This is a genomic window from Brevundimonas sp. AJA228-03 (assembly GCF_017795885.1).
In the GTDB taxonomy this organism is placed as follows: domain Bacteria; phylum Pseudomonadota; class Alphaproteobacteria; order Caulobacterales; family Caulobacteraceae; genus Brevundimonas.
The window spans coordinates 1-54,528 of sequence record NZ_CP059297.1 but is presented as its reverse complement, the minus strand read 5'-3'; the positions used below and the strand labels follow the sequence as shown (position 1 = coordinate 54,528).

General features: G+C 67.9%; 56 protein-coding genes (1 of these 56 only partly in view). 33 read left to right on the top strand and 23 right to left on the bottom strand.

Features of this window, described 5'->3' with window-relative positions; translation table 11 throughout:
• On the top strand, positions 1–361 hold the 3' end of the coding sequence (locus HZ989_RS00280) for a ribokinase (RefSeq protein WP_209321666.1). The gene continues 485 nt to the left of window position 1, outside the view; the window shows 361 of its 846 coding nt (coding positions 486–846); its start codon lies off the left edge, out of view; its stop codon occupies positions 359–361.
• A 324-nt stretch (positions 362–685) separates the two neighbouring features.
• Here the strand turns inward: HZ989_RS00280 and HZ989_RS00275 are convergent, their stop codons facing one another.
• Entirely contained in the window at positions 686–1,195 is a 510-nt protein-coding gene (locus tag HZ989_RS00275) for a DUF1993 family protein (RefSeq protein ID WP_209321665.1), read from the bottom strand.
• A gap of 143 nt (positions 1,196–1,338) precedes the next feature.
• On the opposite strand from HZ989_RS00275, the gene HZ989_RS00270 reads away from it, so the two are divergent.
• On the top strand, positions 1,339–1,959 hold the full coding sequence (locus tag HZ989_RS00270) for a hypothetical protein (protein ID WP_209321664.1): 621 nt from the start codon (positions 1,339–1,341) through the stop codon (positions 1,957–1,959).
• Here HZ989_RS00270 and HZ989_RS00265 read toward each other — a convergent pair.
• Entirely contained in the window at positions 1,846–2,985 is a 1,140-nt protein-coding gene (locus HZ989_RS00265) for a zinc-dependent alcohol dehydrogenase family protein (protein WP_209321663.1), read from the bottom strand. The two genes, HZ989_RS00270 and HZ989_RS00265, sit on opposite strands and share 114 nt — an antisense overlap.
• Before the next feature lie 125 nt (positions 2,986–3,110).
• Here HZ989_RS00265 and HZ989_RS00260 point away from each other — a divergent pair, with 125 nt between their 5' ends.
• Together HZ989_RS00260 and HZ989_RS00255 are read left to right on the top strand one after the other, a co-directional pair.
• Positions 3,111–3,542: a thioesterase family protein gene (locus HZ989_RS00260; protein WP_209321662.1), complete on the top strand. Its 432-nt coding sequence runs from the start codon at positions 3,111–3,113 to the stop codon at positions 3,540–3,542.
• A 122-nt stretch (positions 3,543–3,664) separates the two neighbouring features.
• Complete coding sequence (locus HZ989_RS00255) at positions 3,665–3,997, top strand: hypothetical protein (protein WP_209321661.1); 333 nt, start codon at positions 3,665–3,667, stop codon at positions 3,995–3,997.
• Between the two features lie 20 nt (positions 3,998–4,017).
• Here HZ989_RS00255 and HZ989_RS00250 read toward each other — a convergent pair whose 3' ends face one another.
• Positions 4,018–4,203 carry a hypothetical protein gene (locus tag HZ989_RS00250; protein WP_209321660.1) on the bottom strand — a complete coding sequence of 62 codons (186 nt, stop codon included), beginning with the start codon at positions 4,201–4,203 and terminating at the stop codon, positions 4,018–4,020.
• A gap of 178 nt (positions 4,204–4,381) precedes the next feature.
• On the opposite strand from HZ989_RS00250, the gene HZ989_RS00245 reads away from it, so the two are divergent.
• The 3 genes from HZ989_RS00245 to HZ989_RS00235 all read left to right on the top strand — a co-directional run bounded on the left by HZ989_RS00245 (position 4,382) and on the right by HZ989_RS00235 (position 7,995).
• Positions 4,382–5,155 carry a YebC/PmpR family DNA-binding transcriptional regulator gene (locus HZ989_RS00245; protein WP_209321659.1) on the top strand — a complete coding sequence of 258 codons (774 nt, stop codon included), beginning with the start codon at positions 4,382–4,384 and terminating at the stop codon, positions 5,153–5,155.
• A 142-nt stretch (positions 5,156–5,297) separates the two neighbouring features.
• Positions 5,298–6,647 (top strand): hypothetical protein, encoded by a 1,350-nt coding sequence (locus HZ989_RS00240; RefSeq protein WP_209321658.1) that lies wholly within the window; start codon positions 5,298–5,300, stop codon positions 6,645–6,647.
• A gap of 397 nt (positions 6,648–7,044) precedes the next feature.
• On the top strand, positions 7,045–7,995 hold the full coding sequence (locus HZ989_RS00235; protein ID WP_209321657.1) for a DNA cytosine methyltransferase: 951 nt from the start codon (positions 7,045–7,047) through the stop codon (positions 7,993–7,995).
• Here the strand turns inward: HZ989_RS00235 and HZ989_RS00230 are convergent.
• Together HZ989_RS00230 and HZ989_RS00225 are read right to left on the bottom strand one after the other, a co-directional pair.
• The gene (locus HZ989_RS00230) at positions 7,970–8,785 is read right to left on the bottom strand and encodes an HNH endonuclease (protein ID WP_209321656.1); all 816 of its coding nucleotides are present in this window, start codon (positions 8,783–8,785) and stop codon (positions 7,970–7,972) included. The two genes, HZ989_RS00235 and HZ989_RS00230, sit on opposite strands and share 26 nt — an antisense overlap.
• A 164-nt stretch (positions 8,786–8,949) precedes the next feature.
• Positions 8,950–10,623: a M20/M25/M40 family metallo-hydrolase gene (locus tag HZ989_RS00225; RefSeq protein ID WP_209321655.1), complete on the bottom strand. Its 1,674-nt coding sequence runs from the start codon at positions 10,621–10,623 to the stop codon at positions 8,950–8,952.
• 79 nt (positions 10,624–10,702) lie between these two features.
• Between HZ989_RS00225 and ruvC the strand changes: the two genes are divergently transcribed.
• From ruvC to HZ989_RS00200, 5 genes are all read left to right on the top strand, one after another.
• Positions 10,703–11,209 (top strand): crossover junction endodeoxyribonuclease RuvC, encoded by a 507-nt coding sequence (ruvC, locus tag HZ989_RS00220; protein WP_209321654.1) that lies wholly within the window; start codon positions 10,703–10,705, stop codon positions 11,207–11,209.
• Entirely contained in the window at positions 11,206–11,823 is a 618-nt protein-coding gene (ruvA, locus tag HZ989_RS00215; protein WP_209321653.1) for a Holliday junction branch migration protein RuvA, read from the top strand. The genes ruvC and ruvA overlap by 4 nt, the downstream gene beginning before the upstream one ends.
• A gap of 160 nt (positions 11,824–11,983) precedes the next feature.
• Entirely contained in the window at positions 11,984–13,018 is a 1,035-nt protein-coding gene (gene ruvB, locus HZ989_RS00210) for a Holliday junction branch migration DNA helicase RuvB (RefSeq protein ID WP_209321652.1), read from the top strand.
• Entirely contained in the window at positions 13,015–13,293 is a 279-nt protein-coding gene (locus HZ989_RS00205; protein WP_209321651.1) for a BrnT family toxin, read from the top strand. The genes ruvB and HZ989_RS00205 overlap by 4 nt, the downstream gene beginning before the upstream one ends.
• Positions 13,268–13,540, top strand: a complete 273-nt coding sequence (locus HZ989_RS00200) for a BrnA antitoxin family protein (protein WP_209321650.1) — start codon at positions 13,268–13,270, stop codon at positions 13,538–13,540. The genes HZ989_RS00205 and HZ989_RS00200 overlap by 26 nt, the downstream gene beginning before the upstream one ends.
• 100 nt (positions 13,541–13,640) lie before the next feature.
• Here HZ989_RS00200 and HZ989_RS00195 read toward each other — a convergent pair whose 3' ends face one another.
• Positions 13,641–14,003, bottom strand: a complete 363-nt coding sequence (locus HZ989_RS00195; protein WP_209322991.1) for an acyl-CoA thioesterase — start codon at positions 14,001–14,003, stop codon at positions 13,641–13,643.
• 40 nt (positions 14,004–14,043) lie between these two features.
• On the bottom strand, positions 14,044–16,146 hold the full coding sequence (locus HZ989_RS00190) for a S9 family peptidase (protein ID WP_209321649.1): 2,103 nt from the start codon (positions 16,144–16,146) through the stop codon (positions 14,044–14,046).
• Between the two features lie 111 nt (positions 16,147–16,257).
• Between HZ989_RS00190 and HZ989_RS00185 the strand changes: the two genes are divergently transcribed.
• The 12 genes from HZ989_RS00185 to rplS all read left to right on the top strand — a co-directional run bounded on the left by HZ989_RS00185 (position 16,258) and on the right by rplS (position 29,067).
• Positions 16,258–16,503, top strand: coding sequence for a type II toxin-antitoxin system Phd/YefM family antitoxin (locus HZ989_RS00185; RefSeq protein WP_209321648.1), 246 nt, complete (start codon positions 16,258–16,260; stop codon positions 16,501–16,503).
• Positions 16,503–16,886, top strand: a complete 384-nt coding sequence (locus tag HZ989_RS00180) for a type II toxin-antitoxin system VapC family toxin (RefSeq protein ID WP_245162406.1) — start codon at positions 16,503–16,505, stop codon at positions 16,884–16,886. The genes HZ989_RS00185 and HZ989_RS00180 overlap by 1 nt, the downstream gene beginning before the upstream one ends.
• Before the next feature lie 48 nt (positions 16,887–16,934).
• A complete protein-coding gene (locus HZ989_RS00175) occupies positions 16,935–17,819 on the top strand; it encodes a GNAT family N-acetyltransferase (RefSeq protein ID WP_245162405.1) in 885 nt (294 codons plus the stop codon).
• Positions 17,816–18,298: a tRNA (adenosine(37)-N6)-threonylcarbamoyltransferase complex ATPase subunit type 1 TsaE gene (gene tsaE, locus HZ989_RS00170; RefSeq protein ID WP_209321647.1), complete on the top strand. Its 483-nt coding sequence runs from the start codon at positions 17,816–17,818 to the stop codon at positions 18,296–18,298. The genes HZ989_RS00175 and tsaE overlap by 4 nt, the downstream gene beginning before the upstream one ends.
• A complete protein-coding gene (amgK, locus tag HZ989_RS00165) occupies positions 18,291–19,391 on the top strand; it encodes an N-acetylmuramate/N-acetylglucosamine kinase AmgK (RefSeq protein WP_209321646.1) in 1,101 nt (366 codons plus the stop codon). The genes tsaE and amgK overlap by 8 nt, the downstream gene beginning before the upstream one ends.
• Positions 19,388–20,110, top strand: coding sequence for an N-acetylmuramate alpha-1-phosphate uridylyltransferase MurU (murU, locus tag HZ989_RS00160; RefSeq protein ID WP_245162404.1), 723 nt, complete (start codon positions 19,388–19,390; stop codon positions 20,108–20,110). Before amgK ends, murU begins: the two co-directional genes overlap by 4 nt.
• Positions 20,107–23,184: a double-strand break repair protein AddB gene (gene addB, locus HZ989_RS00155; RefSeq protein ID WP_209321645.1), complete on the top strand. Its 3,078-nt coding sequence runs from the start codon at positions 20,107–20,109 to the stop codon at positions 23,182–23,184. The genes murU and addB overlap by 4 nt, the downstream gene beginning before the upstream one ends.
• On the top strand, positions 23,181–26,711 hold the full coding sequence (addA, locus tag HZ989_RS00150) for a double-strand break repair helicase AddA (protein ID WP_209321644.1): 3,531 nt from the start codon (positions 23,181–23,183) through the stop codon (positions 26,709–26,711). The genes addB and addA overlap by 4 nt, the downstream gene beginning before the upstream one ends.
• 77 nt (positions 26,712–26,788) lie before the next feature.
• Entirely contained in the window at positions 26,789–27,220 is a 432-nt protein-coding gene (locus tag HZ989_RS00145) for a hypothetical protein (protein ID WP_209321643.1), read from the top strand.
• A gap of 155 nt (positions 27,221–27,375) precedes the next feature.
• Positions 27,376–27,711, top strand: coding sequence for a thioredoxin (gene trxA / locus HZ989_RS00140; RefSeq protein ID WP_209321642.1), 336 nt, complete (start codon positions 27,376–27,378; stop codon positions 27,709–27,711).
• A 169-nt stretch (positions 27,712–27,880) separates the two neighbouring features.
• Positions 27,881–28,633: a tRNA (guanosine(37)-N1)-methyltransferase TrmD gene (trmD, locus tag HZ989_RS00135; protein ID WP_209321641.1), complete on the top strand. Its 753-nt coding sequence runs from the start codon at positions 27,881–27,883 to the stop codon at positions 28,631–28,633.
• A 5-nt stretch (positions 28,634–28,638) separates the two neighbouring features.
• On the top strand, positions 28,639–29,067 hold the full coding sequence (gene rplS, locus HZ989_RS00130; RefSeq protein ID WP_209321640.1) for a 50S ribosomal protein L19: 429 nt from the start codon (positions 28,639–28,641) through the stop codon (positions 29,065–29,067).
• Between the two features lie 76 nt (positions 29,068–29,143).
• Here the strand turns inward: rplS and HZ989_RS00125 are convergent, their stop codons facing one another.
• From HZ989_RS00125 to kduD, 4 genes are all read right to left on the bottom strand, one after another.
• A complete protein-coding gene (locus HZ989_RS00125; RefSeq protein WP_245162403.1) occupies positions 29,144–29,857 on the bottom strand; it encodes a LamG domain-containing protein in 714 nt (237 codons plus the stop codon).
• Positions 29,854–31,491: a pectate lyase gene (locus tag HZ989_RS00120; RefSeq protein ID WP_209321639.1), complete on the bottom strand. Its 1,638-nt coding sequence runs from the start codon at positions 31,489–31,491 to the stop codon at positions 29,854–29,856. The genes HZ989_RS00125 and HZ989_RS00120 overlap by 4 nt, the downstream gene beginning before the upstream one ends.
• A gap of 112 nt (positions 31,492–31,603) precedes the next feature.
• The gene (locus tag HZ989_RS00115) at positions 31,604–32,635 is read right to left on the bottom strand and encodes a sugar kinase (protein WP_209321638.1); all 1,032 of its coding nucleotides are present in this window, start codon (positions 32,633–32,635) and stop codon (positions 31,604–31,606) included.
• Between the two features lie 20 nt (positions 32,636–32,655).
• A complete protein-coding gene (gene kduD / locus HZ989_RS00110; protein WP_209321637.1) occupies positions 32,656–33,414 on the bottom strand; it encodes a 2-dehydro-3-deoxy-D-gluconate 5-dehydrogenase KduD in 759 nt (252 codons plus the stop codon).
• A 163-nt stretch (positions 33,415–33,577) separates the two neighbouring features.
• Between kduD and HZ989_RS00105 the strand changes: the two genes are divergently transcribed.
• On the top strand, positions 33,578–34,237 hold the full coding sequence (locus tag HZ989_RS00105) for an RpiB/LacA/LacB family sugar-phosphate isomerase (RefSeq protein WP_209321636.1): 660 nt from the start codon (positions 33,578–33,580) through the stop codon (positions 34,235–34,237).
• A 34-nt stretch (positions 34,238–34,271) separates the two neighbouring features.
• Here the strand turns inward: HZ989_RS00105 and HZ989_RS00100 are convergent, their stop codons facing one another.
• Entirely contained in the window at positions 34,272–35,342 is a 1,071-nt protein-coding gene (locus HZ989_RS00100; protein ID WP_209321635.1) for a LacI family DNA-binding transcriptional regulator, read from the bottom strand.
• A gap of 182 nt (positions 35,343–35,524) precedes the next feature.
• On the opposite strand from HZ989_RS00100, the gene HZ989_RS00095 reads away from it, so the two are divergent.
• The 4 genes from HZ989_RS00095 to scpA all read left to right on the top strand — a co-directional run bounded on the left by HZ989_RS00095 (position 35,525) and on the right by scpA (position 41,332).
• Positions 35,525–36,337 (top strand): 2-keto-4-pentenoate hydratase, encoded by an 813-nt coding sequence (locus HZ989_RS00095; protein WP_209321634.1) that lies wholly within the window; start codon positions 35,525–35,527, stop codon positions 36,335–36,337.
• A gap of 79 nt (positions 36,338–36,416) precedes the next feature.
• Positions 36,417–37,727, top strand: coding sequence for an MFS transporter (locus HZ989_RS00090; protein WP_209321633.1), 1,311 nt, complete (start codon positions 36,417–36,419; stop codon positions 37,725–37,727).
• A 66-nt stretch (positions 37,728–37,793) separates the two neighbouring features.
• A complete protein-coding gene (locus HZ989_RS00085) occupies positions 37,794–39,191 on the top strand; it encodes a methylmalonyl-CoA mutase family protein (RefSeq protein WP_209321632.1) in 1,398 nt (465 codons plus the stop codon).
• Positions 39,188–41,332, top strand: coding sequence for a methylmalonyl-CoA mutase (scpA, locus tag HZ989_RS00080; RefSeq protein ID WP_209321631.1), 2,145 nt, complete (start codon positions 39,188–39,190; stop codon positions 41,330–41,332). Before HZ989_RS00085 ends, scpA begins: the two co-directional genes overlap by 4 nt.
• Positions 41,333–41,338: 6 nt before the next feature.
• On the opposite strand, the gene HZ989_RS00075 is transcribed toward scpA, so the two are convergent.
• The 8 genes from HZ989_RS00075 to HZ989_RS00040 form a co-directional block, all read right to left on the bottom strand.
• On the bottom strand, positions 41,339–41,746 hold the full coding sequence (locus tag HZ989_RS00075) for a DUF6491 family protein (RefSeq protein WP_209321630.1): 408 nt from the start codon (positions 41,744–41,746) through the stop codon (positions 41,339–41,341).
• A gap of 21 nt (positions 41,747–41,767) precedes the next feature.
• The gene (gene mnmD, locus HZ989_RS00070; RefSeq protein WP_209321629.1) at positions 41,768–43,546 is read right to left on the bottom strand and encodes a tRNA (5-methylaminomethyl-2-thiouridine)(34)-methyltransferase MnmD; all 1,779 of its coding nucleotides are present in this window, start codon (positions 43,544–43,546) and stop codon (positions 41,768–41,770) included.
• A gap of 109 nt (positions 43,547–43,655) precedes the next feature.
• A complete protein-coding gene (locus HZ989_RS00065; RefSeq protein WP_209321628.1) occupies positions 43,656–43,946 on the bottom strand; it encodes a hypothetical protein in 291 nt (96 codons plus the stop codon).
• A 186-nt stretch (positions 43,947–44,132) separates the two neighbouring features.
• Positions 44,133–44,291 carry a hypothetical protein gene (locus tag HZ989_RS00060; RefSeq protein WP_209321627.1) on the bottom strand — a complete coding sequence of 53 codons (159 nt, stop codon included), beginning with the start codon at positions 44,289–44,291 and terminating at the stop codon, positions 44,133–44,135.
• Between the two features lie 123 nt (positions 44,292–44,414).
• Complete coding sequence (motA, locus tag HZ989_RS00055) at positions 44,415–45,284, bottom strand: flagellar motor stator protein MotA (protein ID WP_209321626.1); 870 nt, start codon at positions 45,282–45,284, stop codon at positions 44,415–44,417.
• Positions 45,285–45,347: 63 nt separating this feature from the next.
• Positions 45,348–47,144, bottom strand: coding sequence for a long-chain-acyl-CoA synthetase (locus HZ989_RS00050; protein ID WP_209321625.1), 1,797 nt, complete (start codon positions 47,142–47,144; stop codon positions 45,348–45,350).
• A gap of 434 nt (positions 47,145–47,578) precedes the next feature.
• Positions 47,579–48,907, bottom strand: coding sequence for a sorbosone dehydrogenase family protein (locus tag HZ989_RS00045; protein ID WP_209321624.1), 1,329 nt, complete (start codon positions 48,905–48,907; stop codon positions 47,579–47,581).
• Positions 48,908–48,924: 17 nt separating this feature from the next.
• On the bottom strand, positions 48,925–49,473 hold the full coding sequence (locus tag HZ989_RS00040) for a lipocalin family protein (protein ID WP_209321623.1): 549 nt from the start codon (positions 49,471–49,473) through the stop codon (positions 48,925–48,927).
• A gap of 241 nt (positions 49,474–49,714) precedes the next feature.
• Between HZ989_RS00040 and HZ989_RS00035 the strand changes: the two genes are divergently transcribed.
• The 4 genes from HZ989_RS00035 (at position 49,715) to HZ989_RS00020 (ending at position 52,353) form a co-directional block, all read left to right on the top strand.
• A complete protein-coding gene (locus tag HZ989_RS00035; protein WP_209321622.1) occupies positions 49,715–50,698 on the top strand; it encodes an ABC transporter ATP-binding protein in 984 nt (327 codons plus the stop codon).
• Positions 50,695–51,462, top strand: a complete 768-nt coding sequence (locus tag HZ989_RS00030; RefSeq protein ID WP_209321621.1) for an ABC transporter permease — start codon at positions 50,695–50,697, stop codon at positions 51,460–51,462. Before HZ989_RS00035 ends, HZ989_RS00030 begins: the two co-directional genes overlap by 4 nt.
• Before the next feature lie 12 nt (positions 51,463–51,474).
• Complete coding sequence (locus HZ989_RS00025; RefSeq protein WP_209321620.1) at positions 51,475–51,756, top strand: DUF427 domain-containing protein; 282 nt, start codon at positions 51,475–51,477, stop codon at positions 51,754–51,756.
• A gap of 261 nt (positions 51,757–52,017) precedes the next feature.
• The gene (locus HZ989_RS00020) at positions 52,018–52,353 is read left to right on the top strand and encodes a hypothetical protein (RefSeq protein WP_209321619.1); all 336 of its coding nucleotides are present in this window, start codon (positions 52,018–52,020) and stop codon (positions 52,351–52,353) included.
• A gap of 4 nt (positions 52,354–52,357) precedes the next feature.
• On the opposite strand, the gene HZ989_RS00015 is transcribed toward HZ989_RS00020, so the two are convergent.
• The 3 genes from HZ989_RS00015 to queG are packed head-to-tail and all read right to left on the bottom strand — an operon-like array spanning position 52,358 to position 54,528.
• Positions 52,358–52,759 (bottom strand): hypothetical protein, encoded by a 402-nt coding sequence (locus HZ989_RS00015; RefSeq protein ID WP_209321618.1) that lies wholly within the window; start codon positions 52,757–52,759, stop codon positions 52,358–52,360.
• Between the two features lie 52 nt (positions 52,760–52,811).
• On the bottom strand, positions 52,812–53,354 hold the full coding sequence (locus HZ989_RS00010) for a hypothetical protein (RefSeq protein WP_209321617.1): 543 nt from the start codon (positions 53,352–53,354) through the stop codon (positions 52,812–52,814).
• Between the two features lie 55 nt (positions 53,355–53,409).
• Positions 53,410–54,528 (bottom strand): tRNA epoxyqueuosine(34) reductase QueG, encoded by a 1,119-nt coding sequence (gene queG, locus HZ989_RS00005; RefSeq protein ID WP_209321616.1) that lies wholly within the window; start codon positions 54,526–54,528, stop codon positions 53,410–53,412.

Genomic DNA, 54,528 nt, shown 5'->3' with positions numbered 1-54,528 from the left:
GGAACAGCTGCTGCGGCGGTGCGACCTGATCGTGGTCAATGAGATCGAGGCCGCCTTCTATGGCGACCTGCTGCACCGGGGCGGGGGCCGGGTGGTCGTGACCTGTGGCGCGGGCGGGGCGACGATGTTCCAGCGCGGCGAGGAAGTGGCGCGGGCCGTGCCTCCGACGGTCACGGCTGTGGACGCGACCGGAGCCGGCGATGCCTTCGTGGGCGCGATCGTGGTGGCAATGCTGGAGGGAATGGAGCCGGAGGCGGCGCTGAGGTTCGCCTGTACCGCCGGGGCGCTGGCAGCGACGCGGGCGGGGGCCCAGCCGTCGCTGCCGTCACGCGACGCGGTGGACGCCCTGCAAAGCGCCTGAGCCGAGCGCCCGCATCCACCGGGGCGACGGGGTGGATGCGTGGAAAGCCTCAGGGGTCCGGGCGCAGGTGCGGGATTTGGGAAGGGCCGCGAGGCGCGGGTCAGAGGCGGTCAGACGTCAACGTCGACCGCCGCTGCGGGTGAACCAGGCCATGAACAGGCGAAACAGCCAGCTGCCCTGTTTTCCGTTCTCACGTGTGACGGCAGAGCGTCCCCGCCGCTTGAATTGCCTGATGACCAAGTGAATCCAACCTCCCACGAACCGCCGGGTAACGGCGCTATTCGCGGAAAGGTTCCCGAAAACTGTACGTTTCCGTAGATATCCTCAGCCTGGCGCGCCCATATAGTCGCGCTTGCCCAGCGGCACGCCCGCCTGACGCAGCAGGGCATAGGCTGTGGTCAGGTGGAAATAGAAGTTCGGCACGGCGAAGCCGGTGACATAGGGCTGGCCGAGAAACTTCATCTCTCCGCCCGGGAAGGTCAGGGTCACTTCCTTGCCCTCCTGGCCGTCGATGGCCTCGCGTGGCACGGACTGCAGATAGGCCAGGGTGTCGGCGATGCGGACCTGGAGATCGGCGATGGTCTTTTCGGAGTCGTCATGGACCGGGGCAACGACGTCGGACAGGCGGGCGACGCAGAGCTTGGGGCTGTCGCAGGCGGTCTGAACCTGTTTGATCAGCGGATTCATGTCTTCGATCAGGCGCAGGGACAGCCAGTCATTGGCATCGACGCCCGTGCTGGCCGCATGAGCCACGGCCTTGTCGAGGATGGCCGACAGGGCGCGCAGGCCGCGCGTGAATCCCGGCACGGTCAGATCGTAGAGTTCGGTGGCCATCGTGCGTTTCCTTTGTAGACTTTGTTGAGGCTGTAGCGCGGACGCATCTTCCTGTCACCTGATGGCGACAGCTTGGCGACGGGGCAGGATTGGTTCTAGGGTCGCCCGGCCGTCGGGGGGACGGTGCGTTCGCCGGTGAGTGTATGATCCGATCCCTGATCGTCGCGGGATGCCTGCTGGGCCTGGGGGCCTGCCAGCCGGTCGCTGACCCCGGGGGCGCGCAAGGCGATCCGGCCGCCAGCGTCGGCGGAGATCCCGTGCCACCGGGATATGACTGGCATTTCGTGACCCATGGCGGCTCGGCCGATCTGGATTTCGGCGACGGGGACTGGTCCGAGGGGATCAGCCTGTTCCATATGAGCTGCCTGCCCGACAGCCGGAAGGTCAGCACGAGCTGGGACGGGGCTGGAGAGGCCGTGCTGACCAGCGGCACGGCCACGGGTACCTTTCGCCGCGACCGCGACACGGCCGCCGACCATCCGGTGTTCAACGCGCTGCGCGATGGAAACGCGCTGGCCGTGGGGCTGGACGACGCCGATCTGACACTGGTGGCGAGGCCCGCCGGACGCGGGCAGGTCGAAGCCTTTTTCAACTATTGCACCCACCCCCTGCCGCCACCGGAACCGATCCCTCCGACGGAACAGATGCCGTTACCGTCCGAAGGTGACGACCAGACGGACGACCTCCCCGGCGTCAAGCCGGTCGAACCCGGCATTGATGTCGTCCAGCCCGATGGTGCCGCTCATCAGCCGGTCGACCGGTAACCGTCCCTGGCGATAGAGGGCGACGTAGCGGGGGATGTCGCGGCCGGGCACGCAGGTGCCGATATAGGAGCCCTTCAGGGTGCGCTCCTCGCCCACCAGGGAGACGACGTTGAGCGCCAGCGTCGCGTCGGCCGGCGGCAGTCCGGCGGTGACGGTGGTGCCGCCGCGCCGGGTCATCTTCCAGGCGGCTTCCAGCGCGCGGACCGAGCCGGCCATCTCGACGGCGACATCGGCCCCGCCCCGGGTCAGGGCGCGGACCTGTTCGACCGCGTCCGGATCGGCGGCATTGACGGTCTGGACGGCCCCCAGGGTGCGGGCCAGGGCCAGCTTGTCCTCCGACAGATCGACGGCGATGACGGGCGAGGCTCCGCAGGCGAGCGCGCCCAGGACGCTGGCGAGGCCCACGCCGCCCAGGCCGACGACGACGACGCTCTGGCCCGCCGTGACGCCGGCCGTGTTCACCACCGCCCCGACCCCCGTCAGGACCGCACAGCCGAACAAGGCTGCCTCCTCGAACGACAGGGCGGGGTCGATCCTGACCAGCGAGCGGCGGGATACGACCGCGCGGTCCGCGAAGGCCGAGCAGCCCAGGTGGTGGTTCAGACTCTCGTGTTCGTGGTGGATACGTCTGCCGCCGGCCAGAAGCTCGCCGCGGCCATTGGCGGCGGCACCGGGCTCGCACAGGGCAGGGCGGCCACCGGCGCAGGGGTCGCAGTGGCCGCAGGACGGCATGAAGACCATGGCGACGTGATCGCCGATGTGGAGGTCGGCGACGCCTTCGCCCAGAGCCTCCACCACGCCCGCCGCCTCGTGCCCCAGGGCCATGGGCAGGGGCCGCGGGCGGTCGCCGTTGATGACGCTGAGGTCCGAATGGCACAGGCCTGCCGCCTTGACGGCGACCAGGACCTCTCCGGGGCCGGGCGGATCAAGGGTCACGGTCTCGATCGACAGGGGGCGGCTGTCGGCATAGGGGCGGGTGGCCCCCAGGCTGCGAAGGACGGCGGCGCGGGTGGTGATCTGGGTCATGGCCTGTCGGGTGAAAACGCACGGTTACGGCTCGATAGGCGCTTGACGGGACGAAGGCCAAGCCCGAGCGTTCTGCGGGGAAAAGGGTCGGATCAAACGCCGACCGGACGAAGGACGAAACACCGATGCCGAAACGCGACGAAGGGGCCCTGGCCCACCGCTCGACCTACAGGGCCTTTCACACCGTCTCGACGCGCTGGGCGGACAACGATCAATACGGCCATATCAACAATGCGAAATTCTACGAGTTCGTCGACTCGGCCGTGAACGCTCATCTGATCATCGCCGGCGTCCTCAATGAATCGATCGGTCTGGTCGTCGACAGCGGCTGTCGCTACACCTCGTCCCTGGCCTTTCCCGACGTCATCGAAGTGGGAATCAAGGTCGACCATATCGGTACGTCCAGCGTGACCTATGGCTTCGCCGTCTTCCGCAGGGCGTCGAACCAGCCCGCCGCGATCGGCCATTTCGTGCACGTCTATGTCGACGCCGGGACCCGACGTCCCAAACCGCTGCCCGAAGGTCTGCGACGCGTGGTGGAAAACCTGAAGGCCTGACCTCGCGCCCGGGTCTGATGCAAAACCGTCACGCTTTCGCGAGTGCGCGAAAAGACATATTGCAATCCTGTAATAATGCTCAAGGGTAGTGGGACCCCGTTCTCTTGCCCGAGTGCCCGTTCATGTCGCCCGCCATCAAGATCGCTGTCCTGAGTGCCGTCACGCTGCTGGGTCTGGATGTCGTGGTGCCGACACCCGTCGCGGCATCGCCCATGATCGTCCAGTCGCGCGCGCAGGATCTGATGGACCGCTCGCGGCGTCGCCAGGCCCGACTGGCCGAAGACCGGCGCTTTGCCGAGGAAGAGGCCCGCATGGCCGCAGAGGCACAGGCCGAAGCCGCCCGTCGCGCCCGGGCCGAGGCGCAGGCCACGACCGCGTCCCCTGCCGCCGAGCCGGATCAGGCTGGGTCGGACGAGACCGGGGATGAGGCTCAGACCCCGGCGCCGCAAGTCTGATACAGGCGGGATCGAGGGCGTCAGTCGTCCATATAGCCGAGCAGGGCCAGGGCACCGACCGCGGTCAGGACGCCCAGGGCGAAGGCACCGACGATGGAGCCCGTCGCCACGGCGGTCGATACGGTGACCGGGCGTCTGGCATACCATTCGACGATGTCGGCCTCGTCCGGAGTCTCGTCGTCGTAATAGACGTCTTCGGCTTGCATGGCTCGGCTCCGGGCTGGGTTCGATGCCTGAAACCCCCGCCAACGGCTGCGGTTCCGCACGCCGTGACAGCCGCCCGACCATGGGTTAGAGGCGTCACCCCAACAGACCTGACCGCATTCAGGCCGCTCGCCCCGGATCGGATCCGGGGCGAGCGTCAGCGCCCTTCAAGAGACTTTCATGGCCGGCCATTCCAAGTTCAAGAACATCATGCACCGCAAGGGCCGCGCCGACGCCCAGCGCTCCAAACTGTTCTCCAAGCTGTCGCGCGACATCACGGTCGCAGCCAAGTCGGGGATGCCGGACCCGGCCCTGAACCCGCGCCTGCGCCTGGCCGTCAATAACGCCAAGGCCGAGAGCCTGCCCAAGGACGTGATCCAGCGCGCCATCAACAAGGCGGCCGGGGGTGACGTCGATACGATGGAGGAGGTCCGCTACGAGGGGCGCGGCCCCGGCGGCGTGGGCATCATCGTCGAGGCCCTGACCGACAACCGGAACCGCGCCGCGTCCAACATCGGCACGGCGTTCAAGAAGAACGGCGGGGCGCTGGGCGAGATGAACTCGGTCGCTTTCATGTGGGACCGGGTCGGCAAGATCGTCTATCCCGCCGAGGCGGGCAGCGAGGACGCCATCATGGAGGCCGCCATCGAGGCGGGTGCCCAGGACGTCGAGAGCGACCTGGTCAAGCCCGACATCTATGAGGACGCGCCGGGCCACACCATCTGGACCGCGTTCGAGGACCTGAACGAGGTGGCCGAGGCCATGTCCAGGGTGCTGGGCGATCCCAGGTCCACCGCCATCGTCTGGAGGCCCCAGTCCGAAGTTCCCGTGACCGGCGAGGCCGTCGGCACGCTGATGAAGCTGCTGGACGCCCTGGACGCGGAGGACGACGTCTCGATGGTCTATTCCAACGAGGACATCTCCGACGAGGACATGGCCCGGTACGCGGGCTGACGGGTTCGCGTTCGTACAGGAACGACTGTATCGACAGCCCGGTCAAGCGCGGTTAATCTTCCGCCCAAGGGGAGAATGACAGGCTCGATTCGAGGCCGCCCATGTCAGGCGTCATCTCCACCCAAATGGCAGGAGCAAGATCATGATGTTGTCCAGGATCGACCGGGTTCTGTCGCGAAACGGCAAGGGCGAGCGCGCCGCGCCGTCGGCCGCGGCGGCAACGATCGGCGCGAACTTCGACAGCTCGGGCGTGATCGGCGAGCGGTTCGAGACCATTCAGGGCAGCCTGGACCAGATGGGCGAGCTGGCGCGCCACTTCGGCACCTTCGAGGCCCTGCTGGGCCAGCTGCGCGATCCGCTCGATGCGGAGTTTCAGTCGCGGCGCGACAGTCATGTCGAACTGATCAACCTGCGCGCCGCCAACATCGAGATCGAAGGGCGTCTGGAGGCCCTGAGCGCCGAAGCCCGCGCCCTGGCCGATGCCCTGGCCGAGGCCGAAGGCCGGGTCGAGGAGCTGATGGCGCGGAACGGCGAGCATATGGCCGCGCTTCAGGACGCGCGTCTGGAGACCGACCGCCTGCGCAGCGAACTGTCCCAGACGCTGGCCCGGGCCGAGACGCTGGAGACCGGCCAGCGCGCGGCCGACCAGCGCATCCGTGAGATGGAGCAGGATCAGGACGCCCTGCGCAACCAGCTGAAGCAGGCGGAGGGTCTGCGAAACGAATCCGAAGGGGCCCGGACCCAGCTGCAGCGCGACCATGCCCTTGTCGCCGAAGAGAACACCATTCTGCGTCGCCGCATGGACGAGGTCGGTGCCGAGATCGCCGCCCTGGCGCGCACGTCGGCGGCCAACGAGGGGCTGCTGGCCACCGAACGGGCCCGCGCCGCCTCCGAACAGAGCGAGACGGCCCGGGCGATGCGGGCGCTGGAAACCCAGGTCGAGACGGCCCGCGCCGAGATCGCGGCCCAGGCCTCCCGGCTGGACACGGCGACCGCCCGCGCCAACGGGCTGGAGGTGCTGAACACCGAACAGGCCGCCCGTCTGAGCGAGCTTCAGGCCGGGCAGCATGCGGCCGAACGCAAGGCCGAAGGCCTGCAGGTCGCTCTCGATCGTGCCATGGAGCGTGTGAAAGGTCTGGAAGCCGAGGCCGAGGATGCCCGTCAGCGTCAGGCCGGGATGGAGGTCGCCCGTCTGGCGGCCGTCGATCGCGCCGAGACCCTGACCAAGGCCGCCGCGACCCATGACAAGGCCATTGCCCGCGCCGAAGACCGCATGCTGAAGCTGCAGGCCAAGCTGGCGGCCGCCCAGGACGATCACCACGCCAAGGCCCAGACCCTGATGCAGCAGGCCGCCGCGCTGAGGGCCGAGCTGGAACGGGCGCGCGCCGAAGGGGCCATGACGGCCGCGGCGCTGGAGTCCGCGCGACGCGAGCGGAGCGGGCGGTACGGCCCTGTCGAGGGCCAGGGCGCGGTGACGTCCCTGGTGGGCTGACGCGGTCCGTGGAACCGGGGAACGGTTCGTCTGTCCCGATCTGCTGAAGCCGGGCGAAGGGGCCAGTGAGGCCCGCGACGGCACGGTCGAAGGCGAGACCGGGGACGCCATCGGGGATCACAACGCGCTGCGCGATGCGGCCAGGGCGGTGAACGATCACCCGGTCGGGACCGGCACCTGACGGGCGTCCGCCGCCCTGCGCCGGTCGCAAGGCGGGCACGCGCTGGCGGTGTCATTCGCGGTCTTCGAGGCCGGGCACATCACGGGTGTAAAGCCGGTGACCAGGGCGCCGGAGGCCTGTTTTGCGGCGCACGGGTGAGGCTCGCGTCTGTTTCAGAATCGCCCCAGCGTCCGCATGTTGCTTGATCTGCGACACGAATTGGAACAGAAGCGGAACATGCTGTCGTCGGTAGAAATCTGTGCAGGAGCCGGAGGGCAAGCCCTCGGTCTCGAGGAGGCTGGCTTCGCTCATTCCGCTCTGGTCGAAATTGATGCCGACTGCTGCAAGACTCTGAGACTGAACCGGCCCCATTGGAACGTCATTGAAGCTGACGTTCGCAAGTTCGACGGGCGACCATATCGTGGGGCTGACTTGTTCGCCGGAGGGGTACCCTGTCCGCCATTCTCGATGGCCGGTAAGCAGTTGGGGCAGGCGGATGAACGCGATCTGTTTCCAGAGGCGGTTCGGCTTATCGACGAGATCCGCCCACGCGCCGTTTTGTTGGAAAACGTTCGTGGTCTTATGGGGGCGGTGTTTCAGGACTATCGCAACCACATTGCACGCGATGTCGGCAAGATGGGTTATTGGACGGGTTGGCGTCTGTTGAATGCGTCAGACTATGGGGTTCCGCAGCTTCGTCCACGTGTTGCCTTTGTAGCTTTGGCTAAGGGGCTTGAGGATGCCTTCGATTGGCCTGTGCCGCTGAACTCCGACCCCGTGACGGTCAGTGCTGCGTTGGGCGACTTGATGGGTAAGAATGGCTGGCGAGGGCTGGATGCATGGAAGGCCCGGGCAAATGAAATTGCGCCGACTTTAGTCGGGGGGTCGAAGAAGCACGGGGGGCCTGACCTCGGCCCAACGCGAGCCAGGGCCGCGTGGGCGGCTTTGGGCGTTAATGGAAAGAGCCTCGCCGAAAATGCGCCCGAACCGGATTTCGTGGGGATGCCGAGACTGACGCCCCGCATGGCGGCACGTATACAGAGTTTCCCTGACAGTTGGGCGTTTCACGGCAGGAAGACGACAGCTTATCGACAGATCGGCAATGCCTTTCCTCCGCTTGTTGCTGCAGCCATTGCAAAAGAACTTAAGAAGGCAATTGGCGTCAGACGATTCCAAGCAGTCGCTTAAGCGCAGCCCGCTTTGCAGGTTTTTCCCAGTCCCTGATTAGTTTTTGGTGGTCAGGGGGGAGATCACGCCAATTGTGGAGTGTGTATGTGCTACGCGTGAACCCTTGCTCTGTCTTGTAGCGGCCTGATGTAATCTGCAGACCGATCACAGGATAACGCAGGTCGCGAAGCCTTTTGTGCCAATCTTCCTGTCGCTCCGTGGCATTAGCCACAAACTCAATGATATTCGAATCTACCGGCTCGCCCATATGCATCTTAAGGAGATGAGCAATGCGCTGATGGACTGTATCAAATTTAAGAATCGATGCCATTTTCTCAGCGTCAAATGACTTGAAATGATTGCGCTTGCCGTTGTTGCACTGCTCGCAAATCGCCCAAAGATTCTCAATCAGCGTAAGGCCGCCCCAGTCTTGAGGAATTTTATGGTCAATCTGAAGTTTGACACCGTCTTCTGACACTGTCTTTCCGCACATTTGGCATCGACCCTTCGCCAAATTGAGTGCTTCAGCTCGCAGCTTTCCCGATATCGCACCCGAGTCTGTAACTGCGGTCTTGCGGGCTCCTAGCGTGTAGACGTAGCGGCTTCCCTCCTGCTTGCCTGGGAGATGGTAGTATTTTCGGAGACTTCGGAGACGGCGATCTAAGTGCATCTGATCGGCCCCATTAGGCAGCAGTGATTTTATTTCATCAATGTCGAGACCAGTCGAATGCGCCTTCAATAGTTGCAGTATTAAAAGAGCGATATGATTTAGCGAGAGGTCAATATCTTCGCTCGTCGAGTCATTTTCCATGGGATTTAGAGTGGCAGCGACCTGACCGCCAATCAATACGGAGAGCCATCAATCTCTCCTTTCTACAGTGACTCCGATGAAGATTCACAAGAAATGAGAACGCGTAGATCTATTATTTATTGTGAACTGATAAAATACAATCTTAGATAGTAACGCATGGGGCGTCAGCCGCCCTGCATCGCATACAGCTTGACCACCTCGAACAGGAAGTCGCGGCCTTCGTAGAGGCTGCGGACGCGGATGCGTTCGTTCAGGCCGTGGGCACCGCCGCCGTCGGGGTCGCCGAACATGCCGGTCAGGCCATAGGTCGGAATGCCCGCCGCATTGGTGAAGCGCCCGTCTGTGGCCCCCGTGGACATGGTCGGCAGGATCGGCACGTCCGGCCACATCGCGCCCGCGACCTGTCGGATCGGGCCCATGATGGCGTCGGACAGGGGCGGGGGTGGCGTCGAAGGGTCGGGCGCGCCGACCGTGGCGATGGTGATGGCGGGGTTGTCGATCAGGATGGCGAGCTGTGCCTGCGTGTCCGCGATCGTGTTGCCGGGGAAGATGCGGCAGTTGATGTTGGCGCTGACGTGCTGGGGCTGGGCGTTCGGGGCGTGACCGCCCTCGATCAGGGTGGGAATACAGGTCGTGCGCAGGGTCGCATTCCAGATCGGATTGACCGCCGAGATGCGGGCGGCGGCGGCGGCGTCCGGGCCGCTTTCGGCCACCAGGGCGCGCAGGTCCGCAGCATATTGCAGCTGCGTCCCGGCGAGGGATCCGAAATAGGCGCGGGTGACGGGGTTGAGCTGTAGCGGGAAGTCATAGGCCCCGATGCGCGCCAGGCCGTTGGCCATGGCGACGATGGCATTGTCCTTCCTCGGCCGGGCCGAGTGACCGCCCGGATTGGTGAGATCCAGGCGGAAGTCCTGATACAGTTTCTCTCCCGCCTGGACGGCCAGGGCCACGCGGTTGCCCTCGGCATCCAGCAGACCGCCCGCCCCCTCGTTGAGGGCGAACCCGGCCTGGAGCGTCCCGGGGTGGTTCGCCAGCAGCCACTCGACGCCGTTAAAGGTGTCGGCGGTCTCCTCGCCGCAGGTCAGGGCCAGCTTGATGTCTCGAACGGGAGCAAAGCCGTCCTGTTTCAGGCGGATCAGGGTGTCGACCCAGACGGCGGCCTGCGCCTTGTCGTCGCTCGCGCCCCGCGCATAGAAATAGCCGCCTTCCTCCACCAGGGTGAAGGGATCGCGCGTCCAGTCGGCGGCATTGGCCTCGACCACATCGATGTGGGCCAGCAGCAGCAGGGCGGGGGCGGACGGGTCCGAGCCGTGCAGGGTGGCCGACAGATTGCCGTCCCTGGGACGATCCTCGGGGATCAGGATGCGGACGTCGGCCGCGGGATAACCGGCGGCGGTCAGGCGGGCGGCCATGCGCTCGGCCGCCAGGGTGCAGCTGCCGACCGACAGGGTGGTGTTGGTCTCCACCAGTTCCTCGTACAGGGCGCGGAAGGCCTGCTGGTCCGGGCGGGGCGCGGGCGTCTGGGCCTTGCTGGTGCCCGCGAAGACGACCGCGACGCCCACAAGCACGGCGATGACGGCGACGGCGACCATCATCCTGCGACGCGATTCCCGAACCGCCGCGTACACCGGTTCGTCCAGCCAGTAGAGGCCGGGCGCGGTCTGGCGGATGGCGTTCTGGCGCAACAGGCCGCGCAGGGCCAGTCGGCCCATATTGCGGTCGGGAGCCAGGGAAATGGCGTGGTCGGGGTCGAACGCGCGGGCAGCGCGCAGGGCCTCGATCATCTGGCGCTCGGCGCGCTGGCGCATGGCGGCGACGACGGCACCGGTGGTGGACATGTGTTTGCTCTCCGTGGAGCCGCGATCTGGCGACGGCCTTCATTGCTCGTCAACCCCGTTTGCGGCATGACAGGAACGAATGACGAACGCGCCGAGTCGAATTCTGGGACTGGACCCCGGCCTGCGCCGCACCGGCTGGGGTGTGGTCGTGGCCGAGGGGGCGCGCCTGCGCTGGGTCGCGCACGGGGTGGTCGCACCGCCCGAGACCCTGCCCCTGTCCGAGCGGCTGCTGTGGCTGCTGGACAAGGTGGGCGAGGTCTGCGCCGCCCATGCCTGTGACGAGGCGGCGATCGAGGAGGTGTTCGTCAACGTCAATCCGGCCTCGACGCTGAAGCTGGGCCATGCGCGGGCGGCCGTCATGCTGGCCCCGGCGCGCGCCGGCCTGTCCGTGGCCGAGTACTCACCGAACCTGATCAAGAAGGCGGTGGTGGGGGCCGGTCATGCCGACAAGACGCAGATCGCCTTCATGGTGAAGCGGCTGCTGCCCTCGGCCGGGGATGTAAAGGCGGACGCGGCCGATGCCCTGGCCGTGGCGATCACCCATGCGCAGATGCGGAAGCGGGCGCTGATGGCGGTGGCATCATGATCGGTCGGCTGCGGGGCGTTCTGGCCGAGGTCGAGGAGGCGCATTGCCTGATCGACTGCGCGGGCGTGGGCTATGTGGTGGCGTGCGGGGCGCGGACGCTGCAGCGGCTGCCGGCGCCGGGGGATGAGGCGACGCTGCATATCGAAAGCAGTTGGTCGGCGGAGAACGGGCCGCGGCTCTATGGCTTTCTGACGCGGGACGAGCGGCGGGCGTTCACGACGCTGACCGGGATTCAGGGGGTCGGTCCCAAGGCCGCCCTGTCGGTGCTGGACGTCCTGCCGCCGGGTGAGCTGGCGGGAGCCGTGGCGCGCGACGACAAGGCGGCGATCGGCCGGGCCAATGGGGTGGGGCCGAAACTGGCCCTGCGGATCGTGACCGAGCTGAAGGGCAAGCCGCTGGGCGACGTCTCGTTCACGCCGTCGGCCGCGGGCGTCCATGCCGGGGTCGCGCCGCCGGTACCGAGCGTGACGGGCGAGGCGGTCTCGGCCCTGCTGGGGCTGGGCGTGGCCGAGGTCAATGCGCGCCGGGCGGTCGATCAGGCGCTGATCCGGCTGGGAGACGCCGCCGAGCTGTCGGCGGTCATCCGGGCGGCGCTGCAGGAGCTGGGACGGTGAGCGAAAGGCAGTGGCGCGTGGCGCGTGGCGAGTGGCGCGTGAAGAGCACCCGGGAGCAACGGGTGAACCCGACGTTGGGGGCCGTCGTTCAAGACCGCTCACGTCTTCGTTCACTCGCCACTCGCCACGCGCCACTCGCCACTCGCGACCCGGTTACGACATGACCGACGACCGCATCATCTCCCCGGAACCCGCCCCCGGCGAGGCCTATGACCGGGCGCTGCGTCCCCAGACCCTGTCGGAGTTCGTCGGGCAGGAGGCGGCCAAGGGCAATCTGAAGGTCTTCATCGATGCCGCGCGCGGACGGGGCGAGGCGCTGGACCATGTGCTGCTGTTCGGGCCGCCGGGGCTGGGCAAGACGACCCTGGCGCAGATCGTGGCGCGCGAGCTGGGCGTGGGCTTCCGGGCGACCTCGGGGCCGATCCTGGCCAAGGCCGGGGACCTTGCGGCGATCCTGACCAATCTGGAGCCGCGCGACGTCCTGTTCATCGACGAGATCCACCGGCTGGCCCCGACGGTGGAGGAGATCCTGTATCCCGCCATGGAGGACCATGTGCTGGACCTGATCATCGGCGAGGGGCCGTCGGCGCGGTCGGTGCGGATCGATCTGGCGCCGTTCACCCTGGTCGGGGCGACGACACGGGCCGGGCTTCTGGCCACGCCGCTGCGGGACCGGTTCGGGATCCCGCTGAGGCTGGAGTTCTATACGCCGGCCGAACTGGTGCGGGTCATCACGGGCGCGGCGCGCAAGATGGGGGCGCCGATCAACGACGAGGGGGCGGGCGAGATCGCCTCGCGCTCGCGCGGGACGCCGCGCGTGGCCGGGCGGCTGCTGCGGCGGGTGCGGGATTTCGCCGAGGCCGAGGGCGCGGCCATGATCGACCGGATCGTCGCGGCGCGCGCCCTGTCGCGGCTGGAGATCGACGAGGCGGGGCTGGACGCCAACGACCGCCGGTTCCTGAAGGCCCTGATCGAGAACTATGGCGGCGGACCGGTCGGCATGGACACCCTGGCCGCCGCGATCGCGGAGGCGCGCGATGCGGTCGAGGACGTAATCGAGCCCTATCTGCTGCAACAGGGCTTCATCCAGCGGACGCCGCGCGGGCGGATGGCGTGCGCCAGGGCCTATGCGCATCTGGGGTTGAGCGAACCACCGAAGCCGGCGGGAGCGGGACAGGCAGGCCTGTTCGAGTGAGCGTCGAATTCGACCCGGCCAAGAACGCGGCCAATCTTGCCAAGCATGGAGTATCGCTGGCGCGGGCTGGGGACCTCGACTTTCAGACTGCCTTCATCCGGCCGGACCAGCGGCGCGACTATGGGGAGCCGCGATGGCGCGCCTATGGTATGATCGACGATCGAATGTATATGCTGGCCTTTACGATGAGGGCCGGGGTGCTGAGGCCCATCAGCCTGCGAAAGGCCAATGCGAAGGAGGCGCGACGCTATGGCGGACCCGAAGTCGAAGGTTGATCCAGCGGATTATGACGACGTCGACATCGATGATGTGGACAACCCCGAGTGGACGGAACGGGACTTCGCAGCGGCCCGACCCTTTCTGGAGGTCTTTCCAGAGTTCGTGGCCGAGCCGGGCTCCGAACAAGTGATCCTGAGCGTCTCGCCCGCCACCATCGCGGCCTTCGCTGAAGATGGCGAAGACTGGAAAGAGCGGATGGCCGCCGCGCTCGATCAGGCCGCCAAGGCTCGTCGCGCCGCCTGACGTTCAGCCCGGATCTGGTGCCAGAGCACGGATCTATAGTCCGGCATGCCTTCTGAGCATTGCCCGCTCCGGCAATCAGGGGTGCCGCCCTACCCTTGTATCAAGTCATGCCCGGCAAAGGCCTCGGCTTCCGGTCGGCGTCGATGGCGACATAGGTGAAGACGCCCTCGGTCACGCGGGAGACGGCCTGGGTCGAGCGGGGACGCTTCCAGGCCTCGACGCGGACGCGGATCGAGGTGCGACCGGTCTTCAGCACCGTGGCATACAGGGACACCTCGTCGCCGACGGAGACGGGCTGGTGGAACACCATGCCGTCGACGGCGATGGTGGCACACCGGCCCTGGGCCAGGTCGAAGGCGGGTGTCGAACCCGCCAGGTCCATCTGGGCCAGCAGCCAGCCGCCGAAGATGTCGCCTTCGGGATTGGTGTCGGCGGGCATGGCGATGACCCGCCCGACCAGCATGCCGTCGGGCGTTTCCGGGGAGGGATGGGTCACGTCGGGCTCAGTCCTGGGGCTTCAGGTGGTCGTCCAGCCAGCGGAAGACCTCATTGTGCCATTGCAGGCTGTTCCGGGGCTTCAGGACCCAATGGTTTTCGTCCGGGAAGACGATCAGCCGGCTCTCGATGCCGCGACGCTGCAGGGCGGTGAAGGTCGACAGGCCCTGTGCCGTCGGGATGCGGTAGTCGCGGTCGCCCTGTATGACCAGCATCGGGGTGCGCCAGTTCCCGACGTGATGGACCGGGTTGAAGCGCTCATAGCCCTCGGGGTTGTCATAGACCGTCCCGCCGTATTCCCACTCGGTGAACCACAGCTCTTCGGTCGAATAGCCCATGCCGCGCACGTCGAAGACGCCGTCGTGGTTGACCAGGCATTTGAACTCGTCCGACCAGTTCCCGGCGATCCAGTTGATCATATAGCCGCCGTAGGAGGCCCCCAAAGCGCAGGCATTGTCGCCGTCGAGGAAGCTGTAACGCGCCTGGGCGGCGGCCCAGCCCTTCTGCAGGTCTTCCAGCGGGCGATCGCCCCAGTGCTGGCTGATCGCGTCGGTGAAGCCCTGCCCGTAGCCGGTGGAGCCGTGGAAATCGATCATGACGACAGCATAGCCGGCACCGGCATAGGTCTCCGGGTTCCAGCGGTAGGACCAGCTGTTGCCGAAGGACCCTTGCGGGCCGCCGTGGATCAGGAAGGCGACGGGGTATTTGCGCCCCTCCACGTATTCGGCGGGCTTGATGACGTAGCCGTGGACCTCTTCGTTGTTCCAGCCGGGGAAGCTGAACTGCTCGGCCCCACCGAACAGGCGGTCATCCAGCTGGGGGTTCACGTCGGTGATCTGGATCGGCATCTCGCGGCCGCGGAAGGTCTTGACGTAGAGCTCGGTCGGGGAGGTCAGGCTGTCCTGCGCGAAGACGAAGCCGGACGGGGTCTGTTCGAACGCCGAGACGTGGCCGGGGCCTGTGATCGGCACAACGGCGCCGCTGGTGGCGTCGATCTGGAACAGCTTCGTCTGGCCGACGTCGCCGGCGATGACGAAAAGGCTGCGGCCGTCGGCGGACCACTGCAGGGTGTCGGCCGAACGGTCCCAGTCGGCAGCGACTTCACGCCTGGCCCCGGTCGCCGCGTCCATCAGCACGATCTGCCAGCGGTCGGCCTCGAAGCCCGGGCGCTTCATGGCGCGATAGGCCAGGGTCCGGCCGTCGGGCGAATAGACCGGGCCGGTGTCCCAGGCGTCGTTGTCGTCGGTCAGGTTGGTGAAACCCGGACCGGTCAGGCCGTGGGTCCTGAACAGGTCGAAATTGGTGCTCCAGGGCTCGCTCTGACCCGCGACGCGGGCCGAGAAGACGATGGCGGAGCTGTCGGGGGTGAAGGTGAATTCGCTCTCGTCGCCGAAGGGCTTGGAGGGGGTGTCGCCGTCGAAGCCGTGGGTGACCCAGGCGGGCTCGCCAGAGCCGTCGGCGTTGACGACGAACAGATGGTTCTGTGTCCCGTCCGCCCAGGTGTCCCAGTGGCGCACGAACATGCGGTCATAGACCTGGCCGGTCGATTTGCGGGCCGCGGCCTCGGTGCCACGCGCGACCGAGCAGGCCAGGTCGTCGCAGTCGGGATAGACGGCCAGGCTGACCGCGATCTTCGAGGCGTCTGGGCTAAGGCGCCAGGCGTTGACGTCGAGCGGCAGGTTGGTGACCTGGGTCGCAGTGGCCCCGGTCGCGTCGGTCTTCCACACCTGGCTGGTGCCGGATTGGCCCGACAGGAAATAGAGGGTGCCGTCCGGGCCCCAGCGAGCGGTGTTGGCCCCCTGGTCCGAGATGGCCAGGCGGCGGGGTGCCGCGTCGCCGGTCAGGTCCTGGATGAACAGGCTGGTGACGCCGCGATTGGCCTCCATGTCCGTGGCGCGGACGGCATAGACGACCTTCGTCCCGTCGGGGGACACGCGCGGGTCCGACAGCCGGTTGGCATTCAGCATGTCGGTGTAGGTGAAGGCGAGCCCGGCTGCCTGGGGCGCGACGCTCGCCACGATATCAGGGGCCACCGTGACCTCGGCGGCGGCGGGCAGGCCGGTCATCAGGGCGAAGACGGCGGCGGCGGCGAGCAGGGTCGGGTGACGCATCGGGCGGCTCCTTGGGATGACTGGGCGCTGGCGTAGCACCGTGCGGGACGGGGCGGAAGTTGCGGATTGACGTCAGGTTAGCTAAGCTGGTGGGACCAGGGAGAAGTCGCAATGACGATCGTCACGGTCCACGAAGCCAAAACGCATTTGTCCAAACTGATCGCGGCTGCCGAGCGGGGCGAAGACGTGGTTATTGCGCGAGGCACCAAGGCCGCGGTCCGGCTGATCCGTTATGACGCGCCGGTCCTGGTCGAGCGCCAATTCGGAGCGCTCAAGGGCCAGGGGGCTTTCGACGACTCATTTTTCGATCCGTTGCCGGACGAAGAGCTCCGGTTGTGGAATGGTGAGGGTGACTGATGCTGTTGCTGGATACCCACGCGCTGATCTGGTGGGTCTACGGGGACGAACGCTTTCCGGTGCATTTGCGAGATGAGGTCAACAACATTTCGCGGCCGGTTTACGTCAGCGCCGTGTCGGCGATGGAGATCACGACCAAGCACCGGATTGGCAAACTGCCCCGGGCCGCGTCTTTGGCGAACCATTTCCAGCCAACCATCAAAAGGTTGGGCTTCCTCGAACTACCGATTTCTGTCTCCGAAGGCGGTCTCGCTGGCAGGATGAAAGGCGAGCACAAGGATCCGTTCGATCGCCTGCTGATCGCTCAAGCCCTCCTGAACCATTTGACACTGGTCTCAAACGAAAAGCTGTTCGACGACTTTGGTGTGGCGCGCATCTGGTAGCAGCCACCCGCTTGCCTGCCTTCCCGCCAGAGGCGACAAGGGTCGCGAATGGCTGCTTCGCTTCCGACCCCTGCCGACCCTGTGCCGACGCCGACCGCGCGCGGGCAAGACCATATCGTCGATGTGCTGATCGCCGAGCGGGCGCCGGGGCTGACGGGTTCGCCGTTCTGGCCCCTGGTGCGGCCGGGGCTGTATGCGCTGCTCGGCTACGGCAAGGCGCGGCGGATGGCCGACGCCATCGCCCATCTTTCGGGGCAGGGGACGCTTGAGCATGTGTCCAACCTGCTGGACCTAAAGGTCTCGTCGTTGAACCTGGAGCGGGTGCCGACGACGGGGCGGTGCGTGGTGGTGTGCAACCATCCGACCGGGATCGCCGACGGGATTGCCGTTTATGACGCCCTCCGCACGCGCCGGCCCGACGCGATCTGGTTCGCAAATGCCGATGCGCTGCGCGTCTCGCCGCGGCTGTCCGAGGTGCTGATCCCGGTCGAGTGGGTGATCGAGAAGCGGACGCGCGAGAAGACCCGCGCCACGCTGGAAGCCGCCAGGGCGGCGTTCGAGGCCGAGCGCTGCATCGTCATGTTCCCGGCGGGTCGGCTGGCGCGGGCGGGCAAGGACGGGACCCTGACCGATCCGGAATGGGCCCCGACAGCCGCCTCGATGGCGCGGAAATACGGGGCCCCGATCATCCCGATCCATGTGACGGGTCCGAACTCGACCCTGTTCCATCTGTTTAACCGTGTGTCGCAGGAACTGCGGGACATCACCCTGTTCCACGAGCTGTTGAACAAGCGAAAGAAGCCGTTCCGGCTGAGCGTCGGCAAGGCGATCCCGCCGTCGCGACTGGATATCGACGCGTCGCGGGCGACCTATGCGCTGAAGGCCTTTACGGAGCGGGTCCTGGCTTCCCAGCCCGATGCGGACTTCGCATGAGCGGTGTGGTCGCGGTGACCCTGGCCGATGAGGCGGCGACGACGGCGCTGGGAGCGGCGCTGGCCGGATCGCTGGGCGTCGGCGAGGCGATCCTGCTGCAGGGGCCGCTGGGCATGGGCAAGTCGACGCTGGCGCGCGGGCTGATCCGGGCGCTGACCGGGCCGGACGAGGACGTTCCGTCGCCGACCTTCACCCTGGTGCAGTTCTACGAGACCGATCCGCCCGTCGCCCATTTCGACCTCTATCGCCTGACCCGGTCGGAAGAGGCGTTCGAGATCGGTCTGGACGAGGCGCTGGATGTGGGATGTGCCCTGATCGAGTGGCCCGAGCGGCTGGGGGACGATCTGGAGCGGGCGCTGGGGCCGGACCGGCTGTCGATCGTATTGTCGGAAGACGGCGACGGCCGCGTTGCGACCGTTTCTGGCGTAGGGGCATGGGCAGGGAAGATCGATGCGGGGATCGAAGGACTGAATGGCTGAGGTCGAACACGAGCGAGAGGCCCAACGGGTCGCCTTCCTGAACCAGGCGGGGCTGGGCGAGGCCGCGCGCATGCCGCTGCCGGGGGATGCCTCGACGCGGCGGTACGAGCGGCTGACGACGGCGTCGGGGACCTCCCTGATGCTGATGGATCAGGTCGCGGCGGCCGAAAGCCCGCCGGCCGATCCGTCGTGGTCGCCGGAGCGGAGGAAGGCCGAGGGCTGGAACGCGATCGCGCGGCTGTCGGCCGGTCGGATCGAGGCCTTCGCGGCCGTGGCGGCGCATTTGCGCTCAGTGGGGCTGTCGGCCCCGGATATCGGGGCGGTGGATGCGCCGGCCGGGCTGGCCGTGCTGGAGGATTTCGGGGACGACCTGTTCGCGCGGGTGATCGAGGCCGGGACCGACGAGGTGCCCCTGTATCTGGCGGCGGTCGAGGCGCTGGCGACCCTGCATGCCGCGCCGACGCCGGACGTCCTGAGCGGGGCGGCGGGCGACTGGCCCCTTCAGGTCTATGACGAGACGGCCCTGCAGGGTGGGGCCGATCTGTTCGTCGAGTGGTTGCCGAAGCTGAAGCCCGAGCTGGTGTTCGACGAGACGGCCCGCGCGGACTGGCACGCAGCCTGGGCCCCGGTGGTGGCCGAGGGCGCGGCGGGGGCCAGCGTCGTGGCCCACCGCGACTATCACGCCGAGAACCTGATCTGGCTGCCCGAGCGGCAGGGCGCGGCGCGGGTGGGGATGATCGATTTCCAGGATGCGGTGCGGGCGCACCCCGGCTGGGACCTGCATTCGCTGCTGCAGGACGCGCGGCGCGATGTGTCTGGCGCGCTGGAGGCCGAGGCGCTGGAGCGGTATTTCGCCCTGGCGGCAGTGGATGACCGCGCAGCCTTCCTGCGGTCCTATGCCGGGCTGGCGGCGCTGAACGAGGCGCGGATCCTGGGTATCTTCGCGCGCCTGATCGTGCGCGACGGCAAGCCACGCTATGCGGGCTTCATGCCGAGGATGTGGCGACACCTGAATGCCAATCTGAAGAAGCCCGGTCTGGAAGGCGTGGCGCGCTGGTTCGACCGGTATGTGCCGGACGGAGTGCGGGCATGACCGCTCCGAAGACGGCGATGGTGCTGGCCGCCGGGTTGGGCACGCGGATGCGGCCGCTGACGGATGACCGGCCCAAGGCCCTGGTCGAGGTCGGGGGGCGGGCACTGATCGACCATGTGCTGGACCGGCTGGTCGAGGCGGGGGTCGAGCGGGCCGTGGTCAACGTCCACTGGTACGCGGACCGGCTGGAGGCGCATCTGGCGGCGCGGGGACGGGGGCCGGAGATCGCGATTTCTGATGAACGCGAGGCGCTGCTGGAGACGGGCGGCGGGCTGAAGAAGGCCAGACCCCTGCTCGGTGACGGGGCCGTGTTCGTGGCCAATATCGACAGTGTCTGGACCGACGGCGCGTCCGGGGCGGGCTGGGCCGATGAACTGGCGCGGCTGTGGGACCCGGCGGCGATGGACGCCTGTCTGTTGCTGGCGCGGCGCGAGGGATCGATCGGCTTCGAGGGGGACGGAGACTTCTTCCTCGGCAGCGATGGGCGGCTGACCTTCCGGGGCGAGGCGGCCTCGGCCCCTTTCGCCTATATGGGCGTCCACATCACGCGGTCGGACTATGCGGACGGTGGGCCGGACGGCGCATTCTCGCTGAGCCCGCTGTGGCGCGCGTCGGCGGCGGCGGGGCGGCTGTACGGCTGTGTTCTGGACGGCGACTGGATGCACGTCGGTGATCCGCAGGCCAGAGACGAGGCCGAAGTCCGGTTAGGGAGCGCGTGACCGCCTTCGATCCCTTTGCCGGCGACACGCCGCGCTGGTTCGCGATCCCCGCGCATCGGCCCTTCCTCGACGATCTGGCGGCGGGCGTGCTGGACTGGCTGGGGGACCATCCGCCGGAGGCCCTGTCGGACGCGACCCTCCTGCTGCCCAACCGGCGCGCGGCGCGGGCGTTCGGGGCGGCGTTGGCCACTCAAGCGGGTGACCGGCCGGTGCTGCTGCCCCAGGCGCGGCCGCTGGGCGATCTGGAGGAGGACGAGCCGCCGTTCTCGCCGGGGGAACTGGGTCTGGACCTGCCGCCGGCCATCGCGCCCCTGACGCGCCGGTTCGAGATGGCGCGGATGATCGTGGAGGAGTTCGCGTCGGGCATGCCGCCGATGCGGGCGCTGGAGCTGGCCGACAGCCTGGGAGCCTTCCTCGATTCCTGCCACATCGAGGAGGTGGTCGAGCCCGAACGGGTCGCCGCCCTGGCCCCCGAGGACATGGCCGAACACTGGCAGGCGTCGGCGACCTTCCTGGGGCTGGCGGTCCATGCCTGGCCCAAGCGGCTGGAGGTGATGGGGCTGGTCGATGCGTCCTGGCGACGGACGAAGCTGCTGCGGATGCTGGCCGCGCGATGGGACAGCCATCCGCCACAGGGGCCCGTGATCGCGGCCGGATCGACGGGCACGGTCAAGGCGGCGGCGGCCGTGCTGGCAGCGGTGGCGAAGGCTCCCATGGGATGTGTCGTCCTGCCGGGGCTGGACGCCGATCTGGACGCGGCGGCCTGGGCAGCGATCGACGAACCGCATCCGCAGAGCGCATTGAAGCGGCTGCTGGACGATCACGGGGTCGAGCGGGGCGCGGTGCGGCCCTGGTTCCGGCGGCCGATAGAGGCGCGGGTGGAGGCCAGGGGCCTGGCCCGTCAGCGGCTGATCCACGAGGCGCTGCGACCCGCGGATGCGACGGCGGACTGGCGCACCGAGATTTCGCGGCTGCGGGCCGAGGCGGCGGCGGCGGGGCAGGCGGCCGATCCGATTGCGGCGGGGCTGGAAGGTCTGTCGGTCGTTTCGGCGCGGACGGAGGAGGAGGCCGCCGGGGCCATCGCCCTGATGATGCGCGAGACGCTGGACGTCCCCGGGCGGACCTGCGCCCTTGTCACGCCGGATCTGGCGCTGGGGCGGCGGGTCGCGGCGCGGCTGGAGCGGTGGGGGGTGACGGCGGACACTTCGTCCGGCGCGACCCTGGACCGGATGCCGGTCGGGGTGCTGGTCGATCTGTGCGCCCGCTGGATGGCCGGGCCGATGGTGCCGCAGACGGTGCTGGCGGTGCTGAAGCATGAGCTGACGACCCTGGCCGAGGCGACGGGTGAGGCCGTGCGGACGCTGGAGAAGGTCGCCTTCCGGGGCGCAGCGGCGGAGGCCTGGAAGCGGGTCGCGCGGCGGCTGGACGAGGCGGCCCTGCCCCGGCGGGACGGCAAGGTGGCGTCGGAGGCCTTGCTGGCGCGGCTGGGCACGGCGCGGGTGCTGGCGGATCGGCTGGAGACGGTGAGCGGGACGGCGACCGAGGCCTTTGGACCGGAGGCGTCGCTGGACGCGGCGGCGCGGAGCCTGACCGGGCTGGTCGAGACCCTGGCGGGGGTCGACGTCTGGTCCGGGCCGGACGGCGAGGCGGCGGCGTCGCTGCTGTCGCAGCTGATCGAGGCCGGGGCATCGCTGGGGGCGGTATCGGCCGACGACTTCGCGGAAATGGTCCGAAGCCTGTTACGCCAGCAGACGGTGCGGACCGGCGGGGCGACCCATCCGTCGCTGCGCATCCTGGGGGCGATCGAGGCGCGGCTGGTGCGGGCCGACCGGATGATCCTGGCGGGGCTGGAGGAGGGCGTCTGGCCGGGACCGGCGCCGACCGATCCCTTCCTGTCGCGACCGATGCGGACGGCCCTGGGCCTGCCCTCGCCCGAGCGGCGGGTCGGGCAGACGGCACAGGATTTCGTCCAGGCGGCCTGCGCGCCCGAGGCCATCCTGGTCCACACCGAGCGGCGTGGCGGGCAGCCGGCGGTCCGCTCGCGCTGGCTGTGGCGGCTGGAGATGCTGACCAGGGGGGCCAATTCCAAAGACACGCGCGTCGAGATCGAGCGGCGGAGTCCGGCGCTGGAGGTCGCGCGGGTGCTGGACGCTCCGGCCGATCCGCGTCCGGCCTATGCCCGACGCCCCGCACCGACGCCGCCGGTGGATCGGCGGCCGCGAGAGCTGCCGGTCACGGGCGTGGAGCGATGGGTGCGCGATCCTTATGCGGTCTATGCCCAGCGGATCCTCGGCCTGCGGGTCATGGACCGGCCGGGGGCCGCGGCCGAGGCGATGGCGCGGGGCGATGCGGTACACGCGTCCCTGCAGCGGGTGTTCGAGACCTGGCCGGCCGAAATCCCGGACGACTGCGCCGTCGAGATCGAGCGTTTCCTGCACGAGGCCATGACCGATCGCGGCTTCGATGCGGCAGCGATGGCGCGCGAGCGGCCGCTGGCGCGAAACAGCGCGCGCTGGCTGGCGGATTTCGAGCGGCAAAGGCGGGCGCGGGGCGCGACCCTGCTGATCGAGGTGGAAGGCCGGATGACCGTGCCGTCCGTGGGCGGAGCGTTCTTGGTGACGGCGCGGGCCGACCGGATCGAGCTGGACGCCGACGGTGCCGCGGTGATCGACTTCAAGACTGGAGACCATGCCAAGTCGAAAGTGGTTCGCGCGGGCTTTGCCCCTCAGTTGACCCTTACGGCAGCAATCTTGGCCAATGGTGGATTTGCGCCGCACGCTCCGCCCACCGACGCGTCCGAACTCATTTATGTGAAGATCGTCGGTCGAAAAGAGCCAGGAAAGGTCACGGACATCTCGGTGCCGACGAAAAATGACCCGGCGGGCGCGGCAGAGATGGCGGAGGCGGCCCTGGAGGGCCTGAATCGCCGGATCGCCGCGTTCGACAACCCCGACACCCCCTATGTCAGCTGGGCGGCCCCGCAGTTCATGGGCAATTTCGGCGGCAACTACGACCATCTTGCGCGTCTTTGGGAATGGCATGTCGCCGGCGCGGACGAGGAGGCCGACGCATGAGCGTGCCTCATTCAGACGTCCGCGCGAACGACGCTCAGAGGAAGGCGGCCGATCCCGACCTGTCGGTCTTCGTCACCGCCAATGCCGGATCGGGCAAGACCACGACCCTGGTCGACCGGGTGGCGCGATTGCTGCTGGCCGGCGTCGGGCCGGGCGAGATCCTGTGCGTGACCTATACCAAGGCGGCGGCGGCCGAGATGCAGGCCCGCCTGTTCGAGAAGCTGGGCGACTGGGCGGTGGCCGACGACCGGGTGCTGGCCGGCGAACTGGCCAAGCTGGACGGGCGCGATCCGGCGGCGTTGTCGGGGGCCGATCTGTCGGTGGCGCGAAAGCTGTTCGCCCAGGCGCTGGAGACGCCGGGCGGGCTGAAGATCCAGACCATCCACGCCTTCTGCGAGAAGCTGTTGCGCCGGTTTCCGCTGGAGGCCGGGGTGTCGCCGCGCTTCACCGTGCTGGAGAACGAGGCGGCGCGCGTCCTGTCGCACGAGGCGCGACAGGCATTGGCGCGGGTGGCGCACGACGATCCGGACGGGCCGGTGGCCGAGGCCTATTCCCATTTCGCGGTCGAGCTGGACTGGGGGGCGTTCCAGAACCTGCTGGCCATGATCGAGAGCGAGCGGTTGAAGCTGACCGCCTATATCGACCGTTGGGAAGCGGGAGAGGCCCCGGGGCCGCACGTTCTGGCATTGGCCGATCCGGACCGGACGCCGGGCGAGATCGAGGCGGAATTTCTGCGTTTCGTCGATCCGGTGCGCTGGACCGTGACGGCCGATGCGATGGCGACGGGGTCGAAGACGGATCAGGATTGCGCCGCGCGGATGCGGGCGGTGGCGTATCCGGACTGGACCTTCGCCGGGCTGGGGCCGGTGTTCCTGACGGGATCGGGCACGCCGCGCGCGTCCATGGGAACGAAGCAGGCCCCGCCGGCCGCCGTGGCCTGGCTGGTGGACATGCAGGCGAAATATACGGCCACCCAGGGGGCGTTGCGGGCCGCGCGGGTGGCGGACGATACGGTCAAGGTGCTGACCCTGGCCGGGGCGCATGCGGCGCTCTACGAGGCGGCGAAGCGAGCCAGGGGCGCGCTGGATTTTTCGGACCTGGTCGACCGGACGCGGGCGCTGCTGACCGAGGCGGGGGCCGCGGCCTGGGTGCTGTTCAAGCTGGACGGCGGCATCGAGCATGTCCTGATCGACGAGGCCCAGGACACTGCGCCGGACCAGTGGGACATCGTCCGTGCCCTGACGGGAGAATTCTTCTCCGGCGACGGCGCGCCCCGGCGGGGATCGGAGCCGAAGATCCCGCGCACCGTGTTCGCAGTGGGCGACCAGAAGCAGTCGATCTATTCCTTCCAGGGGGCGCGGCCCGAACGGCTGCTGGAGGAGGCCCAGTATTTCGAACGGCTGACGCGCGGGGCCGGGCGGACGTTTCAGGCGGTGCCGCTGGCGACATCCTTCCGGTCGACGCCGGAGGTGCTGGAATTCGTCGATGCGGCCTTCTTCGATGTCGAGGCCCAGGTGACCCCGGAGCGGGCGCGGGCCCTGGTCGGGGAAACGGGCGAGATCGCGCGGCATACGGCGATCCGGCAGGGGCAGGCGGGTTGCGTGGATCTGTGGCCCGTCTTCGTCGATCCGCCAAAGGTCGAGCGCGAGGCCTGGACCCAGCCGGTCGATCTGGAGAGCGAGGTCAGTGGACGAAAGCGGCTGGCGCGGGCGCTGGCGGCGGACATCAGGCGTCAGGTCGAGGCGGGCGTCGGCGTCCATGACAAGAAGGACGGGGTCCTGCGGCCCTGCCACTATGGTGACTTCCTGGTGCTGGTGCGCCGGCGGGACGCGACGTTCGAGGAGATCATCCGGGCGCTGAAGACTGCGGGCGTGCCCGTGGCCGGGGCGGACCGGCTGAAGCTGTCCAGCCATATCGTGTTCGATGACCTGATCGCGGTGGCGCGGTTCGCCCTGTACCCGGACGACGACCTGAGCCTTGCCGAGGTGCTGCGCAGCCCGTTCTGCGATGTGCCGGACTTCGGGCCCGCCGACAGTCTTTATGAACTCGCCGGTGCCGATCCGAAGCGCCCGGGCCTGTGGCGCACGCTGTGCGACCGGGCGGGCGAACATCCGGCCTGGGCGCGGGCAAGGGCCTTTCTGCAATTCGCGATCGAGGCGCGGGACCGCGATCCGTTCGCCTTCTTCGCCGGGGTGCTGAACCGGGTGGACGAGACCGGGCGGTCGGGGCGGGCGCGGGTGCTGGCGCGGCTGGGGGCCGAGGCCGCCGAGGCGCTGGACGAGACCCTGGCCCAGGTGCTGTCGGCCGAGGAACGGGGCGGGTCGGATCTGGAGACCTGCGTATCCCTGCTGGAAGCGGCGGACGTGGAGGTCAAGCGCGAGATGGAGGGCGCGCGGGCGGAGGTGCGGGTCATGACCGTGCACGGGGCCAAGGGGCTGGAGGCACCGATCGTGATCCTGCCGGACACGACCCAGCGGGCCACGCCGCAAGGGCCCGGTCTGATGCCGGTCGCCCTGCCGGACGGATCGGAGGCCTGGCTGATGTGTCCGGGGCGCAAGGAGGACGACTGCGAGGCCTCGAGCCTGGCGCGGGCGGCACGGGTCCAGCGGACGGACGAGGAGACGCTGCGGCTGCTCTATGTCGCCCTGACGCGGGCGCGCGACCGGATCGTGGTCATGGGGCGGCGCTCGGCGACGCGCGAGCCGGAGGCGCGCAGCTGGTGGGACGTGATCTGCGAGACCTTCGGGCGGCTGGAGGACCGGGGCCAGGTCGAGGCGGTGATCCAGCCGGGCGTTTCCGAGCCGATCCGCCGGTTCGGGGCCCATCCGGTGGCGGTCGAGCGGGGGGCGGGCGAGGCGGAGGTGGCCGCGACGGTCGTGCCGGACTGGGCGCGGGCGATGCCACCGGTCGATCCGTCGGCCCGCTATGTCTCGCCGTCGCAGGCGAAGGCGGTCAAACGGGTGTCGGCCCCCTCGCCGCTGGCGGTCGCGGGGGCGGATGGGGGCGTATCGCTGGGCCGGTTCCGGCGCGGCGACCTGATCCACCGGCTACTGGAGCGGCTGCCCGAGATCGAACCGGCGGCACGTCCGGACGCGGCGCGGCGGATGCTGGCGCGCGAGCGGGACCTGTCGGACGATCAGCGCGACGAGATGATCGCGGCTGCGTTCGCGGTGCTGGAGGACGCCCGGTTCTCGGCCGTGTTCGGGGCCGGATCGCGGGCGGAGGTGGCGCTGACCGGGTCGGCACCGGGGCTGCCGGCGGGCGTGTCGATCAGTGGCCGGATCGACCGGCTGGTGGTGACGCCCGATCGGGTCCTGGTCGTCGACTACAAGACCAACCGCCCCGCCCCGGACCGGATCGAGGACGCCGACCCCGCCTATGTGGCCCAGATGGCGGTCTATGTGGCGGTGCTGAAGCGGCTGTATCCGGATCGCCCGGTCGAGGCGGCCCTGGTGTGGACGGACGGGCCGAAGCTGATGGCCGTGCCGCAGGGGATGATGGATGAGGCGTTGGCGGGACTGCGTTGAACCGCGAAAAAGCTCAACGACTTGGGCGTAATGGCAGTTAGTAGACCCGATTGTGAAGCCAGCAATGGAGTCGCTTGATGACCCTAAGCTATGTTCATTTGCCAGCGGGCTCACAGCCTCCCGCGATTGGTGAAGTCGAACCGTTTAAAGCGGTTCTCGTGCTGCAACAGGCCGTTGCCAACGATTGGCAGGATCAGGTCAGCGAATGGCTAGTCCGGTCAGGTTGCCTCTACATGATGGCATGGGGCGTCGAGTGCAGTTCGTGGGACGATAGTGTTGATTGGGCAAATCATATCGTCACGGGCCTCGACGACGTTCCGGACGACCAGTTCGTCATGACGACATGGCATGACGACGAACCACTCGCAGAGGTGTTTTGGTATGCGGGCTTCACTGCACACCACCCAATGGTTTCCTTGGAACATGTCGCCATTATCGACATCGGCCCGACGAACCGGGAGGTCGAAATGCTCGAAGCCTACGCAGCAGCGCAGACGCTGGTAGAATGAACTGGTGCTAACGGTCGTCAACGGACATCGGTGAGTTGCCGGAAGTGGATCGGCGGATGCGGAAAGGCCTCCGTTGATTTCCCCCAGAATCGCCCCACATCTCACCCGAACAAGAGACACCGGGTGCGCCCGCGCTGCCCCCAAGGAGATCCCCCATGGCCACGATGAAGGTCACCGACGACAGCTTCGATGCCGACGTGCTGAAGGCCTCCACGCCGGTGCTGGTGGACTTCTGGGCGGAGTGGTGCGGGCCGTGCAAGCAGATCGGTCCGGCGCTGGAGCAGATTTCCGATGAACTGGCCGGTCAGGTGACGATCGCCAAGATCAATATCGATGACAGCCCCATGACCCCGTCGAAGCTGGGCGTGAAGGGCATTCCGACCCTGATGCTGTTCAAGGACGGCCAGATGACCTCGCTGAAGGTCGGGGCCATGCCCAAGGGCAAGATCCTGGAATGGCTGGCCGAGACGGGGATCGCGGCGAAGGCTTGATCCTCACCCGCGCAGCGGGGGAGGGGGACCGCCGCGCGCTTGCGCGGGGGTGGAGGGGGCGACCCCCGGACACGGTGCGTGCTTCCGCCCCCTCCACCACCCTTCGGGCGGTCCCCCTCCCCCGTTCGCTGCGCTCGCGGGGGAGGATTGTTTCGGCTAAACGCCCCCGATGCCCTTCACCGCGACCGTCCTGACCATGTTCCCCGAGGCGTTTCCGGGGCCGCTCGGCGTGTCGCTGATCGGCACGGCCTGGCGCGAGAAGGGGCTGTGGGCGCTGGAAACGGTGGACATTCGGGACTTTTCCGAAGATAAGCGCGGCTTCCTGGACGACACCCCTGCGGGTGGCGGTCCCGGACAGGTTCTGAAGGCGGACGTGGTGGCTCGCGCACTGGACAGTGTGGAGGGCCCGCCCCGGCCGCTTTTGTACATGAGCGCACGCGGTCGACCCCTGACGCAGGCGCGAGTCAAGGAATGGGCCAGGGCGGACGGGATCACCGTCCTGTGCGGCCGGTTCGAGGGGGTGGACCAGCGGGTGCTCGACGCCCGGGGGTTCGAGGAGGTCTCCGTCGGAGACGCGGTCCTGGCCGGTGGCGAGGCAGCGGCGATGGTGGTGATCGAGGCGTGCGTACGACTGATCCCCGGCGTTCTGGGCCAGGCCGAAAGCCTGAGTTCCGAGAGCTTCGAGGACGGTCTTCTGGAGCATCCGCAGTACACGCGACCGCGGACGTTCGAGGGGATCGACATACCCGAGGTGCTGCTGTCGGGCGACCATCGCAGGATGGCCGCGTGGCGTCAGGCGCAGCGGGAAGAGACGACGAAGGTGCGACGGCCGGACCTCTGGGCGGCGCATCTGGACGCTAAACCTGCGGAGCCCGCCTCCGCCAAATCACAGCTAAAGGGCGCAAAAGCCCGAGGAGAATAGAGACTATGGCCAACATCCTTCAGACGCTCGAAGCGGAAGAAAAAGCCCGTCTGATCGCCGTGCGCGCGATCCCGGACTTCCAGCCCGGCGACACCCTTCGCGTCAACGTCAAGATCAAGGAAGGCGAGCGCGAGCGCGTCCAGGCCTTCGAAGGCGTCTGCATCGCCCGCGCCGGCGGCGGCGTGAACGAGAACTTCACCGTGCGCAAAATCAGCTTCGGCGAGGGCGTCGAGCGCGTCTTCCCGATCCTGTCGCCCAACATCGAGTCGATCGAGGTGAAGCGTCGCGGCGTCGTGCGGCGCGCCAAGCTGTATTACCTGCGTGACCGGCGCGGCAAGTCCGCCCGGATCGCCGAGCGCCAGACCGTCCGCCCGGCCAAGGGCGCGGTGGTGCCGGTCACCGGTTCGGCCGAGAAGCCGACCGACGAGGCATGATCCTTGGGGCTGCCGCCCTTCGGGCGACTTGAGCCCGGTCGATGAAAAGGCCCCGGCGGAAACGCCGGGGCCTTTTTCACGCGGGGTTTCCGCCGGTGAACTGATCGGGTCGCAGGAAGCGGCGGGTGAAGCGGGCCTCCGCGATCGCGCCATTGAAGTAGCTGACGCGGTTGATCCGCGTGCCCACCGAGGCGCGGCCGGGGCCTTGGGGCGTGAAGGCGACGACGGCCTCGCCCTGGAGTTCGCCGTTGACGAAGGACCGGTAGGTCGTGCCGTCATACGTCTGGGCGACATGGTGCCAGCGGCCGACGGGGTGGCGTCGATCGGGAAACACCAGGGTCTGGTTGTAGGTCGGGCCCTTGACGAAGGCGTCCAGCGCCCATTCGTCGCCATAGACGCGGATCTCGAACAGGAAGCGGGTGCCGACGGGGGCCTGGCCAGGGACGGCGTCCTCGTCGGCCTGCAGATGCAGCCAGCGCTGTTCGGTGGCACCGCCGTCGGGACGAAAGACGGCCTCGAAGGCGAAGGTCGCGGCCCCGGCCAGCGGGTGCTGGCCGATGAACAGGGCGTCGTCGACCCCGTCGAATAGCAGGGCTCCGCCCGGCAGGGAGGCCGGACCCGCCACCGGTCGGGGCGCGCCCTCGATCGTCAGCGGCGCGCCGATGCTGGCGAGGTCGCCAAAGCGCCAGACGATCGATTCGGGCCGACCCGAGCCGGGAAAGGTCGCGCAGCCCGCCAGGGGCGTGGCACCCAGCCCGGCCAGGACACGGCGTCGATCCAGCGGGTTCACGACGCGGCCTGCAGCGCCTCGATCAGGTCGCCCATGTTGTTGATGAAGGTCTGGGTCGAGATGCCTTCGACCGGGAAGTCGGTGGTGTAGGGCGAAGTGTCCCACAGGTCGCCGACGCGTGTCGTCTGATACTCCCCACCCGTGACCGCCTCGGGCGAGGGGCCGTTGTAGGGATTGGAGGTCGTGGTCAGCCGGCTGGGCCAGTATCCGCGTGCGTTCAGGGCACCGGCCAGTTCCGCGGCCCGGGTCGGGGCGACGGGGCGGGGACGGCGGCCCTCGGTGCCCATGTCCCAGATGCTGACGTCCTTCAGGGTGAAATACTTCGGCAGGGCGCGGGTGCCGGGCCGGGCCTTCAGCGGCGAGGTCGCGATCACGGCCTCGGGCGTCAGGGCGGCGGCGGCCTCGTACTCGGCGCGCAGGGCCGCGGTGTCGAGGTTCCGGAACGAGCCGTAGTGGATGACCAGATTGTTGGGATTGTCGTCGGCGTAATAGTGGCCGTTGCGAATGTTGGACCCCCGACGGTGGATGTAGACCGGGGTGTTGGAGCCTTCGAGGATGAAGGTCGGATGGGTGCGGCCGGGTGCGATCAGGGCCTGGGGCGTCTTCACCTGATCCAGCCAGTCCAGGGCCTCGGGCAGGCGGGCCAGGAATTTGCGGTCGCCGGTCAGCCTGTAGAATCCGATCATGGAGCGGATGTTCGTCGCCGTGGTGTGGGTGGCGAAGGCCTGGGGCTCGATGGTGCGGGCCGGGGCGGGCTTCAGCGTGTCGGGGAAATGCTGCAGGCCCCAGGCGGGCTGGGGCAGGGGCTGCTGGGTGGCGACGAAGATGTCCATCCCGCGCTGGATGGCATCGACCAGACGGGGGTCATTGGAGCCGAGCGCCTGGTGGACATAGAGCAGGAACTCGATGTTCTCGCCCGCCACGTCGTCGTTGAAGGTGATGTAGGGGGTATAGTCGGCGTGGCCGTGCAGGCCGCCGTTCTCGACGAACGGGAAGCGCTGGGGCCAGCCGCCGTTGGGATACTGGGCGTCCAGGACGAACTGGATTGCCTTGTCGAGCGGCGCGCGATACCGGCGCTCGCGCTTTTCCAGATAGATGCGCAGCAGCAGCTGGGACGCCTCGGCCGTGCCGGCGTCGTCGAAGGTGGCATTGCCGTAGTAGCGCTGGAATTCCTCCAGCCGCCAGGCGTTGCCGCCGATCGTCTCGTACCAGTCCTTCAGGCTCTCCTCGCCCGCCGTATCGATGACGTAGTTCCAGCCACCACGCGGATGCTGGCCCGCGATCAGCGCGTCGGCGCAGGCCTTCGCCGCGTCGTAGAACTGCTCGTCACCCGTGGCGTGATAGGCGTCCAGATAGACATGGCCGACCGTGGCTGTGCCGGGAGGCTGGACCCAGATCATCGTCGGTTTGGCCTCCAGCTCGCCCCAGCGACGCGAGAAGTCGGGCAGGACCTGCCAGACATAGCCGCCGCCCACGGCGACCTCGTCCGTCATGAAGGCGGTGGCGCGCTTCATGGTGGCGAGAATGGTGGAACGGTCCGGGGTCGTCTGCGCGAAAACGGGGCCCGCTGCGGCGAAGCTGGCGAGAGCGGCACCCGAGGCCAGGACGGCTCGGCGCGACAGGGACGCAGACATGGGTAGAGCTCCGGTCGTTTCCTGGGGGGCGGTTCTAACGACCGCCGGGCCGCAAGATACACCGATGACACCGGTTTCCTAGCGGCAATCCTCCCCTAGGGGAGGGGTCGGATCAGCGCCGGATGTCGAAGCCTTCGGCGGTCATGGCGGCACGGACCTGGGCCTGGCCGAACAGGTTGAAATCGCCCGGGACGGAGTGTTTCAAGCCCGCTGCGGCCAGACCGAACGCCAGGGCTTCGTCGTTGGACCAGCCGCTCCAGACGCCGAACAGGACGCCCGAGGCGAAGGCGTCGCCGCCGCCGACGCGGTCGACGACGCCGGTCAGGGCGATGGGCGCGGCATGGTGCTCGCCGTCGCGGGTGATCATGACCGCCGACAGGGTCTGGTCCTGGACGCTGTCATTGACGCGCAGGGTGCAGCAGATGCGCTCCAGCGACGGCCAGGTCTCGAAGGCGGCGCGGGCGGCGGCGCGGCGGCGCAGGGCGGGGTCTGCGTCGTCGAAGCTGCGGCCCAGCACGAGGGCGAAGTCGCGGTCGTCGGCGAAGGCGAGGCTTGATCCCGCCAGCATCTGGCCCAGGACACGGGGCGGGTCGCCCGCCCACTCGGCCCACAGCTTGCCCCGGAAGTTGCCGTCGAAGCTGACCTTGACCCCGGCGGCGGTCGCGGCGGCGATGGCGGCCAGGGCGGCGGCCGATCCGGTCGGCCCGGTGGCCGGGGTGACGCCGGACAGGTGCAGCCACGCCACGCCATCCAGCAGCTTCGCCCAGTCCATCGCGCCGTCCACATGCTGGACGAAGGCCGATCCGGCGCGGTCATAGAGGACTTCGGACGGGCGGCGGACGGCCCCCGGCGTCAGGAAGTACAGCCCCATCCGTCCCGGAAGGAACAGCACCCCGGCGGTGTCCACCCCGTGCTTTCTGACCTCGTCACGGGCGGCGTGGCCGAGCGCATTGTCGGGCAGGACGGTGGCGAGGGCGGCGGGGGCCCCGAACCGCGCCAGCGATACTGCGACATTGGCCTCTGCCCCGCCCGGACGTGCGGTCAGGCCGGGCGACTGCAGCAGAAGTTCGCCGTCGTTGGGCGTGAGACGCAGCAGCATCTCGCCGAAGCAGAGGATGCGGCCGCCGGAGGTCGATTGGGTCATGCCGTCACGCTAGCCCGCGATCAGCGCGCGAGCCAGCCGCCGTCGACCGGCAGGGTGATGCCCTGGACATAATCGGAGGCGGGCGACGCCAGGAAGACGGCTGCGCCGCCGATGTCGGACGGCTGGCCCCAGCGACCGGCCGGGATGCGGCCAAGGATTTCCTTCGAGCGAACCGGATCGTCCTGGAGCGCCTGGGTGTTGTCGGTGGCGAAATAGCCGGGGGCGATGGCATTGGCATTGATACCGTGCTTCGCCCACTCGTTCGCCATCAGCTTGGTCAGGCCCGCGACCCCGGACTTGGAGGCCGTATAGGACGGCACGCGGATGCCGCCCTGATAGGACAGCATGGAGGCGGTGTTGATGATCTTGCCGCCGCGCCCACCCGCGATCATGTCGCGCACCACCGCCTGGGACAGGAAGAAGACCGACTTCAGATTGACGTTCAGCACTGCGTCCCAGTCTTCCTCGGTGAAGTCGACGGCGTCGGCCCGGCGGATGATGCCCGCGTTGTTGACCAGAATGTCGATGGGCCCGAGCCCGGCGGTCGCTTCATCGACGATTCGCTGGATCGGCTCCATGGAGCCGAGGTCTGCCTGTATGGAGAGGGCCTCGACGCCCCTGGCGAGGCACTGTCCGACCGTGTCGTCGGACGCACGGCGGGCGACCGAGGCGATGGAAGCCCCCGCGTCGGCCAGAGCCAGGGCGATCCCCTGGCCGATTCCGGTGTTGCCGCCGGTGACGAGGGCGACCTTGCCGGTCAGGTTGAATGGATTGGCCATGCTCATCACTCAGCTGCGCGACGGGATGCGTGTCCCATCTGAATGCGCCGGTCCACTGACCGGCATTTCCGGTCGGTGGTAACCGGTGTCAAAACCAGATGCAAATGATCGCGCGACGGGGTAAAGCCATCGGCAACTCCACAGACCTGCCGAGAGGATACCCATGAAAATCGCGCTGATCATCGAGAACAGCCAGGCCGCCAAGAGCACCACCGTTCACGACGCGCTGAACGCCGTCGCCGTGCCGCTGGGTCATGACGTGTTCCACTACGGCATGTATGCGCCCGAGGATAAGGCCTCGCTGACCTATGTCATGAACGGCCTGTTGACCGGCATCCTGCTGAACTCCGGCGCGGCCGATTTCGTCGTCACCGGCTGCGGCACGGGCACGGGCTCCATGCTGGCCTGCAACGCCATGCCGGGCGTCTTTTGCGGCCTGATCATCGACCCCACGGACGCCTTCCTGTTCGGCCAGATCAACGACGGCAACGCCATCTCCATGCCCTATGCCAAGGGCTTCGGCTGGGCCGCCGAACTGAACCTGCAGGACGTGTATCGCAAGCTGTTCGAGGGCGAGCGCGGCCTCGGCTATCCGCGTGAGCGGGCCCAGATCATGGCCACGAACCGGGGCATCCTGAAATCGCTGAAGGCCGTGACCTGCCACGATATGCTGACGGTGCTGAAGACCGTCGATCAGGACCTGCTCAAGGCCACGATCGCCGGCGAGAAATTCCAGGAATATTTCTTCGCCAACGCCACCGACGAAGGCATCCGCGACTACATCAAGGGCCTGGTCGGCGCGAAGGTGCTCGAGACGGCGTAAGGGATGTCCCTGCCCTTCGGGGGAGGGACAAGGCCTACAATCCCCGGGCCGAATCCCGGACCACAAGCGATGGCCGGACCTCGGGCTGGCCCAGCCTGGCCGGATCCAGCCCGCGCATCGGGGCCAGCAGCTTTTCCGCCGCCATCCGACCCATGTCGCGGATCGGCAGCCGGACCGATGTCAGGTTCGGCCAGACCCGCGACGCCATGGGCAGGTCGTCATATCCCACGACGGACAGGTCCCGGGGAATCTCCAGGCCCAGGTCGCGTGCGGCCTTGAAGACGCCCAGCGCCATCTCGTCGTTGCCGGTGAAGATGGCGGTCGGGCGCGGATCGAGCGCCAGCAGGCTCATCGCCGCCTCCACCCCCGATTCGAACGTATAGGCTCCCTCTGCGACGTAGCGGTCGTCGAGCGCCACGCCCCTTTCGGCCAGGGCGTCACGGAAGCCGCCGCCGCGCACCCCGCTGGACCGGAAGGAGGCGGGGCCGGAGATGAAGCCGATGCGGGTGTGGCCCAGGTCGGCCAGATGCCGCCCGGCCTCGGCCGCGCCAAGGTGGTCGTTGGTCACCAGCATGGCTCCCGGCACATCCAGCGCGACGGAGGCGATGCGGACGTAGGGGCAGTCGAGGTCCCGCAGCGTCTGGACGACGCGTTCGTCCTCCGACACCGAGGGCGGCAGGATCACGCCGAACAGCTTCTGGCGTTCCACGAAGGCGCGGATGTCGGCCACGACGGTGTCGGACTGCCGCGAGCACGGGTGGACGACGAGTTCCAGCCCCGATCCCTTCAGGGCGTCCAGCACGCCCTGCTGCATGTTGACGATATAGTTGGGGCTGGGATTGTCGTAGATCAGACCGACCAGGAAGGAGCGCCGGAAGGCCAGGCCGCGCGCCTGGAGATCCGGGACGAAGCCCAGGTCGTCGATGACGGCGGTGACCTTGACGCGGGTTTCCTCCCGCACGAAGGGCGACTGGTTGATGACGCGCGAAACGGTCTTCTTGGAGACCCCGGCGATGCGAGCCACGTCGTTGATCGTGGGCCGTTTGCCTTGTTTCAATCCGGGGGGCGCCGGGGCAGTGTCGTCGTCGGACAAGCTCGACCTCATTGAGTGCAACGCATGGCCTTACAGGCGAGCGGCGTTGGATGCCATGGCGGCCCTGGCCTTCGCAAGGCCGTTGACACCGGTTACCATCCCCGTCAGTTATTCGCCGATCCGGCATGAAGACCGGCGACAGGCAATATGTTGGGACGGCGCGTGACGGGCATTCGGCAAGATTGGGTGGCGGCATGAGCGCCACGGACCTGACCCGCGAGGGTGACACGGCATCGATGATCGCCGGCAGATTCGTGGATGCACGACTGAAGGCCCGCGGATTTTCGACCTATCCCGGTCAGGCACCGACCAGCATGTCCGAGGCCTATGAGACCCAGGATGCCGCTATTGCGCTGTTTCCTGACCGGATCATCGGCTGGAAGGTCGGCATGGTGCCGCCCGCCCAGCAGGCGACCCTGAACGCGAAGCGTCTGGCCGGGCCGATCTTCGCGCGCAATCTCTGGCACGCGGGCACCGCGCCCACGCTGCTGCCCGCCATCGCCGATGGTTTTGCCGCGGTCGAGGCCGAGTTCGTGGCCCGGGTCGGTGCGGTCGATCCGGCGAAGATGGACTGGACGCTGGAAGAGGCGACCGCCTGCATCGCGGCGCTGCATGTCGGCGTGGAGCTGGCGGGCAGCCCCCTTTCGACCATCAACGACCTGGGCTCCGCCGTGGTGGCCTCGGACTTCGGCAACAATGGCGGACTGGTGCTGGGGCCCGAGATCGAGGACTGGGCCGCGCGGCTGGACGGGATCGAGGTCGAGACGACCGTGGATGGCGCTGTTATCGGCCGGGGCACGGCCAACTCCATTCCGATGGGGGTGCTGGAATCGGTGCGCTTCCTGATCGAACATCTGGCGCGTCGTGGACGACCGGTGTCGGAAGGCACGCTGATCTCCACCGGGGCGGTCACCGGCGTGCACCGGGTCCAGATCGGGGCCCGCTCGGTCTGCGCCTTTTCGGGCGTGGGCGAAATCCATTGCACGGTCGTCGCGGCCGGGACTTGAACATATCATCCGGAACCCGTCGCGCCGCGCCTGCGGTGACAAGGGGGGTCAGGACGCGGAAACATAGAGGACGGGGTTTATGACAGACGCCACTGCCACGACGGATGGACCGATCCAGATCCAGCCGCCCGCAGGCAAGTACCGCTGGGTGGTCGTGTGGTTGCTGTTCGCGGCCATGGTCATCAACTACGTTGATCGTCAGGCGCTGGGCGTTCTGAAGCCGACCCTGATGGACGAGTTCGGCTGGACCGAAACCAACTATGCCGACATCGTCTTCTGGTTCCAGGCCTCCTATGCCGTCTCCTACCTGCTGTGGGGGCGGCTGGTCGACCGGATCGGCGCGCGCTGGGGCTTCGGCCTGGCCTTCATCATCTGGCAGCTGGCCTTCATCGCCCATGCCGGAATCCGCAGCCTGAACACCGCCATCTTCGCGCGCGTGGCCCTGGGTATCGGGGAGGGCGGCGGTTTCCCGGCCGGCATCAAGGCCGTGACCGAGTGGTTCCCCAAGAGGGAACGCGCCTTCGCCGTCGGCATCTTCAACGCCGGCACCAATATCGGCGCGATCATCACGCCGCTGATCATCCCCTTCATTGCCTCGATCTGGCTGGGGACGGTCGAAGAGCCGAACTGGCAGATGGCGCTGATCATCACGGGCGTCCTCGGCTTCATCTGGGTGCCGATCTGGTTCGCGGTCTACAAGCGTCCGGGCGAGCACAAGCGCGTCACCCCGGCCGAGCTGAACTGGATCGCCCAGGACGCGCCCGACCCCGTGCACAAGATCGGCTGGCTGAAGCTGCTGACGGTCAAGGAGACCTGGGCCTATGCGCTCGGCAAGTTCCTGATCGATCCGATCTGGTGGTTCTTCCTGTTCTGGCTCCCGGGATTCCTGCAGAAGACCTACGACCTGAACATCCTGACCTTTGGGCCGCCCCTGATCGCCATCTATCTGCTGAGCGACGTCGGCTCCGTCGGGGGTGGCTGGCTGTCCAGCCAGTTCCTGAAGCGGGGCATGAGCCTGAATGCGGCCAGGAAGCTGACCATGCTGATCTGCGCCATCGCCGTGCTGCCGGTCGCCTTCGCCGGCATGGCCGCCAACCTGTGGGTCGCAGTCCTGATCATCGGCGTCGCCACCGCCGCGCACCAGGGCTTCTCGGCCAACCTGTACGCCATGCCGGGCGATGTCTTTCCGCGCTCGGCAGTGGGATCGGTGGTCGGGATCGGCGGCATGATCGGCGGGTTCGGTGGCATGGCCATGGCCAAATATGCCGGCTATGTGCTGGACAAGATCGGCAGCTATACGCCGATCTTCGTGGTCGCGGCCTCGGCCTATCTGGTGGCGCTGCTGGTCATCCACATCCTGTCGCCGAAGTACGCACCGGCGAAGGTCTGAGGCTTTGGGCTGGACGGGTCGGGGCGGCGGTAGCAATAGAGCCGCTTCCCAGCCCGGAGGCCCGCCTTGTCCCAGTCCTTTCCGATCCCGTCGCCGGCCGACTGGCGCGCGGAGGCTGAGAAGGCGCTGAAAGGCCGGCCGGTCGAGGGACTGGTCCATCTGGACGCCGACCACCTGACCACGCGGCCCCTGTATGGCCGGGCCAATGCGACCGACGCCGTGTTCGCACCGCGGGCATCGGATGCGGATGGTCGGGCCTGGGACCTGCGGACCCTGGTCGAGGGCGACGACCCTGACGCGGCCAATACGGCGGTGCTGGCCGATCTGGAAGGGGGGGCGGCGTCTGTCATCCTGTCGGGGGCCGTGCTGGCGGATTCCGGGCCGCTGGGCGGTGCGTTGAACGGCGTGGCGATGGAGCTGGCCCCGGTCGGACTCGACGCCGGGATCGACGGGCCGGATGCGGCCAATGCCCTGGCGGTCGTGGCCAAGGGCGCGCCCCGTGCGAGGCTGATGTTCCATATGGACCCATTGAGCGCCTACGCGGTGGCGGGCGGATCGCCGCGTCCGATCGAGGCGCATATCGAACTGGCGGCGAACACGGCGGCGCGGCATGCCGGGGCCTATCCGGACGCGACCTTCTTTCTGGCGACCGGCCGGGCCGCCCATGAGGCGGGTGGGTCGGCCGGGCAGGAACTGGGCTTTACCGCCGCCGCCGCCGTGACCTGTCTGAAGGCGGCGGTCGAGGCCGGGCTGCCGATCGAGCGGGCGCTGGCGGGCACGGTTCTGGGCGTCAGCGTCGATGCGGAGTATTTCGACAGTCTGGCCAGGGTGCGGGCGCTGCGCCTGATCTGGCGGTCGATCAGCCGGGCGTTCGGGTCCGAGACGACGGCCCGGATCGAGGCGCGGTCATCGCGACGGATGCTGGCAGCGAAGGATCCCTGGCCGAACCTGCTGCGGCTGACGGCGGCGGGGTTCGCGGGCGCGGTCGGCGGGGCCGACGCGGTGGTCCTGGACGGGTTCAGCCGGGCGGTCGGACGACCCGATGGCTTCGCGCGGCGGGCGGCCCGCAATACCCAGCTGATCCTGATGGAAGAAGCCCACATCGGCCGCGTCGCCGATCCGGCGGCGGGGTCATGGTATCTGGACCACCGCACGCGTGACCTGGCCGAGGCGGGCTGGGCCGAGTTCCAGCGGATCGAGCGGGAGGGGGGCATCGTCGCCTCCCTGCGCGGCGGGGCGTTTCAGCAGCGGGTCGCGGCGTCTCGGGCAGCGGGCAAGGCGCGTCTGGCCGAGGGCGGTGGCCAGATGGTCGGGGTGACGAAGTTCGTGGATGCGGAGGCGCGGCCGGTCGTGGTCGAAGCCAAAGCCGAGGCGTCGCCCCCTTTGAATGGCGGCGACGATCGGTGCCCGCCCCTCTCGCCGCTGCGCTGGGCCGAGGCGTTCGAACGGGGAGCGGCGGTATGAGCATGCCCGATTTCACCAAAACCGCTCTCGACCTGTCGCCCCTCGGCGGCGCCCTCGACCGCGCGCCCATCCGCACGCCGGAAGGCATCGATATCGCGCCCGCCTACGACGCAGCGGCCATCGCCGACCTGAACTTCACCGACGGCCTGCCCGGGTTCGCGCCGTTCGTGCGCGGGCCGTATCCGACCATGTATGCGTCCAATCCGTGGACCATCCGCCAGTACGCCGGCTTCTCCACCGCCGAGGCTTCGAACGCCTTCTATCGCCGGAACCTCGCGGCCGGGCAGAAGGGGCTGTCGATCGCCTTCGACCTGGCGACCCACCGGGGCTACGATTCCGACCATCCGCGGGTGGCCGGCGATGTCGGCATGGCGGGGGTGGCCATCGATTCCATCCTGGACATGCGGACCCTGTTCGACGGCATCCCGCTGGACCAGATGTCTGTGTCGATGACCATGAACGGCGCGGTCCTGCCGATCCTGGCCCTCTATGTCGTGGCGGCTGAGGAGCAGGGCGTCGCCCACGCGGCCCTGACCGGGACCATCCAGAACGACATCCTGAAGGAGTTCATGGTCCGGAACACCTACATCTATCCGCCCGGACCCTCGATGCGGATCATCGCCGACATCTTCGCCTGGACGGCGCAGGAGACGCCGAAGTTCAACTCCATCTCCATCAGCGGCTATCATATGCAGGAGGCGGGGGCCTCTGCCGATCTGGAGCTGGCCTATACCCTGTCCGACGGGCTGGAATACATCCGCGCCGGGGTGGCGGCCGGTATGGACGTGGACCGTTTCGCGCCGCGCCTGAGCTTTTTCTGGGCCATCGGCATGGACTATTTCATGGAGGTGGCCAAGCTGCGCGCCGGACGCCTGCTGTGGGCCGAGGCGGTCCAGGCCGAGTTCGCGCCCAGGGACCCGCGCAGCCTCTCCCTGCGTGCCCACTGCCAAACCTCGGGCTGGTCGCTGGCGGCTCAGGACGTGTTCAACAACGTGCCCCGGACGATGATCGAGGCGATGGCGGCGGCGGGCGGCCAGACGCAGTCGCTGCACACCAATTCGCTGGACGAGGCCCTGGCCCTGCCGACGGATTTCTCGGCCCGGATCGCGCGCAACACCCAGCTGCTGCTGCAGCTGGAGACGGGGTTGACGAAGGTCATCGACCCCTGGGGCGGCAGTTTCTTCGTGGAGCGGCTCACACACGAATTGGCCGAACGGGCGCGGGCACACATGGCCGAGGTGCGCGACCTGGGCGGGATGGCGGCGGCGATCGAGGCCGGGCTGCCCAAGCTGCGGATCGAGGAGGCGGCAGCCCGGACCCAGGCGCGGATCGACACCGGCCAGCAGACGGTGGTCGGCGTGAACCGTTATCTGAACGCCACGCCCGACGACATCCCGGTGCTGAAGGTCGACAATGCAGCGGTGCTGGCGGCCCAGATCGACAAGCTGAAACGCCTGCGGGCCGAACGGGACGAGGCTGCGGTGCAGGCCGCCCTCGCCGCCCTGACCGAAGGGGCAAAGGGGTCCGCAAACCTGCTGGAACTCTGCGTCCGCGCCGGCCGCGCCCATGCCACGGTCGGCGAGATGTCCGACGCGCTGGAGGCCGCTTTCGGACGCCATGTCGCGACGGTGAAGACGGTGTCGGGCGTCTATGCCCGGGAGGCCGGGGCCAATCCGAGGATCAGCCGCGCCCGCGACATGGTCGCTGCCTTCGTCGAGAACGACGGGGGGCCGCCGCGTATCCTGATCGCCAAATTGGGCCAGGACGGTCACGACCGGGGTCAGAAGGTCGTTGCGACAGCCTATGGCGACCTGGGCCTCGACGCCGTGGCGGGACCCCTGTTCCAGACCCCGGCGGAGGCCGCCCGGGACGCTGTGGCGAACAACGTCCACGTAGTCGGGGCCTCCTCGCTGGCGGCGGGGCATCTGACGCTGGTGCCTGCGCTGAAGGCCGAGCTGGAGAAGCTGGGGCGACCGGACATCATGATCACCGTGGGCGGCGTCATCCCGCCGGGCGACGTCCAGACCCTGATCGATATGGGAGCGGCAGCCGTCTATCCGCCCGGCTCGGTCATCGCCGACACGGCCATCGACCTGATCGAGAAGCTGAACCAGAGGCTGGGATACGCCCAGAAGGGCTGACACGTATCAGGGGCGCTGGCGCGACGGCAGGGCCTCGATCTCCGCCTCCGTCAGCTTGCGGTCGATCCGCGCGCGACAGGGAACGTCGGTCGCTCCGGGGCTACCTGCGGTATACAGCCGAACGGTGTCGCCGACGCATACCTGACCCGAGCCGCCGAAATCCTGCGTGATCGCGAGGGTAACGGCAAAATCGATATCGAGGCAGCCGCCGGCCGAGAGCTGATAGACGTCGCGGTTCAGCACGCGGATGTAGAGGCTCCGGGCGTCGCCCTGGCGAAAGTTCGTGACCTGGGATTGGTCGAAGCACTGACGCGGCCGGGTCTGTCGGGCGACCTCGGCCTCCGGATGGACGGGCGCGGTCGGTGCGCAGGCGGCGACGGCACCGAGGCACAGAAGGACGGCGTAATGGCGCATCAGAGGATCTCCCGTGGGAGATCAATCATCCTGCCGGACGGATGGTTCCACAAGGGCCTGAAGCGCGGTGCGCGTGAGCGCGATGCGGTTCGCGATATCGGCGGGCAAAGGCGACGGACGACCCAGGGCCCGGGCGACGAGATGCTCTGCCAGCAGGGGAGCCAGGCAGAAGCCGCGTGAGCCGAGCCCGCCCAGAACGAACAGGCCGGGTTGGACCGGCACGGCCCCGCAGACCGGAAGGCGATCGCGCGTCGTCGCCCGGATGGCGGCGCGAGACGTGACGGTGGCCGGATCGACACCGGCCGCCAGGTCCGGGAAGCGCGCGGCCAGGGTGGCCAGGTTGCGGATCGTGTCGGCGGCGCGAACTTCGCTCGTCGTCTCGTCCCTGTCGTGGGTCGCCCCGAACAGGAAGCCGTCGCGGGTCGGTGCGACATAGCCGCCCCAGGCCGCGGCAACGGGCCGCGCGTGAAGGATCCAGTCGGCCTGACCCCGGACGGGCGAGAGCGTTATGCCCGGGATCAGGTCGGCATTGCCCGCGCCCGCGCACAGGACGACGGTTTCGACCTCCGCCAGGGTCTGGCCCGCGGCATCCAGAAGCGTCCAGCCGGAGCCGTCCGGCACGATCGAGGACACGTTTCCCGGCTTCATCTCCGCCGGGCCCAGCCAGTGGGCAAGGATCGCAGCCGGGGCGACGGTCAGGGCGTCGCGCATGACCAGATCGCCATCGTCGTCCAGCCGCATCGCGCCGGGATCCCAGATCGGCTGGTCGACGATCCGGGCAAGTCGCGCCCGGTCACGCTCGTTGCCTGGCTTCTGCACCACGCCATGGGCCAGGACGGCGTCTGGAATGTCTCTATAGAGGGCACCCGCCCGCTCCAAGGCCTGGGCGAACAGGGCCGCGATGGTCCCGTCGCCGAGATCGAACCGGGGGGTGACCAGGGCGGCCGGAAATCCGGACGCGCCGTGGCCGGGTCCGGACGATTCGTAAACCGCCGCCGACACGCCTTGCGCGGCCAGGGCGCGGGCGACCGAGGCCCCCGCGATGCCCGCACCCACGATGGCGATGGAAGCCGGGGCAGGGTGAGGCAGGCCGGTCCCCCTGAGTCTGGCCTCCAGCCGCTGGCGCTTGCGCCCATGGCCCGGCATCTTCTCGACGACGAAGCCGCGGTCCGAAAGGCGACGGCGGACGTCGCCCGCCACCGTGAACGTCGCGATTCGGGCGTCCGGGGCGGAGCGCGCCGCGATCGCGTCCATGACCGCTTCCGACCACATGTCGGGATTGGTCGCAGGGCTGAAGCCGTCGAGGAACCAGGCGTCGGCCAGGCCCGACCACTGCGCCAGCGCCCGGTCGACCGGTCCTATCGCCAGATCCAGGGTGGCGGCGAAGCCGGGCAGGTCGATCCGATGAAACCCCGGGGTGGAGGCGGGCCATCCGGACAGCAGGGCCTCGGCTGAGGATGCCACCTCCGGCCAGTGTGACAGGGCCCGCCTCGCCTCCTCCGGTACCAGGGGAAAGCCCTCCACCGAGAACAGGCTTAGCCGCTGGCCGGGGGTCCGGGTCCGCTGCCACAGGTCGAGCACGGCGACGATGTTCAGGCCTGTGCCGAAGCCGAGCTCCGCGATGGTGAAATGCGGTCGATCCTTCCAGGCGTCCGGCAGGCCGCACCCCCGCAGAAAGACGGCACGGGTCTCGGCCAGTCCATCTTCGGCGGAAAAGTAGACATCGTCGAACCGGCCCGAGCGCGGTTCGTCCGCCTCGGTCCAGACCAGCTGTGGATCACGATCGGCGGGGACACGCATCGGCGCGGCTTAGCCGCTGAGGCCCGAATCAAAAAGGGGCCGCCCGTAGGCGACCCCTTCCCGGGACGAGGATCACCCCGCCCCGACGCTTTCTTGAGACCGACAGGCCTTAGTGCGCGGCGGCCTTTTCAGCCGGAGCCATCGCGCCGTCGGCGGCAGCCGGAGCCGGAGCCATGGCGGCGTCGGCAGCGGGGGCCGGGGCAGCAGCGTCGGTGGCGGCACCGGCAGCAGCGGCGGCGTCGGTGGCGGCAGCGTCAGCGGTCGCGGCAGCGTCCGTAGCGGTGTCGGCAGCGGCGGTCGCGTCTGCGGCGGCGGCGTCAGCCTTGTCTTCAGCAGCGGGTTGGCAGGCGGCCAGGGCCAGAGCGGCGGCCGAAGCGGCAATCAGGGCAACGATGCGCATTGTAGATTTCCTTCCCTAGGGGTTTTGCGAGTTTTTGGACCTCGCTGTGTCTGAGATAACGGGATCGTGAGCGAAACCGCAAGGGAATTCCTCACGCGTTCGTGATGCTCCGCAGGCGAGAAGATGCGGCGCGACGTCGCGTTCACAGACCGGCCCGGATGAGGTCCGGACCGGTCTTTCGCAGGATCAGGCGGCGGGCCTGGACGGTGCCATGGCACCTTCTGCGGCCGGGGCCATCGCGCCCTCGGTCGATTCGGTCTTCTCTTCGGCGGCGGGCTGGCAGGCGGCCAGGGCCAGGGCGGCGGTGCCGGCGCAGGCGACGGCGATCAGGTTGCGGATGGACATGGGAAACCCCTCTCGGTTGAGACGCCCATGCAGGGATGCATCGGCGATGCCCGGGCTTACGCCCGGTCCCGGGGGTCGGTTACACGGGCCCGTGATGGCCGCGCGACGATCCGGCGTTGACGATCAGGCCTCGGTCGGTGCGGCCGACAGAGTCTCTTCCATTTCGAGGAAGGACGGCTGGGCGCTCGACGGGATATCGCCGCGGCCGATCTCGACCGAGATCTGGGCCGCATTGCCGTGCAGATGGGCGACCAGGACGGACTGGATGATCTTGTAGAAGGCGGCCTCCTCGTCGACGATTGCCTGCAGCCGTGCCGCCAGCGGTCCGACCAGGCCATAGGCCAGGAACACGCCCATGAAGGTGCCCACCAGGGCACCGCCGATCATGCCGCCCAGAATCTCGGGCGGCTCAGTGATCGAGCCCATGGTCTTGATGACGCCCAGCACGGCGGCCACGATGCCGAGGGCCGGCAGGGCGTCGGCCATGGCCTGCAAGGCATGGGGCGCGGCCGCGGCCTCGTGATGGTGCTTCTCCAGCTGCTTTTCCATGGCGTCCTCGATCTGGTGAGGATCCTCCAGGTTCATCGTCATCATCCGCAGGGTGTCGCAGATGAAATCCGTGGCGAAATGGTCCTTCAGAACCTTGGGGTATTTCTGGAAGATGGTGCTCTCGCCCGGCTTTTCGATATGGCTTTCCAGGGCGATGACGCCCTTGGATTTCATCGTCTTGGTCAGGGCGAACAGCAGGGACAACAGGTCCTTGTAATCCTGTTTCTTCCATTTGGGGCCGGCGAAGGCCTGGCCGAGACCGCCCATGGCCGACTTCAGCACGCCGACGGAGTTCGAGATGAGGAAGGCCGCGATCGCCGAGCCACCGATCGCCATCAGTTCATGCGGCGCGGCATGGATGATTACGTCGAACTTGCCACCCGCGAGGGCGTAGCTGCCGAACACCATGCCGAACAGCATGATGATGCCGATGATCTGAAACATGAGTTGGTCCGCGCCCGATAGGAGCGACAACCATGGCGGTTATTGCTTAACGTCGCCTTGCGACTAAAGCCGGGTCGTGCCGCTTTGTATCGCCTCGTACCCCTCGGCGGTGAGTTTCTGATAGCCGGCCTTGCCGCCGCGCACATAGACCTGTCCCGGCAGGGCGGGGTCGAAGCCGTCAGCGACCAGATCGACCTTGCGATATTTGAAGGTGCCGGTCGTCTCCAGAGACCTGGCGATGCGCACAAACACGGGCTGGGCATAGGGCGGCAGCTGTTCGGCGACATAGGCCCCGAAGTCCCTGGCCACGAACTTGCCCTCCGGGATCACGGTGACCATGCCGGCCTTGCCTTCGGCTCCTGGCACTGGAACGCCATAGGCGATGACTTCCTTGACGCCGGGCGCGTCGGTCAGGCGCTGTTCGACCTCGGCGGTGGAGACGTTCTCGCCTTTCCAGCGGAACGTGTCGCCGATCCGGTCGATGAAATAGAAATAGCCCTCGGCGTCCTGACGCATCAGATCGCCGGTGCGGAACCAGCGGTCGCCGCGCGTGAAGACGTCGGTCAGGATCTTCTTCTCCGACGCCGCCTTGTCGGCATAGCCCGAGAAATCGTGGCGGATGTCGTCGCCGATGGCCCCGATGGCCTCGCCGATCTCTCCGACGCGGGCTTCCTGACAGAAACCGTTCGGCAGTCGCACGGGTTGCTCCGTATCGATGTCGAAGGCGACCATGCGAATGTTGATCTGCTTCTTCAGGAATCCCGGCACCCGGCCGATCGCACCCTGTTTGCCGTCGAAGTTGAACAGGGAGACATTGCCCTCGGTCGAACCGTAGAACTCAAGAATCTTCGGAATGGCGAATCGCGACTGGAACTCGGGCCAGACATCGGGGCGCAGGCCGTTGCCGAACGCCAGCCGCAGCTTGTGACCGCGCTCGCCTTCCTGTTCGGGGCCGTTGACCAGGTAGCGGCACAGTTCGCCGATATAGACGAAAAGCGTGGCCTGGGTCTTGTTGACGTCGGCCCAGAAGCTGGAGGCAGAGAACTTGCGACGCAGGATCAGCCGCCCGCCGGTCAGCAACGCCGGACCAAGCCCGACCAGACCGCCGGTGGAATGATAGAGTGGCAGGACGTTGAACACGCGATCCTGGGCCGTCGCATCGGTCGCGCCGGCGAAGGCGCGCATATAGGTGCGGGCCCGAGCGTGATGGATGCGCGCAGCCTTCGGCATGCCGGTGGTGCCGGAGGTGTAGATGTAGAGCGCTGTGTCGCGGTTGGTCAGGCCGGCGCGAACCGACTTCTGGGGTCGCACCGACGAGCCGCTGCGGACCGGATTGTCCAGGCCGCGCCGTTCCGACACCTCGTCGGCGTCCGGCAGGCCCAGAACCCAAAGCATCATGGTGCGGGTGATGAAGGGGCGGGCCTCCTCGCAGCGCCGCCACGTCTCCTCGTCGGCCACCACCTGGGCGACGCCGGTGATGTTCAGGCAGTGGGCCAGGGCCTGGCCGGTCAGGTTGGTGTTGATCAGGGCCGTGGCCACGCCGACTTTGGCGAAGCCCATCCAGGCGGCGACATACTCCGCCCGGTTCGACATCACCAGGCCGACGACGTCGGACCGGCGCAGACCCCGGTTCCGGGCCCAGTGGCCATAGCGGTTCGCCATGGCGTCCAGCTCGCGATAGGTCAGCGTGCGGGTTTCATCCTCCAGCGCGATATTGTCGCCGAACCTGTCGACGGCCTCCTCGAAGTCGTCGCAGATCAGGACGTCGCTATCGAGCGCGATGGGTTTGATGCGTTGAAGCAGCCGACGCAGACCGGCCGCGAATGTCAGATCGCGTCGGATATTCGCCGCTAGCCCCATGGTCGGCATCGCTCCGTCTTCGTGCGCAAGGTTCAACGACCGTGATGGACAAGGGTCGGGTCCGGGTCAACCGGCAGGGGAATCTGTAACGGTGGACGTTGGCGTTTCCCGTCCGGTCGTGGCGCCGCTGCATGGGTCACGTAGCGGAAGGCGATGATATCGGTCGCCGTTTCCGGGCCGCTCCATCGTCGCGGTCCGACATGACGCCTGTGTTCAAGTGGGCACCAGGGTGTGCACTGCCAGGATTTTGCCCCGGTCGTCCCGGACGTGGACACGATTGCGGCCAGCGTGGTGTTTCTTCCGAACAAGTCGCGATTCGCTGGGACCGTGTTCTTGAGATCCTTCATTCATGCCGGACCGGGGAGAAAACACAGACCCCCGTCACCTGGTGCGGATTGGATCCCCCCGGTTTTCGCCGGGAGTTCTTTGCGGTCTCACGCAGCGGGCGAAACCCGCCAGATCACATTGCCGACGTCGTCGGCGACGAGCAGGGCTCCGGTCCGGTCCGTCTGGACACCGACGGGACGCCCCATGGCCTCGTCCCTGTCATTCAGGAAGCCGGTCAGGACGTCCATCGGCGCGCCGCTGGGGACGCCGTCAGTGAAGGGCACGAAGATTACCTTGTACCCGGCCTTGGGCTCACGGTTCCAAGATCCGTGCTGACCGACGAAGGCCCCATGGCGGAAGGTCGCCGGGAACAGGGTTCCCTCATAGAAGGTCAGGCCGAGCGAGGCCGTGTGGGCCCCAAGGGCGTAGTCGGGCGCGATGGCCGAGGCGACCCTGGCCGGGTCCTGCGGCTGGACGCGGCTGTCGACGTGCTGGCCGAAGTAGCTCCAGGGCCAGCCGTAGAAGGCTCCCGGCGTGACAGACGTCATGTAGTCGGGCACCAGATCGTTGCCGAGCTCGTCGCGCTCGTTGACCGCGACCCACAGTTTGCGACTGTCCGGCTGCCAGGCCATGCCGACCGGGTTGCGCAGGCCGGACGCGTAGATCCGCGACTGGCCCGTGGCGATGTCGATTTCGTGGATGGCAGCGCGACCGACCTCTTCGTCCATGCCATTCTCGCCGACATTGGAGTTGGAGCCGACCCCGACATACAGCTTCGTCCCATCGGCCGAGGCGACCAGGCTCTTGGTCCAGTGGTGGTTGCGACCGGCGGGCAGGGCGGCGATCGGGGTCGGTGCGGCCGTGATCTGCGTCGCGCCGGTCTGGTAGGGAAAGGCGACGACGGCATCGGCGTTGGCCACGAACAGGCGGTCGCCGACCAGGGCCATGCCGAAGGGCGAGGTCAGATTGGTCAGGAAGTCGGTTTTCACCTCGGCCACGCCGTCACCGTCCGCGTCACGCAGCAGGACGATCCTGTTCGGGCTTTGCACGCCCGCGCCCGCGCGCGTCATGACCAGGCCCATGACCCAGCCGCGGATGCCGCCCTTCTTGTCCTCGGGCCTCGGAGGTGCGTTGGATTCGGCCACCAGGATGTCGCCGTTGGGCAGGCGATACAGCCAGCGTGGGTGATCCAGGCCGCGGGCGAACGCCTGGACGCGGAAACCCGGGGCCGGGGTCGGCATGACGCCGTCAGGCCAGCCGACTTTCGGCGCGATGTTCACCGTGGGGGTGAACAGGTTCCTGTGCGGTTCGGTGATCCGGGGGTTCGCCCCATAGGTCGCGCCGGGGGGCAGAAGGGGCGGGGCCGCGCAGGCCGACAGCCCGGCCACGAGAGCCATGGCTGCCGCAGGCGCAGCGAGGGTGGAACGGGCGACCATGGCGGTATCCTTGTCGATCAGGCAGTCGGAGGGAATTCGAGGCGGCTGGTATCGTAGCCGAGCGCCCGGGCGCGGGCGACAAGCTGGGCCAGCGTCTCTGCACTGGGCACCTCGCGGGTATAGATCCACAGCTTGTCGAAGGTCGGATCGGCCGAGATGAACCAAGTATAGTCGTCGTCGTGGTCCAGGATCCAGTATTCCCAGGTCACGAAGCCGGCGAAATAGCGGGCCCGGAATTTGGCATTGGTGCCGGGGTCGAGGATGGTCGCGTCGGCACCGATGGCCTTTTCCTTGCCGGTCGGCGTGCCCGACTGGCAGGTGTCGCGCACCGCCAGCGTCGTCGGCGAGCGCAGTTCGTAGGACGAGGCACCCGCCACACAGCCGTCCGTCAGGCGCATCGGCAGGCGGGCGATCTCCAGCCAGCGCCCGGTATAGAGCCGCTCGGCATCGACGGGCCTTGTCGGCTGGGGGGCCTTTACCTGATCCGGGGGCGTGGCTGTCGCGCAGGCGGCCAGGCCGAGGGCGGCCACGACGGCCAGCGAGAGAACAATGGACTTGCGCGACATGACATATCTCCGGACAGGACAGGAAGACCGAAGATACGGTGCCGGTTCCCGAAACGGACGCGACGAAAGCGCGCGGAGCCGATGCCCGGGCCATCGGGCAGGCCGACGTGCGCGGGAACTCTGGCCAACGGGGCCGTACACCGTCCGGACCGGGGGAAAAAGGCCCCGCTGTCTTGAGCCTGTCGCCACAAGCGCCATATTGCGGACACGCCGCTTCGGCCGATTTCTCAGGACGCGCCGAATGCCGCCGACCTCCACCCAGCCCACCTCCGCACCCGTCATCGATATCAAGGGCCTGACCAAGACCTATGCGTCCGGGTTGCAGGCGCTGAAGACCGTGGATCTGCAGATCGGCAAGGGCGAGATCTTTGCCCTGCTGGGCCCGAACGGCGCCGGCAAGACGACGCTGATCTCCATCGTCTGCGGGATCGTGACGCCGTCGACCGGAACGGTGATCGCCGACGGCCACGACATCCAGACTGATTATCGCAATGCGCGGATGAAGATCGGTCTGGTGCCGCAGGAGCTGACGACGGATGCGTTCGAGACGGTGCTGGCGACGGTCACCTTCAGCCGCGGCCTGTTCGGCAAGGCCCCCAACCCGGCCTTCATCGAGAAGACCCTTCGGGCGCTGAGCCTGTGGGACAAGAAGGACAACAAGATCATGACCCTGTCCGGCGGCATGAAGCGCCGGGTCATGATCGCAAAGGCCCTGTCGCACGAGCCGGACATCCTGTTCCTGGACGAGCCGACGGCGGGCGTCGATGTCGAGCTGCGCCGCGACATGTGGAACCTGGTGCGCGAGCTGCGCGCGGGCGGCGTCACCATCATCCTGACCACCCACTATATCGAGGAGGCCGAGGAGATGGCCGATCGGGTGGGCGTGATCCTGAAGGGCGAGCTGATCCTGGTCGAGGACAAGTCCGAGCTGATGAAGAAGCTGGGCAGGAAGACCCTGACCCTGAACCTGCAGGACCCGCTGGGCGACATTCCGCCGACGCTGGCGCAGTGGGATCTGACCCTGAAGGCCGACGGCAACGAGCTGGAATACGTCTTCGATTCCAATGCCGACAAGACCGGTGTGCCGTCGCTGCTGCGCGCTCTGTCCGATCAGGGCATCGCCTTCAAGGACCTGAACACCCGCCAGAGCTCGCTGGAGGACATCTTCGTCAGCCTGGTCCACCGCGAACCGGCACAGGACATTCAGACGGGAGCCGCCGCATGACCTTCAACGGCTACGGCGTCTGGGCCATCTATCGCTTCGAGATGGCGCGGGCGCTGCGCACCGTCTGGCAGTCCATCGTGACCCCGGTCATCACGACGGCCCTCTATTTCGTCGTGTTCGGCTCGGCCATCGGGTCGCGCATGACAGAGATCGACGGCGTGCCCTATGGGGCCTTCATCGTGCCGGGGCTGATCATGCTGAGCCTGTTCACCCAGTCGATCTTCAATGCCAGCTTCGGCATCTATTTCCCGAAATTCACCGGCACGATCTACGAGATTCTGTCGGCCCCCGTGTCGTCGCTGGAGATCGTGATGGCCTATGTCGGGGCGGCGGCGACCAAGTCGGCGGTGCTGGGTCTGATCATTCTGGCAACGGCCGCCTTCTTCGTGCCGCTGCAGATCCTGCATCCGATCTGGATGCTGACATTCCTGATCCTGACGGCGACGACCTTCAGCCTGTTCGGCTTCATCATCGGCATCTGGGCCAACGGGTTCGAGCAGTTGCAGATGATCCCGATGCTGGTGGTGACGCCGCTGACCTTCCTGGGGGGATCCTTCTATTCGATCGACATGCTGCCGCCCGCGTGGCGCACGGTCACCCTGTTCAACCCGGTGGTCTATCTGATCAGTGGCTTTCGCTGGAGCTTCTACGGCTCGGGAGACGTTGGCATCGTGTGGAGCGTGCTGGCCACCCTCGGCTTCCTGATCGTCTGTCTCGGCATCGTCTTCTGGATGTTCAAGACCGGCTATCGTCTCAAATCCTGACGGAGAAGACCCATGACCATAGCGACCTGGAACGGCCAGATCATCGCCCAGTCGGACGACACGGTGGTGGTGGAAAACAACCACTATTTTCCACGCGACGCGGTCAGGGCCGAGTATCTGACACCCTCCACGACGACCTCGGTCTGTCCATGGAAGGGCACGGCCTCGTATCATTCGCTGGTCGTCGACGGGAAGGAGAACAGGGACGCCGCCTGGTTCTATCCGACGCCCAGATCTGCCGCTGCCGAGATTGCGGATCGCATCGCCTTCTGGAAAGGTGTCGAGGTTCGCTGATCCGTTATTGGACCGCCGCATCCAGACCGTCTAGGACGGGCCATGGTCGATACGCCCTCCTCCGAGCCCCAATCCGGCCCCGCGCAAGGCCCTGGCCCTGAACCCTTCAAGCGGGGCCGGATCACCTGGTCGCGCCCGCCCCAGCCGATATTCCGCGTGGGGCCCCCGCCGCGCGGCTCAGGGCCCCTGCCGGCTCAGGGCCAGCGCCCGGTCGCCCAAGTTCCACTTCGGCAGAATGGGGTTGGCATTCTCAGCGGCTCCATGACTCCAGGGGCCGTCCCGCCTTCGACGCCGGCCCGTGCCCAGATCGAGAGTGCAGCGCTGCCGACGCCCCGGCCCGAGGCCGGGCCGGAGTCCGTTCTGCCACCCCTCGAACCTCCGGCCCCGGCCCCGGCCCGGCTCGATTCCGTCGTTGGTGCCGTTGAGACACCCCGTCTGCCCGAGCCCTCGCTGACGCCGCGTTTGAACACCGAGGCTACCGCGCCCGGCATCGAAACGGCACCGCTGTCGGTTGAGCCGGTCTCATCGCCTCCGACGGCGGCGGAGGCTCCAGCGACCGACGCCGACGCCTCGATCCGGACCCAGTCCTTGAACTAGGGTCTCAGCGTTCGCTGCTGCGATAGGGCAGATATCCGCGCTCGACCATGCGACGCAGACCTTCGTAGGCCTCGGAGAGTTCCTCATAGGCGGCGCGCATGCCGGCCAGGCGCTGTACGTCCGCGTCAGCGACGGCCACCCCCGCTTCGGTCAGTCTCAGCGCCTCGGCGATCCAGCGTGCGCGGGCGGTGGCGGCTGAGATCGCCAGGCGCTGGAAGGCTGCGGGCTCGGCGTGGTTGGTCCCGAGGCCGAGCACCTGCGGGATCACTTCGCGGTTCGACACGAAGGTGGTGTAGTCGATCTGTTCCAGATGGCCGCGCAGACGCCGTTGTTCCTGGGGGTCGGTGTCGCTGGGCTCGAAATGGTCCCGGCGGCTGCGGTAGCTGGCGGTCATGATGCTCGACATCCCGATCTCCGTGAGGGGCGGCCTCTCAGGGGATCAAGGTGCGCCTGTCAGGTTAACGGCTTCTTGCAAAGTATTCCTTATGCGCCGCGGTCAGTCGGCCTTCCGGGCCGGTCCAGCCGGGCGGCAGGGGTTCGGCCCACCCCTCGACGACCCCTGCACCATCCTCGGGCCTGAAATAGCCGGCGGCCGAGCGAAAGCCGAAGATCCACCAGATTTCCAGCATATAGCCGTGCGCGCGACGCGCGTCGGCCTCGGTGCGTCTGGAGACGGCCGCCACGGCCAGACCCAGACGCCCGGCCAGGTCCGAGGCCTCGACCGGCCCGTCAGGTTCGGCGAGGATGTCGTCCAGCAGGTCGTCGATGACGGCCGACAGCTTCGCCCGGGTCTTTGGTCCTTTCGGACCGGGGTAGTCGCCTTCGGCAGCGAACTTGGCTTCGTCGCGCAGGGCTCTCAACCGCGCCCGGATCTCCGGCGACAGCAGGGCTGACTCTTCATACAGGGGCTCAGGCCCACGTTTGACCAGACGCCACGCCGCGCCGCCGATGGCGACCAGTCCGAGCACGACCATGGCGATGAAGCGGGCGTAGTGAGGCATGAAGCGAGTCTAGACCCTGATCGGCCGAGGTGGAATCGCTTGCTGTTGCAAATGATCATGCATCAGGCCCCGCCCATTCGGCGAGAACCCCCGCATCGGTTTCGGCGGGCTGCCTGTCGTCTCGCAGGGCCGCAAAGGCCGGGCCGTCCAGCAGACGCGACAGAGCCCAGACGGCGGCCCCCCGGACGAGCGGCGAGGCATCGGTCGTCAGGGTCGAAGCCACCTTGATCAGGCCTGCGTCGCCGCTGTTGCCGATGGCATAGAGAACGTTGCGCACGAACCGGTCGCGGCCGATCCGCCTGATCGGGCTTTTCGGGAACAGGGCACGGAACGCCGCGTCGTCCAGCGAAACGAGGTCCCCGAGACGGGGGGTGATCGAGGCCTCGCGGGCCAGCAGCCGTGTCTCGCGGGCCCCTTGCGCGAACCTGTTCCAGGGACAGACCGCCAGGCAGTCGTCGCAGCCATAGATGCGCGAGCCGGTCAGGGCGCGGAACTCCACCGGCCACGGCCCCGCGTGCTCTATGGTCAGGTAGGACAGGCAGCGCCGGGCATCCAGCTGGAAGGGCGCGGGAAAGGCCTTGGTCGGGCAGGCGTCGAGACAGGCGGTGCAGGTGCCGCAGTGTTCCGTCCCGGCGTTGTCGGGCGTGATCTCCGCGGCCGTCAGGATCACGCCCAGGAACAGCCAGTTGCCGTGGTCGCGGCTGAGCAGATTGGTGTGCTTGCCCTGCCAGCCCAGGCCTGCGCGCTGGGCCAGAGGCTTTTCCATCAGGGGCGCGGTGTCGACGAAGACCTTGACGTCGGCGTTGAGGCGAGCTGCGACCTGCCCGGCCAGGGTCTTCAGCCGCCCCTTGATGACCTCGTGATAGTCGTCGCCGCGCGCATAGACGGAAATGTATCCGGCGCTGCGATCCGCCATCTCCGGCAGGGGATCTTCGTCGGGACCATAGTTCATCCCCAGCACGATGGCGGTGCGCGCGCCGGGCCACATCGCCGTCGGATGAGAGCGGCGTTCGAGCGTCGTCTCCATCCAGCCCATGTCGCCGTGCCGGCCGGCCTCGACGAAATGGGCGAGCCGCTCGCCGGCCGACCATGGCTCGGTCGCCGAGGCGAAGCGGCAGATCGAGAAGCCGAGATCGGCCGCCTGGGTGCGGAGCAGGTCGCGGGGATCGGACAT

Excerpts from the sequence above, each read along its gene's own strand:
- amgK (WP_209321646.1), top strand. The coding sequence starts at position 18,291 with ATGGCTGAGGTCGAACACGAGCGAGAGGCCCAACGGGTCGCCTTCCTG.
- HZ989_RS00185 (WP_209321648.1), top strand. The coding sequence starts at position 16,258 with ATGACGATCGTCACGGTCCACGAAGCCAAAACGCATTTGTCCAAACTG.
- HZ989_RS00225 (WP_209321655.1), bottom strand. The coding sequence starts at position 10,623 with ATGTCCACCACCGGTGCCGTCGTCGCCGCCATGCGCCAGCGCGCCGAG.
- ruvC (WP_209321654.1), top strand. The coding sequence starts at position 10,703 with ATGACGAACGCGCCGAGTCGAATTCTGGGACTGGACCCCGGCCTGCGC.
- HZ989_RS00240 (WP_209321658.1), top strand. The coding sequence starts at position 5,298 with ATGATGTTGTCCAGGATCGACCGGGTTCTGTCGCGAAACGGCAAGGGC.
- HZ989_RS00100 (WP_209321635.1), bottom strand. The coding sequence starts at position 35,342 with ATGAGGTCGAGCTTGTCCGACGACGACACTGCCCCGGCGCCCCCCGGA.
- murU (WP_245162404.1), top strand. The coding sequence starts at position 19,388 with ATGACCGCTCCGAAGACGGCGATGGTGCTGGCCGCCGGGTTGGGCACG.
- HZ989_RS00145 (WP_209321643.1), top strand. The coding sequence starts at position 26,789 with ATGACCCTAAGCTATGTTCATTTGCCAGCGGGCTCACAGCCTCCCGCG.
- HZ989_RS00020 (WP_209321619.1), top strand. The coding sequence starts at position 52,018 with ATGACTCCAGGGGCCGTCCCGCCTTCGACGCCGGCCCGTGCCCAGATC.
- HZ989_RS00105 (WP_209321636.1), top strand. The coding sequence starts at position 33,578 with ATGAAAATCGCGCTGATCATCGAGAACAGCCAGGCCGCCAAGAGCACC.
- HZ989_RS00010 (WP_209321617.1), bottom strand. The coding sequence starts at position 53,354 with ATGCCTCACTACGCCCGCTTCATCGCCATGGTCGTGCTCGGACTGGTC.
- HZ989_RS00015 (WP_209321618.1), bottom strand. The coding sequence starts at position 52,759 with ATGTCGAGCATCATGACCGCCAGCTACCGCAGCCGCCGGGACCATTTC.
- rplS (WP_209321640.1), top strand. The coding sequence starts at position 28,639 with ATGGCCAACATCCTTCAGACGCTCGAAGCGGAAGAAAAAGCCCGTCTG.
- HZ989_RS00265 (WP_209321663.1), bottom strand. The coding sequence starts at position 2,985 with ATGACCCAGATCACCACCCGCGCCGCCGTCCTTCGCAGCCTGGGGGCC.
- queG (WP_209321616.1), bottom strand. The coding sequence starts at position 54,528 with ATGTCCGATCCCCGCGACCTGCTCCGCACCCAGGCGGCCGATCTCGGC.
- HZ989_RS00075 (WP_209321630.1), bottom strand. The coding sequence starts at position 41,746 with ATGCGCCATTACGCCGTCCTTCTGTGCCTCGGTGCCGTCGCCGCCTGC.
- HZ989_RS00120 (WP_209321639.1), bottom strand. The coding sequence starts at position 31,491 with ATGTCTGCGTCCCTGTCGCGCCGAGCCGTCCTGGCCTCGGGTGCCGCT.
- HZ989_RS00035 (WP_209321622.1), top strand. The coding sequence starts at position 49,715 with ATGCCGCCGACCTCCACCCAGCCCACCTCCGCACCCGTCATCGATATC.
- HZ989_RS00065 (WP_209321628.1), bottom strand. The coding sequence starts at position 43,946 with ATGCGCATCGTTGCCCTGATTGCCGCTTCGGCCGCCGCTCTGGCCCTG.
- HZ989_RS00195 (WP_209322991.1), bottom strand. The coding sequence starts at position 14,003 with ATGCTGGTCGGGCGGGTCATCGCCATGCCCGCCGACACCAATCCCGAA.
- HZ989_RS00260 (WP_209321662.1), top strand. The coding sequence starts at position 3,111 with ATGCCGAAACGCGACGAAGGGGCCCTGGCCCACCGCTCGACCTACAGG.
- kduD (WP_209321637.1), bottom strand. The coding sequence starts at position 33,414 with ATGGCCAATCCATTCAACCTGACCGGCAAGGTCGCCCTCGTCACCGGC.
- HZ989_RS00180 (WP_245162406.1), top strand. The coding sequence starts at position 16,503 with ATGCTGTTGCTGGATACCCACGCGCTGATCTGGTGGGTCTACGGGGAC.
- scpA (WP_209321631.1), top strand. The coding sequence starts at position 39,188 with ATGAGCATGCCCGATTTCACCAAAACCGCTCTCGACCTGTCGCCCCTC.
- HZ989_RS00045 (WP_209321624.1), bottom strand. The coding sequence starts at position 48,907 with ATGGTCGCCCGTTCCACCCTCGCTGCGCCTGCGGCAGCCATGGCTCTC.
- HZ989_RS00090 (WP_209321633.1), top strand. The coding sequence starts at position 36,417 with ATGACAGACGCCACTGCCACGACGGATGGACCGATCCAGATCCAGCCG.
- HZ989_RS00095 (WP_209321634.1), top strand. The coding sequence starts at position 35,525 with ATGAGCGCCACGGACCTGACCCGCGAGGGTGACACGGCATCGATGATC.
- HZ989_RS00275 (WP_209321665.1), bottom strand. The coding sequence starts at position 1,195 with ATGGCCACCGAACTCTACGATCTGACCGTGCCGGGATTCACGCGCGGC.
- HZ989_RS00230 (WP_209321656.1), bottom strand. The coding sequence starts at position 8,785 with ATGGAAAATGACTCGACGAGCGAAGATATTGACCTCTCGCTAAATCAT.
- HZ989_RS00245 (WP_209321659.1), top strand. The coding sequence starts at position 4,382 with ATGGCCGGCCATTCCAAGTTCAAGAACATCATGCACCGCAAGGGCCGC.
- ruvB (WP_209321652.1), top strand. The coding sequence starts at position 11,984 with ATGACCGACGACCGCATCATCTCCCCGGAACCCGCCCCCGGCGAGGCC.
- ruvA (WP_209321653.1), top strand. The coding sequence starts at position 11,206 with ATGATCGGTCGGCTGCGGGGCGTTCTGGCCGAGGTCGAGGAGGCGCAT.
- HZ989_RS00050 (WP_209321625.1), bottom strand. The coding sequence starts at position 47,144 with ATGGGGCTAGCGGCGAATATCCGACGCGATCTGACATTCGCGGCCGGT.
- HZ989_RS00200 (WP_209321650.1), top strand. The coding sequence starts at position 13,268 with ATGGCGGACCCGAAGTCGAAGGTTGATCCAGCGGATTATGACGACGTC.
- mnmD (WP_209321629.1), bottom strand. The coding sequence starts at position 43,546 with ATGCGTGTCCCCGCCGATCGTGATCCACAGCTGGTCTGGACCGAGGCG.
- HZ989_RS00115 (WP_209321638.1), bottom strand. The coding sequence starts at position 32,635 with ATGACCCAATCGACCTCCGGCGGCCGCATCCTCTGCTTCGGCGAGATG.
- trmD (WP_209321641.1), top strand. The coding sequence starts at position 27,881 with ATGCCCTTCACCGCGACCGTCCTGACCATGTTCCCCGAGGCGTTTCCG.
- addA (WP_209321644.1), top strand. The coding sequence starts at position 23,181 with ATGAGCGTGCCTCATTCAGACGTCCGCGCGAACGACGCTCAGAGGAAG.
- HZ989_RS00040 (WP_209321623.1), bottom strand. The coding sequence starts at position 49,473 with ATGTCGCGCAAGTCCATTGTTCTCTCGCTGGCCGTCGTGGCCGCCCTC.
- HZ989_RS00250 (WP_209321660.1), bottom strand. The coding sequence starts at position 4,203 with ATGCAAGCCGAAGACGTCTATTACGACGACGAGACTCCGGACGAGGCC.
- motA (WP_209321626.1), bottom strand. The coding sequence starts at position 45,284 with ATGTTTCAGATCATCGGCATCATCATGCTGTTCGGCATGGTGTTCGGC.
- trxA (WP_209321642.1), top strand. The coding sequence starts at position 27,376 with ATGGCCACGATGAAGGTCACCGACGACAGCTTCGATGCCGACGTGCTG.
- tsaE (WP_209321647.1), top strand. The coding sequence starts at position 17,816 with ATGAGCGGTGTGGTCGCGGTGACCCTGGCCGATGAGGCGGCGACGACG.
- HZ989_RS00190 (WP_209321649.1), bottom strand. The coding sequence starts at position 16,146 with ATGCGTCACCCGACCCTGCTCGCCGCCGCCGCCGTCTTCGCCCTGATG.
- HZ989_RS00060 (WP_209321627.1), bottom strand. The coding sequence starts at position 44,291 with ATGTCCATCCGCAACCTGATCGCCGTCGCCTGCGCCGGCACCGCCGCC.
- HZ989_RS00270 (WP_209321664.1), top strand. The coding sequence starts at position 1,339 with ATGATCCGATCCCTGATCGTCGCGGGATGCCTGCTGGGCCTGGGGGCC.
- HZ989_RS00235 (WP_209321657.1), top strand. The coding sequence starts at position 7,045 with ATGCTGTCGTCGGTAGAAATCTGTGCAGGAGCCGGAGGGCAAGCCCTC.
- HZ989_RS00175 (WP_245162405.1), top strand. The coding sequence starts at position 16,935 with ATGGCTGCTTCGCTTCCGACCCCTGCCGACCCTGTGCCGACGCCGACC.
- HZ989_RS00030 (WP_209321621.1), top strand. The coding sequence starts at position 50,695 with ATGACCTTCAACGGCTACGGCGTCTGGGCCATCTATCGCTTCGAGATG.
- HZ989_RS00025 (WP_209321620.1), top strand. The coding sequence starts at position 51,475 with ATGACCATAGCGACCTGGAACGGCCAGATCATCGCCCAGTCGGACGAC.
- HZ989_RS00255 (WP_209321661.1), top strand. The coding sequence starts at position 3,665 with ATGTCGCCCGCCATCAAGATCGCTGTCCTGAGTGCCGTCACGCTGCTG.